At 71.9% G+C, this 57,106-nt stretch carries 52 protein-coding genes and 2 pseudogenes (2 of these 54 running past the window's edge); 29 read left to right on the top strand and 25 right to left on the bottom strand.

The genetic code is table 11. The annotated features are described in order from the left end of the window. The 3 genes and pseudogenes from rfbC to CHC05_RS31065 all read left to right on the top strand — a co-directional run. Positions 1–69, top strand: partial view of a dTDP-4-dehydrorhamnose 3,5-epimerase gene (rfbC, locus tag CHC05_RS31075; RefSeq protein WP_089254174.1) — the final stretch only. The gene continues 519 nt to the left of window position 1, outside the view; only the last 69 of its 588 coding nucleotides appear in the window; its start codon lies beyond the left edge, outside the window; its stop codon occupies positions 67–69. A 112-nt stretch (positions 70–181) separates the two neighbouring features. Next, positions 182–1,541: pseudogene (gene pafA / locus CHC05_RS31070) on the top strand (Pup--protein ligase). 26 nt (positions 1,542–1,567) lie between these two features. After that, entirely contained in the window at positions 1,568–1,828 is a 261-nt protein-coding gene (locus CHC05_RS31065; RefSeq protein ID WP_144022853.1) for a hypothetical protein, read from the top strand. A gap of 67 nt (positions 1,829–1,895) precedes the next feature. Here CHC05_RS31065 and CHC05_RS31060 read toward each other — a convergent pair whose 3' ends face one another. Both CHC05_RS31060 and CHC05_RS31055 read right to left on the bottom strand, forming a co-directional pair. Beyond that, on the bottom strand, positions 1,896–2,987 hold the full coding sequence (locus CHC05_RS31060) for a DUF3866 family protein (protein WP_089254172.1): 1,092 nt from the start codon (positions 2,985–2,987) through the stop codon (positions 1,896–1,898). An 11-nt stretch (positions 2,988–2,998) separates the two neighbouring features. Further along, entirely contained in the window at positions 2,999–3,952 is a 954-nt protein-coding gene (locus CHC05_RS31055) for a cation diffusion facilitator family transporter (protein ID WP_425426872.1), read from the bottom strand. Between the two features lie 146 nt (positions 3,953–4,098). Between CHC05_RS31055 and CHC05_RS31050 the strand changes: the two genes are divergently transcribed. The 6 genes from CHC05_RS31050 to CHC05_RS31025 all read left to right on the top strand — a co-directional run bounded on the left by CHC05_RS31050 (position 4,099) and on the right by CHC05_RS31025 (position 8,739). Then, a complete protein-coding gene (locus CHC05_RS31050; RefSeq protein WP_089254171.1) occupies positions 4,099–5,085 on the top strand; it encodes a helix-turn-helix transcriptional regulator in 987 nt (328 codons plus the stop codon). A 70-nt stretch (positions 5,086–5,155) separates the two neighbouring features. Then, on the top strand, positions 5,156–6,139 hold the full coding sequence (locus CHC05_RS31045) for a helix-turn-helix transcriptional regulator (protein ID WP_089254170.1): 984 nt from the start codon (positions 5,156–5,158) through the stop codon (positions 6,137–6,139). A 10-nt stretch (positions 6,140–6,149) separates the two neighbouring features. After that, positions 6,150–6,401, top strand: a complete 252-nt coding sequence (locus CHC05_RS31040; RefSeq protein ID WP_089254169.1) for a hypothetical protein — start codon at positions 6,150–6,152, stop codon at positions 6,399–6,401. 154 nt (positions 6,402–6,555) lie between these two features. Beyond that, on the top strand, positions 6,556–6,834 hold the full coding sequence (gene tatA / locus CHC05_RS31035; protein WP_089254168.1) for a Sec-independent protein translocase subunit TatA: 279 nt from the start codon (positions 6,556–6,558) through the stop codon (positions 6,832–6,834). Between the two features lie 21 nt (positions 6,835–6,855). Beyond that, positions 6,856–7,788: a twin-arginine translocase subunit TatC gene (tatC, locus tag CHC05_RS31030; RefSeq protein WP_089254167.1), complete on the top strand. Its 933-nt coding sequence runs from the start codon at positions 6,856–6,858 to the stop codon at positions 7,786–7,788. A 42-nt stretch (positions 7,789–7,830) separates the two neighbouring features. Further along, a complete protein-coding gene (locus CHC05_RS31025) occupies positions 7,831–8,739 on the top strand; it encodes a diacylglycerol kinase (RefSeq protein WP_089254166.1) in 909 nt (302 codons plus the stop codon). Here the strand turns inward: CHC05_RS31025 and CHC05_RS31020 are convergent. Continuing rightward, complete coding sequence (locus CHC05_RS31020; RefSeq protein WP_245871303.1) at positions 8,726–9,478, bottom strand: HAD family hydrolase; 753 nt, start codon at positions 9,476–9,478, stop codon at positions 8,726–8,728. The two genes, CHC05_RS31025 and CHC05_RS31020, sit on opposite strands and share 14 nt — an antisense overlap. A gap of 91 nt (positions 9,479–9,569) precedes the next feature. On the opposite strand from CHC05_RS31020, the gene CHC05_RS31015 reads away from it, so the two are divergent. Further along, a complete protein-coding gene (locus CHC05_RS31015) occupies positions 9,570–12,332 on the top strand; it encodes a DEAD/DEAH box helicase (RefSeq protein WP_089254164.1) in 2,763 nt (920 codons plus the stop codon). A 206-nt stretch (positions 12,333–12,538) separates the two neighbouring features. Here CHC05_RS31015 and CHC05_RS31010 read toward each other — a convergent pair whose 3' ends face one another. The 9 genes from CHC05_RS31010 to CHC05_RS43175 all read right to left on the bottom strand — a co-directional run bounded on the left by CHC05_RS31010 (position 12,539) and on the right by CHC05_RS43175 (position 22,860). Then, entirely contained in the window at positions 12,539–13,474 is a 936-nt protein-coding gene (locus CHC05_RS31010) for a 5'-3' exonuclease (RefSeq protein ID WP_089254195.1), read from the bottom strand. Between the two features lie 109 nt (positions 13,475–13,583). Then, the gene (locus CHC05_RS31005; protein ID WP_089254163.1) at positions 13,584–14,897 is read right to left on the bottom strand and encodes a CHAP domain-containing protein; all 1,314 of its coding nucleotides are present in this window, start codon (positions 14,895–14,897) and stop codon (positions 13,584–13,586) included. 24 nt (positions 14,898–14,921) lie between these two features. Continuing rightward, positions 14,922–16,199, bottom strand: a complete 1,278-nt coding sequence (locus tag CHC05_RS31000) for a glycoside hydrolase family 16 protein (protein WP_089254162.1) — start codon at positions 16,197–16,199, stop codon at positions 14,922–14,924. Positions 16,200–16,296: 97 nt separating this feature from the next. Then, on the bottom strand, positions 16,297–17,793 hold the full coding sequence (locus tag CHC05_RS30995; protein WP_089254161.1) for a serine/threonine protein kinase: 1,497 nt from the start codon (positions 17,791–17,793) through the stop codon (positions 16,297–16,299). Beyond that, the gene (locus CHC05_RS40980) at positions 17,780–18,427 is read right to left on the bottom strand and encodes an FHA domain-containing protein (RefSeq protein WP_144022852.1); all 648 of its coding nucleotides are present in this window, start codon (positions 18,425–18,427) and stop codon (positions 17,780–17,782) included. Before CHC05_RS40980 ends, CHC05_RS30995 begins: the two co-directional genes overlap by 14 nt. A gap of 247 nt (positions 18,428–18,674) precedes the next feature. After that, on the bottom strand, positions 18,675–19,874 hold the full coding sequence (locus tag CHC05_RS30985; RefSeq protein WP_089254159.1) for an MFS transporter: 1,200 nt from the start codon (positions 19,872–19,874) through the stop codon (positions 18,675–18,677). Between the two features lie 42 nt (positions 19,875–19,916). Next, positions 19,917–20,615 carry a phosphatase PAP2 family protein gene (locus tag CHC05_RS30980; protein ID WP_089254158.1) on the bottom strand — a complete coding sequence of 233 codons (699 nt, stop codon included), beginning with the start codon at positions 20,613–20,615 and terminating at the stop codon, positions 19,917–19,919. Positions 20,616–20,626: 11 nt separating this feature from the next. Beyond that, positions 20,627–21,625 (bottom strand): TolB family protein, encoded by a 999-nt coding sequence (locus CHC05_RS30975; RefSeq protein ID WP_245871297.1) that lies wholly within the window; start codon positions 21,623–21,625, stop codon positions 20,627–20,629. Further along, positions 21,622–22,860 carry an MFS transporter gene (locus CHC05_RS43175; RefSeq protein ID WP_089254194.1) on the bottom strand — a complete coding sequence of 413 codons (1,239 nt, stop codon included), beginning with the start codon at positions 22,858–22,860 and terminating at the stop codon, positions 21,622–21,624. Before CHC05_RS43175 ends, CHC05_RS30975 begins: the two co-directional genes overlap by 4 nt. 120 nt (positions 22,861–22,980) lie before the next feature. Between CHC05_RS43175 and CHC05_RS30965 the strand changes: the two genes are divergently transcribed. Genes CHC05_RS30965 through CHC05_RS30945 form a run of 5 tightly spaced genes read left to right on the top strand, consistent with a single transcriptional unit; the run spans position 22,981 to position 29,939 of the window. After that, positions 22,981–24,354: a CBM96 family carbohydrate-binding protein gene (locus tag CHC05_RS30965; RefSeq protein WP_089254156.1), complete on the top strand. Its 1,374-nt coding sequence runs from the start codon at positions 22,981–22,983 to the stop codon at positions 24,352–24,354. Between the two features lie 58 nt (positions 24,355–24,412). Further along, positions 24,413–24,922 (top strand): 2Fe-2S iron-sulfur cluster-binding protein, encoded by a 510-nt coding sequence (locus tag CHC05_RS30960; RefSeq protein ID WP_218824735.1) that lies wholly within the window; start codon positions 24,413–24,415, stop codon positions 24,920–24,922. Then, positions 24,915–25,892, top strand: coding sequence for an FAD binding domain-containing protein (locus CHC05_RS30955; RefSeq protein WP_089254154.1), 978 nt, complete (start codon positions 24,915–24,917; stop codon positions 25,890–25,892). Before CHC05_RS30960 ends, CHC05_RS30955 begins: the two co-directional genes overlap by 8 nt. After that, positions 25,889–27,991: a xanthine dehydrogenase family protein molybdopterin-binding subunit gene (locus CHC05_RS30950; protein ID WP_089254153.1), complete on the top strand. Its 2,103-nt coding sequence runs from the start codon at positions 25,889–25,891 to the stop codon at positions 27,989–27,991. The genes CHC05_RS30955 and CHC05_RS30950 overlap by 4 nt, the downstream gene beginning before the upstream one ends. A gap of 58 nt (positions 27,992–28,049) precedes the next feature. Then, on the top strand, positions 28,050–29,939 hold the full coding sequence (locus tag CHC05_RS30945) for a primary-amine oxidase (RefSeq protein ID WP_089254152.1): 1,890 nt from the start codon (positions 28,050–28,052) through the stop codon (positions 29,937–29,939). 56 nt (positions 29,940–29,995) lie between these two features. Here CHC05_RS30945 and CHC05_RS30940 read toward each other — a convergent pair whose 3' ends face one another. Further along, positions 29,996–30,640: a GOLPH3/VPS74 family protein gene (locus CHC05_RS30940; RefSeq protein ID WP_089254151.1), complete on the bottom strand. Its 645-nt coding sequence runs from the start codon at positions 30,638–30,640 to the stop codon at positions 29,996–29,998. A 217-nt stretch (positions 30,641–30,857) separates the two neighbouring features. On the opposite strand from CHC05_RS30940, the gene CHC05_RS30935 reads away from it, so the two are divergent. Then, complete coding sequence (locus tag CHC05_RS30935) at positions 30,858–32,348, top strand: APC family permease (protein ID WP_089254150.1); 1,491 nt, start codon at positions 30,858–30,860, stop codon at positions 32,346–32,348. A 74-nt stretch (positions 32,349–32,422) separates the two neighbouring features. Further along, the gene (locus CHC05_RS30930) at positions 32,423–33,400 is read left to right on the top strand and encodes an aldo/keto reductase (protein WP_089254149.1); all 978 of its coding nucleotides are present in this window, start codon (positions 32,423–32,425) and stop codon (positions 33,398–33,400) included. Here the strand turns inward: CHC05_RS30930 and CHC05_RS30925 are convergent. From CHC05_RS30925 to CHC05_RS30915, 3 genes are all read right to left on the bottom strand, one after another. Beyond that, positions 33,397–35,226, bottom strand: a complete 1,830-nt coding sequence (locus tag CHC05_RS30925) for a pyridoxal phosphate-dependent decarboxylase family protein (protein ID WP_089254148.1) — start codon at positions 35,224–35,226, stop codon at positions 33,397–33,399. The two genes, CHC05_RS30930 and CHC05_RS30925, sit on opposite strands and share 4 nt — an antisense overlap. 499 nt (positions 35,227–35,725) lie before the next feature. Next, positions 35,726–36,001: a hypothetical protein gene (locus CHC05_RS30920; RefSeq protein WP_089254147.1), complete on the bottom strand. Its 276-nt coding sequence runs from the start codon at positions 35,999–36,001 to the stop codon at positions 35,726–35,728. Between the two features lie 4 nt (positions 36,002–36,005). Further along, positions 36,006–37,217, bottom strand: coding sequence for an MFS transporter (locus CHC05_RS30915; RefSeq protein ID WP_089254146.1), 1,212 nt, complete (start codon positions 37,215–37,217; stop codon positions 36,006–36,008). Between the two features lie 69 nt (positions 37,218–37,286). Here CHC05_RS30915 and CHC05_RS30910 point away from each other — a divergent pair, with 69 nt between their 5' ends. After that, positions 37,287–37,793 carry a DsbA family protein gene (locus CHC05_RS30910; protein ID WP_089254145.1) on the top strand — a complete coding sequence of 169 codons (507 nt, stop codon included), beginning with the start codon at positions 37,287–37,289 and terminating at the stop codon, positions 37,791–37,793. Next, positions 37,794–39,185 (top strand): Na+/H+ antiporter NhaA, encoded by a 1,392-nt coding sequence (nhaA, locus tag CHC05_RS30905; RefSeq protein WP_089254144.1) that lies wholly within the window; start codon positions 37,794–37,796, stop codon positions 39,183–39,185. It begins immediately after the preceding gene. Between the two features lie 7 nt (positions 39,186–39,192). Here the strand turns inward: nhaA and CHC05_RS30900 are convergent, their stop codons facing one another. The 3 genes from CHC05_RS30900 to CHC05_RS30890 form a co-directional block, all read right to left on the bottom strand. Then, positions 39,193–41,274: a PAS domain-containing protein gene (locus tag CHC05_RS30900; protein ID WP_089254143.1), complete on the bottom strand. Its 2,082-nt coding sequence runs from the start codon at positions 41,272–41,274 to the stop codon at positions 39,193–39,195. A 94-nt stretch (positions 41,275–41,368) separates the two neighbouring features. Next, the gene (locus tag CHC05_RS30895) at positions 41,369–42,685 is read right to left on the bottom strand and encodes a DUF1254 domain-containing protein (protein WP_089254142.1); all 1,317 of its coding nucleotides are present in this window, start codon (positions 42,683–42,685) and stop codon (positions 41,369–41,371) included. Between the two features lie 41 nt (positions 42,686–42,726). Further along, positions 42,727–43,506, bottom strand: a complete 780-nt coding sequence (locus CHC05_RS30890) for a zf-HC2 domain-containing protein (protein ID WP_089254141.1) — start codon at positions 43,504–43,506, stop codon at positions 42,727–42,729. A gap of 97 nt (positions 43,507–43,603) precedes the next feature. Between CHC05_RS30890 and CHC05_RS30885 the strand changes: the two genes are divergently transcribed. From CHC05_RS30885 to CHC05_RS41755, 5 genes and pseudogenes are all read left to right on the top strand, one after another. Next, positions 43,604–44,221 carry a sigma-70 family RNA polymerase sigma factor gene (locus CHC05_RS30885; protein ID WP_089254140.1) on the top strand — a complete coding sequence of 206 codons (618 nt, stop codon included), beginning with the start codon at positions 43,604–43,606 and terminating at the stop codon, positions 44,219–44,221. 4 nt (positions 44,222–44,225) lie between these two features. Then, entirely contained in the window at positions 44,226–45,014 is a 789-nt protein-coding gene (locus CHC05_RS30880; RefSeq protein WP_218824734.1) for a class I SAM-dependent methyltransferase, read from the top strand. Positions 45,015–45,291: 277 nt separating this feature from the next. Continuing rightward, positions 45,292–46,341 (top strand): annotated as a pseudogene (locus CHC05_RS42795) (beta family protein). A 56-nt stretch (positions 46,342–46,397) separates the two neighbouring features. Beyond that, a complete protein-coding gene (locus tag CHC05_RS40975; protein WP_144022851.1) occupies positions 46,398–47,003 on the top strand; it encodes a hypothetical protein in 606 nt (201 codons plus the stop codon). A gap of 13 nt (positions 47,004–47,016) precedes the next feature. Then, entirely contained in the window at positions 47,017–47,160 is a 144-nt protein-coding gene (locus CHC05_RS41755; RefSeq protein ID WP_179266458.1) for a hypothetical protein, read from the top strand. A 4-nt stretch (positions 47,161–47,164) separates the two neighbouring features. Here CHC05_RS41755 and CHC05_RS30855 read toward each other — a convergent pair whose 3' ends face one another. After that, positions 47,165–47,557, bottom strand: a complete 393-nt coding sequence (locus tag CHC05_RS30855; protein WP_218824733.1) for an NUDIX hydrolase — start codon at positions 47,555–47,557, stop codon at positions 47,165–47,167. An 8-nt stretch (positions 47,558–47,565) separates the two neighbouring features. Then, complete coding sequence (locus CHC05_RS30850) at positions 47,566–48,729, bottom strand: acyltransferase family protein (RefSeq protein ID WP_281257747.1); 1,164 nt, start codon at positions 48,727–48,729, stop codon at positions 47,566–47,568. Positions 48,730–48,882: 153 nt separating this feature from the next. Here CHC05_RS30850 and CHC05_RS30845 point away from each other — a divergent pair, with 153 nt between their 5' ends. Further along, the gene (locus CHC05_RS30845; RefSeq protein WP_089254193.1) at positions 48,883–49,371 is read left to right on the top strand and encodes a GNAT family N-acetyltransferase; all 489 of its coding nucleotides are present in this window, start codon (positions 48,883–48,885) and stop codon (positions 49,369–49,371) included. Positions 49,372–49,496: 125 nt separating this feature from the next. Beyond that, positions 49,497–51,371, top strand: a complete 1,875-nt coding sequence (locus tag CHC05_RS30840) for a CehA/McbA family metallohydrolase domain-containing protein (RefSeq protein WP_144022850.1) — start codon at positions 49,497–49,499, stop codon at positions 51,369–51,371. Positions 51,372–51,417: 46 nt separating this feature from the next. Here CHC05_RS30840 and CHC05_RS30835 read toward each other — a convergent pair whose 3' ends face one another. Together CHC05_RS30835 and CHC05_RS30830 are read right to left on the bottom strand one after the other, a co-directional pair. Next, positions 51,418–52,071: a pyridoxine/pyridoxamine 5'-phosphate oxidase gene (locus CHC05_RS30835; RefSeq protein ID WP_089254131.1), complete on the bottom strand. Its 654-nt coding sequence runs from the start codon at positions 52,069–52,071 to the stop codon at positions 51,418–51,420. Then, on the bottom strand, positions 52,068–52,823 hold the full coding sequence (locus tag CHC05_RS30830; RefSeq protein ID WP_089254130.1) for a class I SAM-dependent methyltransferase: 756 nt from the start codon (positions 52,821–52,823) through the stop codon (positions 52,068–52,070). The genes CHC05_RS30835 and CHC05_RS30830 overlap by 4 nt, the downstream gene beginning before the upstream one ends. Positions 52,824–52,905: 82 nt before the next feature. Here CHC05_RS30830 and CHC05_RS30825 point away from each other — a divergent pair, with 82 nt between their 5' ends. Further along, positions 52,906–53,802 (top strand): MerR family transcriptional regulator, encoded by an 897-nt coding sequence (locus CHC05_RS30825; protein ID WP_089254129.1) that lies wholly within the window; start codon positions 52,906–52,908, stop codon positions 53,800–53,802. Here the strand turns inward: CHC05_RS30825 and CHC05_RS30820 are convergent. Further along, complete coding sequence (locus CHC05_RS30820) at positions 53,799–54,320, bottom strand: PadR family transcriptional regulator (protein WP_218824732.1); 522 nt, start codon at positions 54,318–54,320, stop codon at positions 53,799–53,801. The genes CHC05_RS30825 and CHC05_RS30820 overlap by 4 nt on opposite strands. Positions 54,321–54,406: 86 nt before the next feature. Here CHC05_RS30820 and CHC05_RS30815 point away from each other — a divergent pair, with 86 nt between their 5' ends. Next, positions 54,407–55,396, top strand: a complete 990-nt coding sequence (locus CHC05_RS30815) for a hypothetical protein (RefSeq protein ID WP_089254127.1) — start codon at positions 54,407–54,409, stop codon at positions 55,394–55,396. Here the strand turns inward: CHC05_RS30815 and CHC05_RS30810 are convergent. Beyond that, positions 55,372–56,445, bottom strand: a complete 1,074-nt coding sequence (locus tag CHC05_RS30810) for a class I SAM-dependent methyltransferase (protein ID WP_245871296.1) — start codon at positions 56,443–56,445, stop codon at positions 55,372–55,374. The two genes, CHC05_RS30815 and CHC05_RS30810, sit on opposite strands and share 25 nt — an antisense overlap. Before the next feature lie 137 nt (positions 56,446–56,582). On the opposite strand from CHC05_RS30810, the gene modA reads away from it, so the two are divergent. Continuing rightward, positions 56,583–57,106, top strand: partial view of a molybdate ABC transporter substrate-binding protein gene (gene modA, locus CHC05_RS30805; RefSeq protein ID WP_089254126.1) — the 5' portion only. Its footprint extends 283 nt past the window's final position; only the first 524 of its 807 coding nucleotides appear in the window; it begins with the start codon at positions 56,583–56,585; the stop codon falls past the right edge of the window.

Below are 57,106 nucleotides of genomic sequence, written 5' to 3'. Positions count from 1 at the left end.
TTGAACGACGCCCACAGCCTCCTGCCCGACTACGAGGCCTGCCGGGCGTACGTGCGAAGCCTGCGGTAAAACCCGACGAACCGGGCGTCGAACGTACCCCGTGAATGTTTTCCGCCATCGAAGCGATGACGGCGCGTCGCGGCACTGACCACCGACGGCTTTTGCCGGCTAGTGTCTTGCTATGGAGCGGCGAATCTTCGGGCTCGAAACGGAATACGGCGTCACCTGCACCTACCGCGGGCAGCGCCGGCTGTCGCCGGACGAGGTAGCCCGCTACCTGTTCCGGCGAGTGGTGTCCTGGGGCCGGTCAAGCAATGTTTTCCTCCGCAACGGCGCCCGTCTCTACCTCGACGTCGGATCCCACCCCGAATACGCCACCCCCGAGTGCGACAACGTCGCCGACCTGGTCGCGCACGACCGGGCGGGCGAGCGCATCCTCGAAGGCCTGCTGGTCGACGCCGAGAAGCGGCTGCACGACGAGGGCATCGCGGGCGAGATCTACCTGTTCAAGAACAACACCGACTCGGCCGGCAACTCGTACGGCTGCCACGAGAACTACCTGGTCTCCCGGCACGGCGAGTTCGGCCGCCTGGCCGACGTGCTGATCCCGTTCCTGGTCACCCGGCAGCTCATCTGCGGCGCCGGCAAGGTGCTGCAGACCCCGCGCGGCGCCGTCTACTGCCTGTCGCAGCGCGCCGAGCACATCTGGGAGGGCGTCTCCTCGGCGACCACCCGGTCCCGGCCGATCATCAACACCCGTGACGAGCCGCACGCCGACGCCGAGCGCTACCGCCGCCTCCACGTGATCGTCGGCGACAGCAACATGAACGAGGTCACCACGCTCCTCAAGGTCGGCTCGGCCGACATCGTGCTGCGGATGATCGAGGCCGGCGTGGTCATGCGCGACCTCTCGCTGGAGAACCCGATCCGGGCGATCCGCGAGGTCTCCCACGACGTGACCGGCCGGCGCAAGGTCCGCCTCGCCAACAACAAGGAGATCAGCGGCCTCGAGATCCAGCAGGAATACCTGGCCAAGGCGACCGAGTTCGTCGAGCGCCGGGGGGGGCGACCAGACCGCCAAGCGGGTCGTCGAGCTCTGGGGCCGGGTGCTGCGGGCGATCGAGACCAACAACCTGGAGCCGGTCTCCCGCGAGATCGACTGGGTCACCAAGCTGCGGCTGATCGAGCGCTACCAGGACAAGTTCGACCTACCCCTGTCCCACCCCCGGATCGCCCAGATGGACCTCGCCTACCACGACCTGCGGCGCGGCCGCGGCCTCTACGGGCTGATGGAGAAGCGCGGCCAGGTCGACCGGGTCGCCACCGACCTGGAGATCTTCGAGGCCAAGGAGACCCCGCCGCAGACCACCCGGGCCCGCCTGCGCGGCGAGTTCATCCGGCACGCCCAGGAGAAGCGGCGCGACTTCACCGTCGACTGGGTGCACCTCAAGCTCAACGACCAGGCGCAGCGCACGGTCCTCTGCAAGGACCCGTTCCGCGCGTACGACGAGCGGGTGGAGCGGCTGATCGCGAGCATGTGACGCATCCGGGTACGCTCTGGGGCACCATGACGCTCCCCGACAGCGCTTCGATGCACCGCGACGAGGGCTCCGCACCACGCGAGCCCGAGACCGCGCCGCGCCTGGACATGTCCGCGACCCGGCCCGAGGTGATCCGGCAGGGCTGGCTCCAGAAGCGCCAGCAGAAGGTGCGCGACGAGATCGACCGCAACCGGCGCGGCGACTACAAGGTGCCGACCTGGGTGATGGCCGTGCTGCTGGTCGCGCTGATCACGGGCTGGCTGTTGCTGGTGTTCCTCAACGGCTGACGCCGTTGCCGGCCGGTGGCGCCGCGGTGCGGCCGGAGGCTCGCGCTGGGCCGGCGGCCGCCCGCAGTCAGGAAGGCTGAACGGCCAGTGCGGCCGCATGCCGTCCCGCGGCGGCCGCGGTCAGGAAATAGCCGTGGTCGGCGTCCAGCCCGCGGCCCATGGTCGACAGCGGCACCGGTGAGGCGCGCAGCGCCGCGTCCAGCCCTTCGCTGGGCACCCGGACGATCCGGTGCCGCACGGAGAGGTCCGCGATCTGCTCCTCCACGCGAGCCGCGAGCGGCGCTTCTAGCCCGTCCGGCAGCGGCAGGTCACAGGGGACGAGCGCGACCCGCCCGTACGCGGTCAGGCTGTGGTGCGAGATCCCCCGGTGCCGTTCCCGGGGGTCGGCGGCCGAGATCCGCAGCGCGCCGACCGCCTGCCCGCCCAGCGCGCCGGCCGCGTTGACCGCCTCGCCGACCGCGACGCCGGAGAACGCCCACGGCAGTCCCGCGCCGAGGTTGCCAGGCCCCTGTGCGACCACCGCGACGTCCGCTCCGAGCGCGTAGCGGGCCGCGAGCAGGCCGCTGTGGGTGGTGACCGCCTCCAGATCGCCGCCGAACGCCTGTCCGACGGTGACGGTGCCGACCAGCCGGTCGCGCAGGCCGTCGAGGGTGCGGGAGAACCAGGCCGGCAGCGCCCCGCCGTCGGTCATCACGTACGCGATGCGGGCCGCGGGCCGGTCGGCGTGGATGCCAGCCGCGATGGCCGGGAGCGCGGAGTGCAGGTCGGCGGTGACCACCGGCATTCCCGCGAGGGTGTCGGCGGCCGCGATCGCCGCGTGGTGCGGCGACGACGGCTCCTCGACGCCCCGCACGATCGCCTGCAGCGGCGTGTAGCGGGCCTTGACCACGTGGCCGCCGTCGCGGTCGGTGCCGGCGCCCGGCGGGTCCGGAGGCAGCCGGTCGGGCAGCGCGACGACCAGCGCGTAGCCGCCGGTGCCCAGGCCCATGAGCTGGGCGTTGACGTTGAGCAGGACGCGGTCGCCGGGTTCCGGCTCGCCGACCAGCTCGGGATAGGCCAGCGCCCGGGTCGCCACGCCGTCGACCGTCACCGACAGCTCGACGGCGCCGCGCCACCGTCGCCTGACTCCCGCGACCACACCGGCGCGCCATCTGACCATGGCAGGAAAGGTTACCGGTCCGGTCGGTCGCGTCCCGCGCGGCCGCGCGTCGGGTCGAGGAAGACGTACCGGACCGACGGGTAGACGCTGATCAGGCGCCGCTCGGCCGCGTCCGCCGCCGCCTCGATCTCGGCGCCGGTGGCCGTGTCGTCGAAGTCGACCTTGGCGGCCACCAGCACGTCGTCGGGGCCGAGCTGCATGGTCAGCAACTGGTCGACGCGGTCGACGGTAGGCACGGCGGCGAGCTCCTCGCGCAGCCGCTGGTGCAGCCGGCGCGGCACCGACTGGCCGACCAGCAGCGAGATGTTGGCCAGCGACAGGACGAACGCGACCACCAGCAGCAGCATGCCGATGCCGATCGAGGCGATGCCGTCCCAGATCGGGTCGCCGGTGGCCTCGGTCAGCCCGAGGCCGGCCGCGGCCAGGGCGAGACCGATCAGCGCCGCGCTGTCCTCCAGGAAGACGGCCTTGACCGTGGTGTCCGGGGTCAACCGCAGGAACCGGAACGGCGAGGTGCGCCACCGGGTGGCCTCGCCGCGGACCTGGCGCAGCGCCCGGAGGAACGAGATGCCCTCCAGGACCGCGGAGACGGCCAGCACGATGTAGCCGACCGCGAAGTCGCTGATGTCCTCGCCGTGCAGGATCGTCTCGATCCCGCGGTAGATCGAGAAACCGGCGCCGGCCACGAAGGTGAACAGCGCGGCCAGGAACGCCCAGACGTAGCTCTCCTTGCCGTAGCCGAAGGGGTGCCGGTCGTCGGGGTCTTTCGCGCCCCGCCGCAGCGCGGTGTAGAGCAACGCCTCGGTGGTGGTGTCGGCGACCGAGTGCGCGGCCTCGGAGAGCAGCGCCGCCGAGCCGGTGAGCAGGCCGGCGACGAACTTCGCGACGGCGATAGCGAGGTTGGCCAGACCCGCGATGATCACGGTCAGCACGGACTCGGACGGCGCTTCGTCCTGGTCGGGAATCGCCGCGTGCCGTACCTCGGGTTCCCCCTCCAGCTCCACGTCGTCGAAGTCCGATGGCCGGACAGGATCTTCCGAGGTCACGAACGCAAGGCTATGCCCCGCAAGGGTGTGCGCACATGCGTACCAACACTGCTAGCGTCTTGGGAGTGTCGCGGACCCGCACCGAGCGCCTGGTCAACCTGGTGATCTGCCTGCTCTCGACGCGACGGTTCCTGACCGCCGCGCAGATCGCCGCGACCGTTCCCGGCTACGAGCACGACCCCGAGGATCCCAAGGACCACGAGGCCTTCCAGCGCAAGTTCGAGCGCGACAAGTCCGAGCTGCGTGAGCTGGGCGTTCCTTTGGAGACCGGGTCCGCGAGCGTCTTCGACACCGAGCCCGGCTACCGCATCGCCCGCCGCGACTACGCCCTGCCCGACATCCCGCTCGCGCCCGACGAGGCCGCCGCCGTGGGCATCGCCGGGCGGCTCTGGCAGCACGCCGGCCTGGCCGCCGCCGCGTCCTCGGGCCTGGCCAAGCTGCGCGCCGCCGGCGTCGACGTCGACCCGCAGGCGACGCTGGGCGTCGAGCCGATCGTCCGGGTCGACCCGACCTTCGCGCCGCTGACCGCGGCCGCCCGCGACCGGCGCACGGTGGCCTTCGACTACCGGGTGCCCGAGCAGGACGGCCCGACCAGCCGCCGGCTGCAGCCGTGGGGCGTGGTGTGCTGGCGGGGCCGGTGGTACGTGGTGGGCCACGACCTCGACCGCGACGCGCCGCGCTGCTTCCGGCTCTCCCGGGTGGTCAGCGGGGTCCGGCTCACCGGCCGCCCCGGCGCCTACGAGCCGCCGCGTGACCTCGACCTGATCAGCTACGTCGCCCGGTTCAGCGGGCCGATCGAGCGCACCGGCCGCACCACGGTGCTGGTCCGCAAGGGCCGCGCCGCCGGGCTGCGGCGGTGGGCGCAGGAGACGGTCCCGGGGCCGGAGGTCGACCGGGTCGTGCTGCGCTACGCCGACGTCGACTTCATCGCCACCCAGCTCGTCAACTACGGGCCCGACGTGCGGGTGATCGAGCCGCCGGAGGTACGCGACGCGGTGATCCAGCGCCTCAAGGAGACCGCCGCCCGCCACGACAGCCCGGTGCACGCATGAGCGAGCGAAGCGAGCGCAAGTGGCTCAGTGCCCAGGGATCGTGCCGGGCCCTGCGGAGCGGGGCACGGGCATGACGCCCAACGCGGTGCGGCCGAGCGCCGACCGGCTGGGGCGGTTGCTCAACCTGGTTCCCTACCTCCTGGCCCGGCCGGGGATCGAGGTCGCCCAGGCGGCCGGCGACCTCGGCGTGACCGAGCGGCAGCTGCGCGAGGACCTGGAGCTGCTCTGGGTCTGCGGGCTGCCCGGCTACGGCCCGGGCGACCTGATCGACATGGCGTTCGACGGCGACCGGGTGACCATCACCTACGACGCCGGCATCGACCGGCCGCTGCGGCTCACGCCCGACGAGGCGCTGGCCCTGGTGGTGGCGCTGCGGATGCTGGCCGAGACCCCGGGCATGGCCAACCGCGACGCGATCGAGCGGGCGCTGGCCAAGATCGAGCACGCGGCCGGCGACCTGGCCGACGCGCCCGTCGCGGTCCGCATGCCGGGCAGCGACGACCGCCTGGCCACCCTGCGCGGCGCGGTCGAGCGCGGCCGGGCGCTGCGGATCACCTACTACGCGCAGACCCGCGACCAGACCACCGAGCGGGTGATCGACCCGATCCGGCTCCTGATGGTCGAGGGCCGGGCGTACGTCGAGGCGTGGTGCCGTCGGGCCGAAGCCGTCCGGCTGTTCCGGGCCGACCGGATCGACGCCCTCGCCGAGCTCGACGAGCCGGCCACCCCGCCGCCGACCGCCGAGCTGCACGACGTGAGCGAGGGAGTGTTCAACCCCGGCGCCGAGCTGCCGCTGATCACCCTCAAGGTGGGCCGGGGCGGCCGGTGGATCACCGAGTACTACCCGTGCGAGAACGTCCGGCCCGACCCGCGCGAGCCCGACGAGTGGATCGTCACGCTGCGGGTCACCGACCTGGCCTGGGCACAGCGGTTCGTGCTCGGCCTCGGCCGCGACGCGACCGCGGTGTCGCCGCCGGAGCTGGTCGCCCGGGTCCGCGACGCCGCGACGGCCGCACTCGACGCCTACGCGGCACCGGTGACCGAAACGCTCTAAGCTGTCGCCCGTGGTGCTCTGGATCGTGATCGGCGCGGCGGTGCTCGGCCTGCTCCTGCTGGCCCTGGCCGCCCGGCCCGTGCTGGCCCGGCTGCCGGAGCTCGCCCGCGCGCTGCGCCGGCTCGAAGACCGGCAGGCCCGCGCCGAGCAGCTCAGCGTCAAACTGGCCGACCTAAAGGAGCAGGCCGAGGCCGTACGCGAACGCGCGGTGACCGCCCAGGAACGCATCGCAGTGATCAAGGCCGGTCGCGGCCGGGCGTGACGCCCGAATTGTCAAAGTCAGGCCGCTCGTCGGCCAGACTTCACCGGCTATTGAGGTCCACCGGCGGGTGGCGTCGTCGGATGTCACCCGTAGGATGGGCACGTTCACCCCGACGCACCAGACCGTCCGACATCTGATCGACTTTGGAGTTCCCATGGGCGCCCTCAAGCCGTGGCACATCGCCGTCCTCGTGGTGTTGCTGGTTCTGCTCTTCGGCGCGAAGCGGCTTCCTGACGCGGCCCGCTCGCTCGGTCGCTCGCTGCGCATCATCAAGGCCGAGACCAAGGGCCTGGTCGACGACGGCAAGACCGACGACGACCTCGCCGAGAAGGCCGACGCGCAGTCCGGTCGCCAGCCGCTCCCGCAGCAGCCGGTGCAGCAGACGCCTCCGCCGGTCGTCGACCCGGTGCAGCGCAGCCGCGACGTGATCTGACGACCGGGACGTCATCCGGTCATGGCCATGTCTCTGCGCCGTAAAGGGCCGACCGAGTTCCAGCGGGCCTCCGACGGCTCGATGACGCTGGTCGAGCACATCCGGGAGCTGCGCAACCGGCTGTTCAAGGCGTCGCTGGCGCTGGTCGGCGGTTTCATCGTCGGCTACATCCTGGCGCAGCCCGTCTTCGACGTGCTCAAGCAGCCCTACTGCGCGCAGTTCCCGGGCAAGCCGTGCGCCGAGGTCGAGTTCCTCCAACTCGGCGCGGGCGACGGCTTCCTGCTCAAGCTCAAGCTCGCCCTCTGGGTGGGCCTGATCGTCGCGTCGCCGGTCTGGCTCTACCAGCTCTGGGCGTTCATCGCCCCCGGTCTGCACCGCCACGAGCGCAAATACGCGTACTTCTTCGTGGCCCTGGCCGCGCCGCTGTTCATCGCCGGCGCCGTCCTGGCCTACTTCGTGGTCTCCAAGGGCCTGCACTTCCTGTTGGAAGCGGGCGTCACCGGCACAGAGCAACAACTCGAAGTCACCCGATATATCTCGTTCGTCACCAACATGCTGCTCATCTTCGGAGTGGCGTTCGAGTTCCCGCTCATCGTGCTGATGCTCAACTTCGTGGGCCTCGCCAGCGCGAAGCGGTTGCTCGGTTGGTGGCGCGTCGCGGTCTTCGTCTTCTTCCTGTTCTCGGCGGTGGTCACCCCGACACCCGACCCGTTCGGCATGACCGCGCTCGGCGCCTGCCTGAGCGCGCTCTACTTCGCCGCGGTCGGCGTCGCCTTCCTCAACGACAAACGCCGGGGCCGGGGCCGCGAGCTCTACGCGGACGTCGACGACGACGAGATGTCGGTGCTCGAGGACGACCGTGAGCCGATCCCGGCGGGCGCGCCGATCGAGCAGATCGCACCGGTGGCGGCACCCCAGCCGATCGACCGGCGCTACGACGACGACATCACCTGACAGGCTCTGTCGCGGCGGCCCACCCGGATATAGGGTGCCGCGATGAAGATCGACGGGCCGATCGCGGTGCTGGCCAACCCCGGAGCGGGGCGCGGCCGGCACCGCGACGTGCTTCCGACCGTCCTGGCCCACCTCCGGGCCACGGGACACGCGGTGGAGCCCCTCTCGGCGAGCACCGCCGCCGACGCACTCGCGGCCTGTCACAAGGCGGTGGACGCCGGGGCCGGCGCCCTGATCGCCGTCGGCGGCGACGGGACCGTCCACCTGGCACTGCAGGCCCTGGCCGGCACCGACGTGCCGCTCGGCATCATCCCGGCCGGCACTGGCAACGACTTCGCGGTCGCCGCGGGCTTCACCGCCGACCCGCACCGGGCGCTGACGACCCTGACCGCCGCGTTCACCACCGGCGGCTCGACCACCCTCGACCTCGCCCGGCTGACCGCAGCCGACGGCACGACCCGCTGGTTCGGCGGGGTGCTCGCGGCCGGCTTCGACGCGATCGTCAACGAGCGTGGCAACCGGATGAGCTGGCCCCGCGGCCCGATCCGGTACGACCTGGCGATCCTGGTCGAGCTCGCCCGCCTGCGCGCCCGGCGCTACCGGATCGTCCTGGACGGCGAGGTCCAGGAGCGCGACGCGGTGCTGGTCGCGGTGGCCAACGCCGGCAGCTACGGCGGCGGCATGCGGATCTGCCCCGACGCCGACCCGACCGACGGCCGGCTCGACCTGACCGTGGTGCGGCCGATCAGCCGGACGACCCTGGTCCGGGTCAAACCGCGGATCTACGCGGGCACGCACGTCACGCACCCGGCCGTCGACACCTACCGGGCCGCCCGCATCGAGCTGCACGCCGAGGGCATCGTCGGCTACGCCGACGGCGAGCGGGTCTCGGCGCTCCCGGTCACCGTCGAGTGCGTACCCGGGGCGCTGCGGGTGCTCACCGGCGGGTGAGCGCCACCGCCGCACCGAGCCCGTTGGCCTTGCCCGGGTCGGCGGCGGGCACCACGAGGGCGGTCAGGCCGGCCCGCACCGCACCCGCGTCGGCCGGCGTGTCGCCGACCATCAGGGAACGCTCCGGGTCGACGCCGAGCATGCCACACGCCCGCAGGAAGATCGCCGGGTCCGGCTTGACCCGGCCGACCTCGTAGGACAGGACGAACGCGTCGACGAGCTCGGCCAGACCCCACTCCTCGAAGTGCGGCCGGATGTCGAAGCCGATGTTGCTCACCACCGCCACCGGCACCCCGGCGGCCCGCAGCGCCTTGAGCGACTCCGCCGTGTCCAGATACGGCACCCAGCCCGGCGCGCCCAGGAGCCGCTCGTAGAGCGCGTCCGCGAGGCCCTCGATGTCGGTGTGCACGGTCGCGGCCAGGCCCACGAACGCCGCCCGGTGAGCGTGCGCGTAGAGGTCGCGGTCCGCCCACACCTCGGCCAGGTGCACGGGCACCCGGTGCGGCAACGGCCCGCCGGCCCGGCCGGCGGTGACCAGGCGGTCGGCCAGCACGGTCGCCTTGCCCCGGTCGAGCTGCGCACCGCAGGCCAGGGCGGCGGCGACCACCCAGGCCACCGGGTCCTCCACCTGGGCGAGGGTGCCGTGGAAGTCGAAGAGCACGGCCTCGACGGGGCGTCTGGACTGTTGGTCCGGTCCGTCCGGCACACGTGGGTTGGGCGGGTCCGCACGGTCTGGCAATGGCACGCCGTGGACCTTACCCACGACCGACCGGGCGAGTACCGCACGGCCTACCGCGTCGGCGCGGCGCGCACGCCGTAATCTTGGATACATGTCGAGCCCCGCCGAGCGCTACGCCGCGGCGCGCCGCCGGGCCGCGAAGGCCAGCGCGTTCCCGGCCCTGGAAGACTTCGCCCTCGGAATCGGCTTCGACCTCGACGATTTCCAGCGCGAGGCGTGCGAAGCCCTGGAGCGCGGCAGCGGTGTGCTCGTCTGCGCGCCCACCGGCGCCGGCAAGACCGTGGTCGGCGAGTTCGCCGTCCACCTGGCGCTCGTCGGGGGAGAACCGGACGCCCCGCCCAAGAAGTGCTTCTACACCACGCCGATCAAGGCCCTGTCGAACCAGAAGTACCACGACCTGGTCGAACGGCACGGCGCCGCCAACGTCGGCCTGCTGACCGGCGACAACGCCATCAACGGCGACGCGCCCGTGGTCGTGATGACCACCGAGGTGCTGCGCAACATGCTCTACGCCGGCTCACCGGCGCTGCAGGGCCTGGCGTACGTGGTGATGGACGAGGTGCACTACCTGGCCGACCGGTTCCGCGGCGCGGTCTGGGAAGAAGTGATCATCCACCTCCCGGCGTCAGTGACGTTGGTCTCACTGTCGGCCACCGTCTCCAACGCGGAGGAGTTCGCCGACTGGCTCGTCACCGTCCGCGGCCACACCGACGTGGTGGTCAGCGAGCACCGGCCGGTGCCGCTCTGGCAGCACATGCTCGTCGGCCGCCGGATGTTCGACCTGTTCCACGACGCCGCGGCGGCCCGCAAGCACGACGTGCACCCCGAGCTGCTGCGCTACTCGCGCGAGATGCTGCGCCGCCTGGAGATGGGCCGCGACGGCTGGGCCGGCGCGAGCCGGGGCGGCCGGGGGCCACGCTGGAAGGGCCCGCTGCGGGCCGAGATCGTCGAGCGCCTCGACCGGGAGAACCTGCTCCCGGCGATCCTGTTCATCTTCAGCCGCGCCGGCTGTGACGCGGCCGTGCAGCAGTGCCTGGCCGCCGGCCTGCGGCTGACCACACCCGACGAGCGCGCCGAGATCCGCCGGGTCGTCGAGGAGCGGATCACCGCGATCCCCGGCGAGGACCTGTCGGTGCTCGGCTACTGGGAGTGGCTCGACGGCCTCGAGCGCGGCCTGGCCGCCCACCACGCCGGCATGCTGCCCGCGTTCAAGGAGGTCGTCGAGGAGCTGTTCGTCCGCGGCCTGGTCAAGGCCGTGTTCGCCACGGAGACGCTGGCGCTGGGCATCAACATGCCGGCCCGCTGCGTGGTGCTCGAGCGGCTGGTCAAGTTCAACGGCGAGGCCCACGTCGACCTGACGCCGGGGGAGTACACGCAGCTGACCGGCCGGGCCGGGCGGCGCGGCATCGACGTCGAGGGCCACGCGGTGGTCGTCTGGTCGCCCGAGGTCGACCCGCGGCACGTGGCCGGCCTCGCGTCGACCCGCACCTATCCGCTGCGGTCCAGCTTCCGGCCCTCGTACAACATGGCGGTCAATCTGGTCGGGACCGTCGGCGCCGACCGCTCCCGCGCCCTGCTGGAGGCGTCCTTCGCCCAGTTCCAGGCGGACCGCTCGGTGGTCGGCCTGGCCAAGCAGGTGCAGCGCAACGAGGAGACGATCGAGCAGTACACGCAGGAAGTGAAGTGCAGCCACGGCGACTTCGACGAGTACTTCGACCTGCGCATGCAGATCGGCGAGCGGGAGCGCGCCCTGGCCCGGCAGGGCCAGACCCAGCGCCGCGCGCAGGCGGTGTCGTCGCTGGAGCGCCTGCGGATAGGCGACGTCATCCGGGTGCCGTCGGGCCGCCGCGCCGGCCTCGCGGTCGTCCTGGACCCGGGCACCGCGGGTTTCGGTGACCCCCGGCCGCTGGTGCTGACCCAGGACCGCTGGGCCGGCCGGATCACCTCCGCCGACTTCACGGCGCCGGCCGAGGTGCTGGCCCGCATCCGCGTGCCCAAGCACTTCAACCACCGCAACCCGTCGGCCCGCCGCGACCTGGCCGCCGAGGTCACCGGCACCGGCCTCGACCGGCACAGCCGCCGCGGCCGCCGCGCCCGGGGCACCGGCGAGGACGCGCACCTGGTCGACCTGCGCGACAAGCTCCGCAAGCACCCGTGCCACGCCTGCCCGGACCGCGAGGAGCACGCCCGCTGGGCCGAACGCCGGCGCCGCCTGTCGAGCGACACCGACGAGCTGCGCAAGCGGGTGTCGAGCCGCACCGGCTCCCTGGCCCGGATCTTCGACCGGGTGTGCGCGCTGCTGACGGCGCGCGGCTACCTGTCGGAGGACGGCGAGGTCACCGACAACGGCCGCATGCTGGCCCGCATCTGGTCCGAGGCCGACCTGCTGGTCGCCGAGTGCCTGCGCCGTGGCGTCTGGGACGGCCTCACCCCCGAAGAGCTCGCGGGCGCGGTGTCGGTGGTGCTCTACGAGGCGCGCCGCGAGAGCGACGAACGAGCGTCGGTGCCCCGCGGCCCGATCACGGACGCGATCGACGAGACGATGAAGATCTGGGCGGAGCTGGAGGCAGACGAGGCGGCCCGCGGCGTCGACCGCACCCGGGAGCCGGACCTGGGCTTCGTCTGGCCGATCGTCCGCTGGGCGCGCGGCGAGGCCCTGGCCAAGGTGCTGGCCAGCGGCCACAACCTGGACGGCGACATGCCCGCCGGCGACTTCGTCCGCTGGGCGCGACAAGTTGTCGACCTCCTCGGTCAGGTCGCGGACGCGGGTGGTGCGTCCAGCACCGTCCGCACCACGGCCCGCCAGTCCATCGGCATGATCAACCGAGGGGTTCTGGCCTACATCAACAGTTAAGGGTGAGGCGGGCTCGGCTTCGTGGTGGGCGCGGCCGCACCGGCTAGGTTCGCCCGTCATCCGCGCCCGCGGCCGGCGCCGCCCGACGGCGTGGCGCGCGACGCCACGCCCTACCCCAGCGGATCTGGGTAGTCCGTTGTCGCAACAGCAGCAACGCTTTACCTAGGTCTAACGGCGTGGGCGGGCGGGGCCGCCCGATGTGGGTGTTACTGGGCTGTTCCTGCGTGGCTGATCGCGTCGACCAGGCGGCGGCACGGGCCGGCCAGGTTCCACTTCTCGGCCAGGTCCAGCAGGGCGTCGCCGTCGGCGGGGGCTGTTGGCAGCGCGGCGTCCACATTGGGCAGTTCGACGTCGCGGGCTACCTTCACCACCGTGGGGGCCACCGCCAGGTAGTCGCGGGCCGCGTCCAGTTTGCCGCGTAGGCCCGGGGCGAAGCCGGCCTTTGGGTCGTCCAGGGCTGCCAGCATCGCGTCGATGTCGCCGTAGCGGCTGATCAGGCGCGCTGCGGTTTTGTCGCCTACGCCCGCCACGCCGGGTAGGCCGTCGCTTGGGTCGCCGCGTAGCGCCGCGAAGTCCGCGTAGCCCGAGGCCGGGACGCCGTACTTCGCCTCTACCGCGGCGTTGTCGCAGTCTTCGAGTTTGCCCACGCCGCGGCCGCAGTAGAGCAGGCGGACCGGTTTCGCGTCGTCGATGAGCTGGAACAGGTCGCGGTCGCCGGAGGCCACCTCGACCGGGCCCGGCTGGGTGGTCGCGAGGGTGCCGATCACGTCGTCGGCCTCGTAGTCCGCCGCGCCGATCGCCGGGATGCCGACCGCGGCCAGGACCGAAAGGATCAGCGGCACCTGGGCCTCGAGGTTGTCGGGTACGACCTCCGTGGACGGTCCGCCGCCGGGCGCCAGCCGGTGCGCCTTGTACGACGGGATCAGCTCGACCCGCCACGCCGGGCGCCAGTCGTAGTCCAGCGCGCAGATCAGCCGGTCGGGCCGGCGGGTGCGGATGAGCTGGGCGACCATGTCGAGGAAGCCACGGACCGCGTTGACCGGGCTGCCGTCGGGGGCTTGGGCCGCCGACTCCGGAATGCCGAAGTAGGCCCGGAAATAGAGGCTCGCCGAGTCAACGAGCAGCAGTGGTCGTCGAGTCATCGTCACAGCCTGCCATGCCGCCCGATCACCTCCGCGACGGCCTCCGACACCACGCCCGCAGGCCTGCCCCGAGCCATCCGGAGGCTCGGGGCAGGCGGCTGAGGTGTGGCTAGGTCAGAGGTGTGGCATACCCGGAGGTTCCAGCGGTAGTGCGATTGAAACTGCGGACATAGACGACGTCATTGAAATTGCCGTCGACCGTGGTGATCGTGTCGCCGGATACCGCCACGACCACGCTGACATGGTCGTTGCCAGGTCCGACACTGTCGTTGAACCGCCAGCCGATGACGTCGCCCGGCTGTACGCCCGCGAGGTTCGGGAAGTTGGTGGCCGAGCGCCAGGTGCCGTAGCGGCTGAACGAGACGGCACCAGCGTCCAACCCGGCGATGCGCGCTCCGGACTCTCGCCAGATCCACCGAGCGAAGTCGGCGCACCAAGGCTGACCGATCCATCCGTTGCCGCAACGCGGACCGACACCGAAGGAGGTGCTGTAGAAGTTGCAGTTCGGCCCGCCGATCTCCTGGTTATGCGCGGGGTTGGCCGCTTCGGCACGGGCCTTCTCGACGATGGCGGCACGTACCCCGGATAGCGAGGTGTTCCCTGGGTCGCCGTTGCCCCAGTGCGACACGGTGCCGTAGGCGTATACCTGGCCGATGCCGGAGACGGCGGCGTACCCGGCGCCGTTGGCCGTAACCGACACGCCGGCAATGCCACCGGTGAAGCCGGCCGGGTTGCCGCGGTAGGTGACGGTGCCGTACGCGTACACCTGGCCTGTGCTGGATATGGCCGCGTAGCCGGACCCGTCCGCGGTCGTCGAGATGCCGACGATGGACCCCGAGAAACCGGTCGGGTTGCCCCGGTGCCGGACCGACCCGTACGCGTACACCTGCCCTGCGCTGGATATCGCGGCGTAACCGCTGCCGTCGGCGGTCGTGGACACCCCGACGATCGAGCCGGAGAACCCGGTCGGGTTCCCACGGTAGGCGACGGAACCGTAGGCGTAGACCTGGCCAATGGTCGACACCGCGACATAACCCGCGCCGTTGGCCGTCGTCGAGATCCCGGCGATCGAGCCGGAGAACCCCGTCGGGTTACCGCGGTGGCCGACCGTTCCGTACGCGTAGACCTGGCCGGTGCTGGAAATGGCGGCGTAGCCGCTGCCGTCGGCGGTCGTGGAGACACCGATGATCGAGCCCGAGAAACCGGTCGGGTTGCCGTGGTAGCGGACAGACCCGAACGCGTACGTCCCACCCGCTGTGTTGGTGAGGACGTAGCCGCTTCCGTTGGCGGTGACCGAGATGGTGCGGTAGGTGTTCGGAGCGGCCGCCGCGGGTTCAGCGGTGCCGGCGAGGGCAGTGACGGCCGCAGTGGTCGCGGCCAGGAGCGCGACCTGGAGGCGCCGCGGCGTTCGTACGTTGATCATCGCGAAGTCCTTAGCGTCGGCTGTTCAGCGGTACTGGGTGTATTGGTTGGCGTACATGCGGATCCAGTCGACCTCCTGGACGGCGGGACGCATGAGCGTTCCGGTCGCCGGGAACATGTCGAGCTGGGCCCCGCCGTTGCTGCTGCTGAACTCGGTGATCGACGCGTTGACCGGCTGGCCCACCTGAACGCCGTCGACGTACCACTTGACGGATCCGGGCTCCCAGTCGATGGCGTAGTTGTGGAACTGGGTCGAGTCGATGGTCTTGGACCTGCTGGTCTGAGTGTTGTTGTGATGCACGAACAGCTCGACTGTGCTCGAGTTGACGTCGCGCTCAGCGAAGTCGATCTCGGCGCTCTGCCATTGGGCGTCGTTCTCCGGCCAGAGCAGAGGCACGGCATGGTACGCACGGCCGCCGTTGGCGGTCAGCGGCGCAGCGCGCTCGCGGACCTCGATGCGACCGTAGCGGAACGGACGCATCCGGCTGTACAGGCCGCCAGTCCGGCCGTCGGCGGTGGCGTTCACGGACAGGCGGCCGTTCGCCTGGGTGGTCTGCGAGGCACACCGTTGACCGTGGCCGTTGTAGCCGGGTGCGCAGCCGGTGGTCTGACCTGGGTCAGCCCCGAACAATCCCCACTTGGTCAGGTCGATCGCCGCGGAGTTGTACTCGTCAGACTGGCTCGGCACTGGGGAGCCCCAGTTGTTGCGGACGGCCGCGGAGTCACTCGGCACCGGCGGCGTGCCACCGAGCTGGTAGTCGCATGCGGTGGCCTTGAAGTTGGTGCCGGTCGTCGAGCCGAAGTCGCCGGTCTGGAGCACGTGTGCTGAGGTGGCGCCGGCCGGCGCGGTGGCGGTCGCGGACACGGGATACCACTGGCCCCCGCCGTTCGGGTTCGCGGCCGGTAGCGCGGTCGTCGGGCCTTGGTTCTCGCTGAGGTACTGGCCGTTGGAGCCGTACCACTCGACGATGATCCGCGCCGTGCCGCTGCCGAACACGACCCGGTCCTGGGCGCTGAACGTCCACGTCTGGCCGGCGACGACACCGACCTGCGGCATGTAGAACTCGCGTCCGCCAGTGTCGAACGCCCAACTCACGCCAGGCAGGTCGCCGACCTGGTCGCGGGTGACCCAACTGCCGTCCAGCGAGCCCCAGCCGTTCAGGTTCGTCGCCAGTACCGGGTTGGTGCACGCGTTCGGCGCGGCGGCGGCCGGACTGCCGGTTACGCCGACGAGGAACGCCGTCATGGCGAGGAGCGCCGCGCCCGCGGCCGCGGTTCGTGATCGTGCGAAGGAAGAGTTCATGGCCGCTCCAGTCCTGCTCGATGGTGGTTTGCCACCCGAGCAGTGGACCGTTGACCGACCGGTCCCGGACAGTGCACCCCCGCACTGGCGCGGTCGTTCAGTCGCCTTCGCAGTTGTTGGGGACCAGGCCCGTGACCCGGTGGAGACGGACCGCCGCGACCACGGTGCCAGACGCCGCCAGTGCGTCGCCCGTGTTGTCGACCGACTCCGTCCACCGTCGCGTCTCGTCGACCCCGACGGCGATCAGCTGCACTTCGTAGTCCTGCCCGACCGTGTCGTTGCCCTGACCGAAGTATTGCGCGCCCCGCCAGTTCGCGAGCTTCGCGGGGTCGTCCCAGTCGTAGACCGTCTCCACATACCGGGTCGGGTCACCGTTGGACAGGTTTCGCATGGCGAGGACCAGGGTCATGCCGGGCTGCGGCGCCGCCGTGCCGGACAGGTACGCACACTGTTCGACGTTTGACCCGTCGCGCGGGGCGACGATCGCGCCCAGCGCCGACGCAGTCGACACGGCTGGCGTGGGCAGGGTCTGGCCTGTGCGTTCGCCGCGCGGGGGATCGGGCCAGTTGAGCACTGTGACACTGGCCGTCAGCGCGGCAGCCGCCGCGGCGAGGTAGATCGGACCCCGCCGGCGCGGTCTGGCGCGGCGGCTGAGGGCCAGCAGGTCCCGCCGCCAGGCGGCGAGGTCGGCGGGGCGCCGCGCCGCGTTCGGGTCCATGGTGGCCATGATGTGCCGGGTAAGCGCCTGCGGGTCGCGCACGCCGGTGGCGAGGAGGCCCGCCTCGAGCCGTTCGCGGTCGGCCGCCCCCGGGGGCGGGTCCTCTCCGGTCACGCAAAAGTAGGCGAGGGCGCCCAGCGAGTAGACATCGGTCGCCGGCATGCGGGGAAGGTGCGGCGCCGCCAACACCTCTGGGGCGGTGTACGCGGGGGTGTGCAGTCCGACAGGGTCGAAGCTGTCGTTGACGAGCCGCAAGGTGCTCACGTCGACGAGTACCAGACCTCGCGCGCCGTTTATGATGCAGTTTCCAGGCTTGACGTCGCGGTGCAGGCTCGGGTTGCCCGCCGCCCGGGTCGTGGAGGCGAGTTCGCGGAGCACGGTCGCGGCCTGGCCGACGAAGGCCATCCGCTGCTCGATGGTCGAGCCGGTGGCGGGCTGGTCAGCGCAAAGTTCGTGCAGCGTGGGCCCGTCGACCCATTCCATGACCAGGTACGCGGTCCGTCTGGTCGCGTCGTCGCCGGCGCCCGCGGGATGTTGCGCAGGCCCGGAGAAGATTTCGTAGAGGCGGACCACGTGGTCGAGGTGTAGGTGTCGCAGCAGGGCGGCTTGGTCCTGCCAGCGGACCCGGTCGGCGTCGGACGGCCAGTCGTCGCCGGTGCCTGGGGGCGGTCGCAGCGCTTTGACCGCAAGCGGCAGCGGTTCCTTGAGCTGGCCGTGGTAGCGGGCCCGCCAGGTGACACCCTCGCCGCCTGCGATGCCCGGCCCGATCAGCTCGTAGCGGTCGAGGTCGTCGGGCGGGCCGACGAACTCGCCGGTCGCGACCGGGGGCGGCAGGACGTACTCACCGCGCGTCGCTGGCTCGTCAGGTGGCGTCATCGCCGCCCGCCACGTCCGCCGCGGTCACCCATCCACTTCGCGTGGCCCAGCGGACCAGCGCCCAGCGGAAATCGTCGTGGGCTGCGTCGCTGTCGTCCGGAGTCAATCCGTGGACGCCGTGGCCCCACAGCTTTTCCCGGAGAGTTTTCACGACGCCGCGTACATATTGCGGTTGAAGACCGAGTTTCGCGCCGACCTGTGCGTAAGTCGCGGGAACGGCCCGTGGTCCGGACTCGATGAGAACGGGCGCACACAATGCCACGAGAATGCGACGTTGTGCGGCGCTGAGCTCGATCTGTTCAAGAGCGGTCGCGCGATCCGCGCTTTGTCGTGGTGCGATGGGTGGTGAACCGGACGTCAAACGGCTGGCGTCGACGGTCAACGTCACCGTGGTTCCGGCGCGTCCCGCGAGCACCAGCGCGAAACGGGGGAAAGGAAGTGACGTCGTCGCGGCACCGGGCTCTACCACGCGATCCTCGCCGGCCGGAGGACGTACGACCACTGGTTTGCGCGTCGAGTCGTTTCGGATGAGTACGCAGTCGTCCAGGACCCGCAACGAACACGCGCGACGGGAAAGGTGATCGTCGTCCGGAAGTTGGAGATCACATGATCGACCACGGCCGACCGTCAGCACCTCGCCGACTCGAAGTGGACGTCGCCGCCCACCGAAATCGACAGCGATCCACTTTCGTGCGTTGCCCCCGTCGCTTCCATCGGGCAATGACCTGTCCTCCAGATATGCACCGAAGATCGCGCATGCTCGGCAGGGAAACCGGCGACCACAAGGTATCGAAGTTCCACGGCCACCGGCTAGGGGAGGGCAATGATCCAGCGTTCTTCTTCGTTTCGGCCACGCGTAAGGGTGACAATTCGCGTGATTGTCAGCCCGCTGGGACCGGCACCGGCCGGGCGGCATCGTGCCGCGTGCGGTGACGGCGCTCGTCGAGCAGCGCGACACCCAGCGCCGTCAGCACCAGCAGGCCGCCGACGAGGGGCAGCGGGCGCGGCCCGACCGCCGGGAGCAGCACGCCGCCGAGCAGCGAGCCGCCGGCGATGCCCAGGTTGAAGGCGGAGCCCGACGCGGCCGAGGCCAGGTCGGTGTTGCCCGGCGCGAGCTGGAGCGTGCGCCCCTGCACCATCGCGGCGAACGCGCTGAACGCCAGACCCGCCACGGCGAACAGCACGACCGTGACCGGCTGTACGGTGCCGAGGGCGTACATGAGCAGCAGCGTGACGCCGACGACCGCCAGGGGCACAGTCACCGCGGCCACCGGCCGGCTGTCGATGAACCGGCCGATGACGATCGTGCCGCACACCCCCGCGACGCCGCCGACCAGCAGCAGCAACGACAGCGACGACTCGGGGAAGCCGCTCACGTCGAGCAGGAACGGCGTGATGTAGGTCTGCGCGCAGAACGCGCCGGTGATGCCGAGCGCCGTCAGCACCAGCAGCGTGCGGAAGCGGCGCGCGTCGGGCATGGTGCCCCGGGCAGCGCCCCCGGCGTCCGGCGGGAACGACGGGAGCAGCGCGGTGACCACGGCACCGGCGACCAGGCCGAGCCCGGCCAGGACCGCGAACGCCGTGCGCCAGCCCGCCTCCTGGCCGACCCAGGTGGCGAGCGGGACGCCTAGCACGGGTGCGAGCGACGGGCCGATCGCGAACCGCGACACGATCCGGCCCCGCACGTCGGGCGGGAACAGGCCGGTCACCGTCGGGCCGACAACGGACCAGAACAGTGCCTGCGTGGCCGCCGTGGCCAACCGCGCGCCGGCCAGCACCCAGTAGCTGGTGGCGAAGGCGGACACCGCGGTGGCGAGGACGAAGACGACGAAGGTCACCGCCAGCAGCCGGCGCCGCGGAATCGTCCGAGTGAGGCCCGTCAGCGGCAGGGACATCAGCACGACGACGAACGCGTACCCGGTGACCAGCAGCCCGACCTCGGACCGCGACCGGTCGAGGTCGGGCGCGATCACCGTCAGCAGGCCGACCGGCGCGAGCTCGGTGGTCACGTAGGCGAACGCGGCCAGGGAGAGGGCGATCAGGGTCGCCGTGGCCCGGGCGGGGGAGAGCTGCGGTGGCATCGCACGACAGTGAACCGTGTTCCGGCACCAGGCGCCACGGTGTTATCCCCGGACGCTGGCCAGCGACACCGGCCGGCGTTCCTCGGCCGGGCGCGGCGCGGGAGCGCCGCGCCAGCGCAGGATGCCGTGATACATGATCGTCAGGCAGGCGGCCGCGTTGACGAACGAGCCGATGACGTCGCTCGGGTGGTGCATGCCGCGGTACAGGCGGGTCAGCGCCACCCCGACCGGGATCAGCACGAAGACGGTCCAGACGATCGTCTCCCACCGCCGGCTCGTCGAGCGCAGCGCGAAGAGCAGGGCCAGGCCGCAGTAGAGGGTGGCCGCCGCCGACGTGTGCCCGGACGGGAAGCTCGACGTCGGCGGCGAGACGTCCATGTGCTCGACCGCGGGGCGGTGGCGGTCGATCGCCAGCGTCGTCAGGAAGAAGATCACCGCCTGGGCCGCGACCGCGCAGGCGAGGAACAGCGGCTCGCGCCACGGCCGGCGGGTGACCAGCAGGATCAGCACCGCCAGCGTGCACACGCCGATCACCGACCAGGTGTCGGCGATCGTGCTGAACACCAGCGATCCGGCGGTCAGCGGGCCGGACCGGGCCGCTTCCAGCGACTCGTTGACCCGGTCCTCGACCGTGAACGGCCACCAGCCGTCCGCGACCTTCGTGACGAACAGGCCGAGCGCGATCATCAGCCCGTACAGGGCGACGAGCGGCAGCAGCACTCGCAGAAGAACCTGACGCATGGAGACCGGCTTTACCCGTTCGGGCCGGTCGCTACTCCCAGCGCCGCGGGCGACTCCGCGCCGGGCACGAGCAGCCGAGGCGTCCCGGAGCCGTCGGCCGGCACCGCGAACACGTCGGGGCGGCCGTCGGCCTGGCGCAGCGTGTAGCCGATCGTGGACCCGTCGAGCCACGCGGGCTGGTCGTCGACGCTCGCGGTCTCGGCAAGCGGGGTGACGGCGAGGGTGCCCAGGTCGAGCACCGACAACCGCCACCCGCGAGTCGGGTCGCCGTCGATCGCGTGCTTGAAGGCGATCCGCCGCCCGTCCGGTGACAGCGACGGGCACTCGACGTTGTCGGCGACCGACCGGAGCGTACGCGCGGCGAAGTCGCCCTTCATCAGCCGGCGGTGGCCGCCCGAGGACATCGTGGCGTAGAAGGTGTTGTCGTCGAGAGCGAACGTCACGCCCCAGAAGTTGCGGTCGGCCGAGCGCACCTCCCTGCCGTCGTGCGTCGCCGTGAACTCCTCCAGCGACGACACCAGCGTGCCGCTCGCGGTGTCGAGGATGCCGGTGCGGGTGGAGAAGCCGCCGCTGTTGTAGGAGTCGCCGCCGACGAACGTCGTCCAGCCGATCATCCGCCCCGACGCCGAGACCCGGGCCCGGTTGGGCAGCCCCGGAATGTCGACGGAGCGCACCGGCGCCAGGTGCCGGTCCAGGACCACCATCTTGTACGTCCACGGCGTCGCCGGCTGCAGGCAGACACCGGTGCCGCCGGCCGCGTACGCCCGGACGCACTCGACCGAGGAGACGGTGCGCGGGCCAGCGGGGTCCATCGTGGACACGGTCGCGATGTGCCGATCGGTCACCGTGAGCAGTGCCGGCCCGGCGTCGAGCGTCACCGCCTTGGATGCGGCCGGCGCCGACGGGGTGGTGCGGGCCGCCGCGCCCCGGATGTAGAACACCGCGGCCACCGCCAGCACCAGCGCGACCGCCAGCACCACCAGCAGCCGGGTCCGTACGCTCAAGCTCACGCCAACCGTCCCTTGTGGAAGAGCAGGCCGGCGGTTACCCCGCCGGCGACGACCGCGACCAGGGCCGCCATCAGCACGGCGGCGGTCGGACCCCAGGCCGCCCAGGCGAGCCCGAACAGCACCGAGGAGACCAGGTACGCCAGCGCCTGCCCGGTCTGCACCAGCGCCAACCCGGTGGCCCGCAGGGCATCCGGCAGCACCGGCCCGGCCAGCGCCATCAGCACGCCGTCGGTCGCGGCGTAGTACAGCCCGTACGCGGCGAGCGCCCCGACCAGCAGCGGCCACCCGCCGATCGGCGCGCCCAGCAGCAGGTAGGTCAGCGCCAGCGCGGCGTACCCGGCGAGCAGCACCGGTCGTCGCCCGATCCGGTCGGCCAGCACGCCCAGCGGCGCGGCCAGCAGCAGGTAGCCCAGGCTCGTGCCGACCGCCAGCAGCGGGAACCAGAGCAGCCCGATCTCGGTGCGCCGCTGGAGCATCAGGTAGACGAAGCCGTCGCCGATCGTCGCGACACCGAGCAGCGCCGCGGCCAGGAAAAGCCGGCGCAGGTCGGTGGACCGCAACAGCGCCGCCGCCTCGCGCACCCGCACAGGGGAGGCCGACGGGGGAGCCGCGAGGGGATCCCGCTCCCGGACGAACAGCACGAGCACCGCCACGCCGAGGATCGCGACGAGGAAGCTGGTCACGAACACCGCGTCGTACGACTGCCCGGACCAGGCCAGCACCCCGAGCGCGACCAGCGGCCCGAGGAACGCGCCGACGGCGTCCATCGTGCGGTGCACCCCGAAGGCCCGACCCAGCTCGGACGGCGGCGTCGACAACGTGATCAGCGCGTCCCGGGGCGCCGTGCGCAGGCCCTTGCCCATCCGGTCGACGGCGACCACGAAGCCGATCCCGGCCAGCGAGCGCCCGGCGGCCAACAGCCCGAGCTTGGCGACCGCGGACAGCGCGTAGCCGAACCCGGCCAGGGTCTTGCGGGCCCGCACCCGGTCGGCGACGTAGCCGCCGACGATCCGCAACAGCGCGGTGGCTCCGGTGTAGACGCCGTCGACCACCCCGTACGCGAGCGGACTGAGATGCAGCCCCAAGACGAGGTAGAGCGGCAGGACGGCGGTGACCATCTCCGCCGAGACGTCGGTTACCAGGCTGACGGTGCCGAGCGCCAGGACGTTGCCGCCGACGAACGCCGCGCCGCGCCCCTTGGCCGCCGTGGGCCGGGTGATCGTCGACAGGTACACGCCGAACACCCTGTATGCCGGATCGGAGTCGGACAACCGCCTTCGGGTGAACAGATCGGACGCCCGCCGTTCACCCGGACGTCCGGATCTTGTTCATCCATTACCGTAGATTCCCGGCCCATGCGCATCCGTATCCTGGCCGGCGCCACCACGGCGACCGTCCTGGCCGGCGGCATCATCGCCGCCGTACTCACCTCGACCAGTCCGGCAGCGGCCGCGACCACGACGTTCCCGCCCTCCGCCGACACCTACGTGCAGGCCGACACCGCGTCGACCAACTACGGCACGTCGACCCAGATCGCCGTCGACAACGACCCGGTCCGCCGCATGTTCCTGCGCTTCTCGGTGAGTGGCGTCAGCGGCACGGTCAGCTCCGCCAAGCTCCGGCTCCGGACGATCTCCGGCAACGCCGGCAGCAACAACGGCGGATCGTTCCGGGCCATGTCCAACACCACCTGGTCGGAGACCGGCACGACCTGGAACAACCAGCCCGCGATCGACGGCACGACCGTCGGGTCGATCGGCAGCGTCACCGCCAACGGGTGGTACGAGGTCGACGTGACCAGCGTCGTGCGGGGCAACGGCACGTTCAGCTTCGGCGCGACGTCCAGCAGCACCGATGGCGCCTACTACGACTCGCGGGAGAGCGGCGCCGACGCACCCCAGCTCGTGCTGACCACCGGCAGCACCACCACGCCGCCGCCCGGCGGTGACCCGGTGCTGGTCGGCGCCGGCGACATCGCCACGTCCGGCTCCGGTGACAGCGCCACCGCGGCGCTGATCAACGGGATCTCCGGCACGGTGTTCACCACCGGCGACAATGTCTACAACAACGGCACCGCCAGCGAGTTCAACAGCTACTACCAGCCGACCTGGGGCGCCTTCAAGTCGCGGACGCGGCCGGTGCCGGGCAACCACGACTACAACACGTCGGGCGCCACCGGCTACTACAACTACTTCGGGTCGCAGGCGGGTCCGTCGGGGCAGGGCTACTACTCCTACAACCTCGGCAACTGGCACATCGTCGCGCTCAACTCCAACATCAGCATGTCGGCGAGCTCGGCCCAGGTCACCTGGCTGAAGAGCGACCTGGCCGCCAACACCAAGCCCTGCACGCTGGCCCTCTGGCACCACCCGCTGTTCACCTCGGGCGCCAACCACGCGCCGGAGACCGCGACCCGCCCGCTCTACCAGGCGCTCTACGACGCCAACGCGGACGTGGTCGTGTGGGGACACAACCACCAGTACGAGCGGTTCGCGCCGATGAACCCGAGCGGTGGCCTGGACAACTCCCGCGGCCTGCGGTCCTTCGTGGCCGGCATGGGCGGCGCCGACCACTACGGCTTCGGCACGATCCAGCCCAACAGCCAGGCCCGCAACAGCGACACCTTCGGCGTTCTCAAGTTCACGCTGCACAGCAACTCGTACGACTGGCAGTTCGTGCCGCAGTCGGGCAAGACCTACAACGACAGCGGCACCGGCTCCTGCCACTGACCCTCCACGCAAGAGTGCCCGCCGCGCAGCCAGCGCGGCGGGTATGGTCAGAAATGCCATGCCTGGTCCGGAGCTGTCCAGCACCGTGCGCCTCATGCTCAACGGGGCGCCACAGGAGCTGACGGTCGACAACCGCACCACGCTGCTCGACCTCCTCCGGGACCGGCTCGACCACACGGGCACCAAGAAGGGCTGCGACCACGGTCAGTGCGGCGCCTGCACGGTGCTGGTCGACGGCCGCCGCGCCAACTCGTGCCTGCTCCTCGCCGTCGCGGTCGACGGCCGCGAGGTGACCACCGTCGAGGGCCTCGAGGACGACGAGCCGCACCCGATGCAGGCCGCGTTCCTGGCGCACGACGCCTTCCAGTGCGGCTACTGCACGCCGGGGCAGATCTGCTCGGCGATCGGCATGCTGGACGAGCTCGCCGAGGGCTGGCCCAGCGCGGTCACCACCGGACCGGTGCACCCGGACGACGCCGAGATCCGCGAGCGGATGTCGGGCAACCTGTGCCGCTGCGCCGCGTACCCAAACATCGTCGCGGCCATCCGCGAGGTGGCCGGTGCGTGAGTTCGCCTACGCCCGGGCCCGCGACGTGGACGCCGCGGTCTCGCTGGTCGCCGACAACCCGGGCGCCCGTTACCTGGGCGGCGGCACCAACCTGGTCGACCTGATGAAGCTCGGCATCGAGCGGCCGGAGCTGCTGGTCGACGTGACGGGACTGCCGCTGGACGAGGTCACCGAGGACGGCGACCTGCTGCGGATCGGTGCCCTGGTGCGCAACAGCGACCTGGCCGCGCACCCGCTGGTCCGCGACCGCTATCCGGTGCTCAGCCAGGCTGTCCTCAACGGCGCCTCGGGCCAGCTGCGCAACGTGGCCACCACCGGCGGCAACCTGGTGCAGCGCACCCGCTGCGGCTACTTCACCGACCCGACCAAGCCGTGCAACAAGCGGATGCCCGGCTCCGGGTGCCCCGCGATCGAGGGCGAGCACCACAACCTGGCCATCCTGGGCGCGTCCGACCACTGTGTCGCGACCCACCCGTCGGACCTGGCGGTCGCGCTGGCCGCCCTGGACGCCCGGATCGACGTGCAGGACCTGGCCGGGCCGCACGAGCTTCCCCTCGAGGACCTCTACCGGCCCGTCGGTGACCGGCCCGACCTGGAGCTGACGATCCGGGACGGCGCGCTGATCACCGGGGTCGCGCTGCCGCCGCTGCCGCCCGATGCGCGGACCACCTACCGCAAAGTGCGGGAGCGGGCGTCGTACGCGTTCGCGATCGCGGCGGTGGCCGCCGTGCTGGTCGTGCGCGACGGCCTGGTCAGCGACGTCCGGATCGCCCTGGGTGCGGTCGCCTCGCACCCGTGGCGCGCCCGGATCGCGGAGCGTGAGCTGCGCGGCGGCCCGGCCACGGCGGCGGCGTTCGAGGCCGCCGCGATCGCCGAGCTCGACGCCGCCCGGCCGCTGCGTGACAACGCGTACAAGGTGCCCTTGGTCCGGGACCTGGTCGTCGCCGTGCTGACGGAACTCGCCCGATGACCCGCACCTGGCAGGCCGCACCGTCGGTCGGGCATCCGCTGACCCGCGTCGAGGGTCTCGACAAGGTGACCGGGCGGGCGCGCTACGCCGCCGACATCCCGCTGCCCGGCCTCGTGTACGGCTGGGTCGTGCCGGCCACCATCCCGCGCGGCCGGGTGCTCGGCCTCGACGTGGCGGCCACCCTCGCCATGCCGGGCGTGCTGGCCGTCCTGCACCAGCACAACGCGCCACGGCTGACCGACGCCGGCGACGCCACGCTGTTGCTGTTCCAGGACGACCGGGTGGCCCATCGCGGTGACCCGGTCGCGCTGGTCATCGCCGACACGCCGGAGCGGGCCCGGGAGGCCGCGGAGCGCACGGCCGTCGACTACCTCCCCGAGCCGCACGACGCGGCGTTCCGCGCCGACCATCCGCGCCTCTACGAGCCGGACCACGTCAACCCGCGGCTGCCGACGGTGACGGACAAGGGTGACGTCGAGGCCGCCCTCGCCGGCGCCGCGGTGGTGGTCGACCACGAGTACCGCACGCCGCCCCAACACAACAACCCGATGGAGCCGCACTCCGGCACCGCGGTCTGGGCGGACGGGCGGCTCACCGTCTACGACTCGACCCAGCACGCGTACGGGATGGCCCGTACCCTGACCAAGCTCTTCGGCTTCGACCCGGGCGTCGTGCGGGTGGTCTCCGAGCACGTCGGCGGCGGCTTCGGCGCCAAGGGCCTGACCCGGCCGGACGCGGTGCTCGCGGTGATGGCCGCGACCCTGGTCGGCCGCCCGGTGCGGGTCACCATGACCAGGCCCCAGCTCTTCCCGCTGACCGGCTACCGCACCCCGACCGCGCAGCGGATCCGGCTCGGCGCCGACCGGGACGGCCGGCTCGTCGCGGTCGAGCACCGCGCGTCCTCGCAGACCTCCCGGCTGCTCGAGTTCACCGAGCAGAGCGCGTCGTACTCACGGGTGATGTACGCGGCCGACAACCTGCGCACCAGCCACCGGGTGGTGGCCCTGGACGTGCCGACGCCGCGCTGGATGCGGGCGCCGGGGGAGGCGCCCGGCTCGTTCGCGCTGGAGTCGGCGATGGACGAGCTGGCCGAGGCATGCGGGGTGGACCCCGTCGAGCTGCGGCTGCGCAACGACGCCACGACCGAGCCGGCGACCGGGGAACCGTTCAGCAGCCGGCGGCTGGCCGAGTGCCTGCGGGAGGGCGCCCGCCGGTTCGGCTGGGCCGACCGCGACCCGCGCCCGGCGGCGCGCCGCGACGGACGCTGGTGGCGGGGCACCGGGATGGCCGGCGCGCACTATCCGGCCCGCGCCGGGCCGACCGTCGCGCACGCCACGGCGTTCCCGGACGGCGGCTATGTGGTGCGGGTGGGCGCCGCCGACATCGGCACCGGCGCGCGCACGGTGCTGACCCAGCTCGCCGCCGACGCCCTGGAGGTGCCGGTCGGCGTGGTGCGCCTGGAGATCGGCGACAGCGACTTCGGCCGGGCCCAGGTCGCCGGCGGCTCGATGGGCACGGCCTCGTGGAGCTGGCCCGTGGTGACCGCCTGTCGCGACCTCGCCCACCGGCTGGCCTCCGGAGAGCGGCTGCCGCCCGAGGGGTTGACCAGCACGTACGACTCCACCGAGGCGCTAAGAGCTCTGGGGGCATTCGCCCGCTACGCCTTCGGCGCGCACTTCGCCGAGGTCGCCGTCGACGCCGCGACCGGCGAGGTGCGGGTGCCCAGGCTCACCGGCGTGTACGCCGTCGGCCGGGTGGTCAACCCGCTCACCGCGCGGTCCCAGCTCATCGGTGGCATGACCATGGGACTGTCCTGCGCGCTGCTGGAGGAGTCCATCATGGACGCCCGGTTCGGCGACTTCGTCAACCACAACCTGGCCGACTACCACGTGGCGACCAACGCCGACGTGGGCGAGCTCGACGTCGCGTTCGTCGACGACCCCGACGACGAGCTCAACCCCTCGGGTGTCAAGGGCCTGGGCGAGATCGGCATCGTGGGCGTGCCCGCCGCGATCGCCAACGCCGTCTGGCACGCGACCGGCGTCCGTCAGCGGGAGCTGCCGATCGGCCCGGCCCGCACGATCACCAGTGGACAGTGAATCAATCCTCGGATTAGCTTGACGATCGTCGTAACCCCCCTTTCGACGAGGTGATCCGATGACCGCCGGTCATCCGCTAGAGCGGCTCAGCGCCGCCGAGATCGATGCCGCACGCACGCTCTTCCAGAAGAACGACCTGCTCAGCCCCACCACCCGGTTCGCCACCCTGGCTCTGGAAGAGCCAACGAAACCAGCGGTGCTCGCCTGGCAGCCCGGCGAGCCCGTCGACCGGCGCGTACGCGCGCTGCTGCTCGACGTGGCCACCGGCGCGGTGCGGTCGGCGGTCGTGTCCGTGACCCGCGGCGAGGTCGACGAGGTGGTCGACCTCGACCCGGCCGTCGACGGCCAGCCCCCGATCCTGCTCGACGAGTTCATCTCGGTCGACGAGATCGTCAAGGGCGACGCGGCCTGGCGCGCCGCGATCGAGCGCCGCGGCATCACCGACTTCGACCTCGTCCGGCCGTGCCCGCTGTCCGCCGGCGACTTCGACATCGAGGGCGAGAGCGGCAAGCGCCTGCTGCGGGTGCTGTCGTTCGTGGCCAACCGGCCCGAGGACCACTGCTGGGCGCACCCGATCGACGGCGTCGTCGCGTACGTCGACCTGATCGAGAAGAAGGTCGTCCAGCTCGTCGACCACGCCCTGCTGCCCGTGCCGCAGGAGGAGGGCAACTACGACGACCCGGCGTACACCGGTCCGCCCCGCACGACCCTGCGCGCGTTGGAGATCACCCAGCCCGACGGCGCCAGCTTCCAGGTCGACGGCGACGAGGTGACCTGGGAGGGCTGGAAGTTCCGGGTCGGCTTCGACCCGCGCGAGGGCCTGGTGCTGCACCAGCTCTCCATCCAGGACCGCCCGCTGATCTACCGCGCCTCGATCGCCGAGATGGTGGTCCCGTACGCCGACCCGAGCCCGGTGCGGTTCTGGCAGAACTACTTCGACGCGGGGGAGTACCTGCTCGGCCAGCAGGCCAACTCGCTCGTGCTCGGCTGCGACTGTCTCGGTGAGATCTACTACTTCGACGCGGTCCTCGCCGACGGCGAGGGCAACCCACGTGAGATCAATAACGCGATCTGCCTGCACGAGGAGGACTTCGGGGTGCTGTGGAAGCACTCCGACCTGTTCACCGAGGCGGCCGAGACGCGTCGCCAGCGCCGGCTGGTGATCTCGTACTGGGCCACGGTCGGCAACTACGACTACGGCTTCTTCTGGTACCTCTACCTCGACGGCACCGTCGAGATGGAGGTCAAGGCGACCGGCGTGGTGTTCACCTCGTCGTACGCCGAGGGTTCCGAGTACGCCACTGAGATCGCGCCGGGCCTGGGCGCCCCGTACCACCAGCACCTGTTCAGCGCGCGGCTCGACATGATGCTCGACGGGGTCGGCAACGCCGTCGACGAGCTCGACGTGCGGCGGGTCCCGGTCGGCGAGGCGAATCCTTACGGCAACGCGTTCACCCGCACCGCGACCCGGCTGACCAGCGAGGCGCAGGGTGCGCGCAGCGCCGACAACAGCGTCGGTCGGGTGTGGCGGATCTCCAACCCGGATAGGACGAACCGCCTCGGGCAGCCGGTCTCGTACGTGCTGCGTCCCGAGGGCCAGCCGGCGTTGCTGGCCGACGACAGCTCGTCGATCGCCCGCCGCGCGACGTTCGCCACGAAGCACCTCTGGGTCACCCGGTACGACGCCGACGAGCGCTACCCGGCCGGCAACCACGTCAACCAGCACCCGGGTGGAGCCGGGCTGCCGCAGTTCGTCGCCGACGACGCGTCGATCGACGGCGAGGACATCGTGGTGTGGCACACATTCGGCAGCACGCATTTCCCGCGGGTCGAGGACTGGCCCGTGATGCCCGTCGACCGCTGTGGATTCTCGTTGAAACCGAGCGGATTCTTCGACCGGAACCCCACTCTGGACGTGCCGGCCAGCACGGCTAAGCACTGCCATTAACACCATTTCGGGGGTGCGTCCGCCGTGCGGTCGCACCCCCGAAACAATTTGTTAGTTTAACGCCGAGTGATGACCGCCATGGCGGCAACCGCGCCTTCGACCCCTTGGATGGTGTCGCGGAGCGGAGCGGGCAACCGGACGACGATCGCCGTGATGGCGTCGCTGACCTCCTGCCGCGTCCACTCGAGCATGATGCGTTGTTCGAGGCCAGTCGCCTTGACCAGGGCCGCCAGCGTGGCCGTCTGCGCGTCGATCTGGGCCGGTCGCTGCAGGTAGTAGGACAGTCGCACCAGGGGCCGGGTCGCCGTCAGTGCGTTGACCGCGGGGTAACGCACAGTAAGCTTCCTGGACAGCCCAGAGCGCTGCTCGTCGCGACGGATCATCCCCGCGGCGACGACGCGCTGTGCGACCACCTCGCCGACGTTGCCGCGCAGGTGCTCGACCCAGGCCCGGGGAACGAACTCGCTCCCTCTGCTGTGGATCTCGCGCAGCACGACATCGGTGACCGGGTCGCCCCACGGGCGGGGATCGTCGACGGCCACCTTGCCGGCGACGACGCTCACCCTTCTCTGGAGGATCAATTCCGCGAGGGCGGCACCGGCCAGGCCGGCGTCCAGCATCTCGTCGTTGATGACGGTCTTGCCGGTGTATTCGTTGTGTCCGACCATGAAAAGTTCGTCGGCAAGCCCTAAGTCGCTCATAACCTCAGGCGGGGTGTCGAAGAGTCGATGGGATCACCGGCAGCCGGAAGAGAGCGCCGATTTTGTGCGGGGCAAACTGTACGCCGATCTTGAGTAGCATTCAACTGTTGTGATCCTTCGATAAGCACCCTCCACAGTCTTGAGTGCGAACCGGGGTGGTCGTACGATCGGGCGTCGCGAAACCGATCAAAGACCCTCTGAATCGAGGAACCCCTCCGTGTCCGAACAGCTCGCAGGAACTCTCGCCAGGCGACGGCTTGGCGTAGTACACCTGTTCTTCTTTGTGGTGGCGGCGTCGGCGCCACTGACCGTCCTCGGCGGTGGTGTCACCACGACCTTCGCCGTCACCGGCTCCAAGGGCGTCCCGCTGTCCTTCCTGGTGCTCGCGGTGATCCTGGGCATCTTCGCCGTGGGCTACGCGGCGATGAGCCGGCACGTCGCCAACGCCGGCGCGTTCTACTCCTACATCGCGCAGGGCATCGGCCGCCCCGCGGGCGTCGGCGGCTCGTTCGTCGCGCTGACCGCGTACAACGCGATCCAGGTCGGCCTGTACGGCCTCTTCGGCTTCATCTTCGCCGACTTCATGTCGACCAAGTTCGACATCACGCAGAAGTGGTGGGTCTGGGCGCTGATGGCCTGGGTGCTCATCGGCATCCTCGGCATGCTGCGCGTCGACCTCAACGCGACCGTCCTCGCCGTCCTGCTGATCCTCGAGATCATCGCCACCGCGGTGTTCGACATCGTCGGCCTGGGCAACCCGGCCGGTGGCAGCATCTCGATGGCCGGCTGGGACTTCGGCAACCTGTTCGCCGGCGGCGTCGGCGCGGTGTTCGCACTGGGTATCGCGGCGTTCACGGGCTTCGAGTCCGGCGCCATCTACAGCGAAGAGGTCAAGGACCCGCGCCACACGGTCGCCCGGGCCACCTTCCTCGCCGTGCTGTTCACGGGCCTGTTCTACGCCATCTCGGCGTGGGCGATGACCGTGGCCGTCGGCCCCGACAACGTGCAGCAGGCCGCCACCGAGGCGGGCCCGGGTGTCGTCTTCGGCACGCTGGCCGAGCACACCAACGGCACGATCGCCGACATCGCCGTCGTGCTGTTCTTCACCAGCGTGTTCGCCGCTCTGCTCTCGTTCCACAATGGAGTGGCGCGCTACCTGTTCGCGCTCGGCCGTGAGCGGGTGCTGCCGCAGTTCCTGGGCCGCACCAGCCGCCGGACGATGGCACCCATCGCCGGCTCGCTGACCCAGACCGTCATCGCGATCATCGTGCTGGTCGGCTTCATCGCCGCCGGCAAGGACCCGCTGCTCGACCTGTTCACCTGGCTCTCGGGCGTGTCCGCGGTCGGCGTCGTGCTGCTCATGGCGTCCACCTCGGCCGCGGTGGTCGGCTACTTCCGGGTCCGCCGTGGCGACGAGTCCCTGTGGCAGGGCACGGTCGCGCCGGTCGCGGCGACGATCCTGCTCGGCGCGCTGCTGATCACCCTGGTGGTCAACTTCAACAGCCTGCTCGCGCCGACCAACCCGTCGTACCTGCGCTATCTGCTCCCCGGCCTGATCGGCGCGGCGGCGCTGATCGGCATCATCTGGGGCGCGGTGCTCAAGTCGTCGCGGCCCGAGGTCTACGAGGGCATCGGCCGCACGGTCGGCCAGCCGCTGACCGCGGACGAGTCGGGCAAGTCCGACTCGGACTACGTGCCGGTCCACTGAGTACGTAGCGGAACGCCCGCGCGGCCTCGATGCCGCGCGGGCGCTCCACTCTCTACGGCGTAGCGTGTGCCGTCATGGAGTACACGCGTCTCGGCTCGCCCGGTCTCGTCGTCTCGAAGGTCGTGCTGGGCTGCATGGGCTTCGGCGACCCCGACCGCGGCCACCACTCGTGGAGCCTCGGCCTCGACGCGACCCGGCCGCTGGTCCGGCAGGCCCTCGAAGCCGGCATCACCACCTTCGACACGGCCAACGTGTACGCGTACGGCTCCAGCGAGGAGATCGTCGGCGAGCTGCTGGCCACGCTGGCCCGCCGCGACGAGATCGTCATCGCGACCAAGGTGAACGGTCGCATGGGCGACGGCCCCAACGGCGCGGGCCTGTCCCGGGGCGCGATCATGACCCAGGTCGACGCCAGCCTGCGCCGCCTGCGCACCGACTACATCGACCTCTACCAGATCCACCGCTTCGACCCGGAGACCCCGGTGGAGGAGACGATGGAGGCGCTGCACGACCTGGTCCGCGCGGGCAAGGTCCGCTATCTGGGCGCGTCGTCCATGTGGACGTGGCAGTTCGCGTCGATGCAACACGCCGCGGACCTAGGGGGCTGGACCCGCTTCGTCGCGATGCAGAACCAGTACAACCTGCTGATGCGCGAGGAGGAACGGGAGATGCTCCCGTACTGCCTCGACGCGGGCGTGGGCGTGATCCCGTGGAGCCCACTGGCCCGGGGCAAACTGACCCGCGACTGGTCGGCCACAACGGAACGCGGCCGCACGGACCGGTTCGGCTCGACTCTGTACCGCCAGTCGGTCGACTCCGACCGCGCGATCGTGGAAGCGGTGGGCACGATCGCGGCGAAACGCGACACGACCCGGGCCGCGGTGGCCCTGGCCTGGGTGCTGTCGAAGGACGCGGTAACGGCCCCGATCGTCGGCGTGACGAAGGACCACCACCTGACCGACGCGGTGGCGGCCCTGGACCTCGAGCTCACCGACGACGAGATCGCGCTGCTGGAAGAGAACTACGTCCCCCACCTGCCCGAGGGCTTCTAACGGCTGAAGTGCTCCGCGTACGCGCTGACCGTCTCGCGCAGGTACGGCTGTGCGGCGGCGGGACCGGGGTCGATCAACGGCTGGAGGCGGTCCAGCTGCGGCAGCAGCGTCGCCAGCAGCCAGTCCGTCTCGAACCGGACGCTGGTGCCGCGGCGCTCGGCCAGGGCCAGCGCTCGTTCCGCGTCGGCGATGCTGTCTGCCGCACCGGCCAGTCCGGCGCGGGTCAGACCGGCGCCGGCGATGCTTCGGCCTTCGATCGTCGCGAGGACTGTCGTCGCGTCCTGCGCCAGCACGATCAGGGTGGGACCGACCGTCACCGCGACGGCCGTACCCCGGGTCAGCGACCGCCGTAGCGCCCGCAGGCCCTCCGCCGGCCAGTCCCGACGGCGTACTCGGGAAGGTCCCGGCGGATGCGGGCGACGACCCGGGCCGCGATCTCGTCGACGTCCTGTGCCGCCTCGCGGCAGACGGCCTCGGCGAAATCCCAGGCGGAGTCGTCCATCCGGCCGAGCGTACCCACTCACCGGGTGGCGGCGAGCCGCGTGACGCCGCAGCAAGGCCCGCAGTGTCTCTTCGTCGGTGGCCGGCGACATCGCGGTGAGCCGCAGGTGGCGCACGCCGCCGAGCTCGACCGAGCTCAGGTGGAAGCTGCCCTCGTCGATGAGGCGATCCCGCAGCGCCTGCTGGTCGCCGTCGCCGACGCGGAAACAGACGATGTTGCTTTCCGGCTCGTACGGGCACTCCACGTCCGGATACTCCTGTGCCAGCTCCCAGAACCGGTGCGCCGTCTCGTACTGCCGTGCCACGTAGTCACCGAGGCCGTCCTCTCCCCGCCACGCGACGTTGAGGAAGACCTTCAGCCCGAGCTGGGCCTTCGTACCCTCGATGGTGTGGCGCACCTGGTCGAAGCGCTGCTCGCCGTAGAACAGGTACGACGCTTCCTGGTGGAACGCCGCGTCCAGCGCGGCCGCGTCCCGGGTGAGCACCGCCGCCGCCACGCCCGAGGTGCGCAACATCTTGTGCGCGTCCCAGACCACCGAGTCGGCCAACTCGATGCCGTCCAGCAGCTGCCGGTGCTTCGGCGACAACAACGCCGACGCCCCGTGCGCTCCGTCCACGTGCAGCCAGATGCCGTTCGCCCGGCAGAACTCGCCGACGCCGCGCAGGTCGTCGTACAACCCGGTCGCGGTGGCGCAGGCGTTCGCGACCAGGGCCATGGGCGTGCGTGGGCCGCCGAGCACCTCGGGCAGCCGACGGACGTCGATCCGACCGAGCGGATCGACCGGGACAGGCAGCACCGCGTCGGAGCCGAGCCCGAGAATGCCGGCCGCGCGGGTGATCGAGTAGTGGGTGGCCGGCGGCGCCAGCACCGACAGGTTCCCCGGCACGCCGTGCTCCCAGGCGTCGGGCGCGGCGGCGGCCCGGGCGATCAGCAGGCCCGTCAGGTTGCCCAACGAACCGCCGTGGGTGAGCACCCCCGCGCCCGACCCACCGAACCCGACCTTGCCGAGCAGGTCACCCAGCGCGGACGGCACATCGGGCGGCGCGACCTGGTGCGCCGCGTAGGCCGGGTGATGCAGCCGCACGCCCTCGGCGAGGTAGTCGTCGAGGAAGTGGCGGTAGTCGTCCGGCGACATGCCGCCTTCCCCCAGCCATCGTCGGGTCCGCAACAGGTCGACCAGCTCCCGGGGCGCCTTCCGGCGGACCACCGGAGCCCGCCCCTGCTGACTGTCGTCGACGTACGAGGCGAGCGCGTCCACGGTCGCGGCGGCGGCCTTCGCGAACTCGTCCACGTCCCAGGTGTGGTCTAGGTGCGAATCGCTCATGCGGCCCAGTCTTGCCACGGCCGGGCCGGCGACCTTGGCCGTCGAGCCAAATTCGACCCGGCGATCCTGGCCGGTTCCGCCAAACGGCCCGGGTCGCGACGAGCGCCTTACGCCGCCGCGGGTTCCGGGCGGGAGGCCACCACCAGGCGGCGGCGGCCAGGACGGCCACAGCGGCGCTGAACAGGAACGGGGAGCGGTGGCGCCGCCGTGGGTGCTGTCGAAGGACACGGTCACGGCCCCGATCGTCGGCGTGACGAAGAGAACTACGTTCCCCACCTACCCGCGGGCTTCTAGGCCTCTGGCGGGGCGGGCACGCTCCACTGATCGGCGACAGCGCCGCCAGGCTCGATGCCTCTGCGCACCACGAGTGCTGCCTGAGAGAGGCCGAACTCGCTCGCCAGGCTGGTCCGATCGTATTGGCCTAACTGCCCGGATTCTATGGCGTCGAGCGCTACCCGATCGGCTCGCGCGCCCCGGTTGGCCCGCCCCAGCAGGCGGGTCAGCCGGGCCAGCGCTCGATAGTTTCCTGCCCGGGCGGCGGTCTCCCACAGTTCGGCGGCCTCGGCTGGCCGGCCACAGCCATGGACAGCGAGTCGCCATCCTGGAGAGTGACCACGGCGATCAGTGGCTGACGAGCCGCGTCCCGTTCCGCCTCCGCCAATGCTTGCCGGAGCTCTTCGTCGCAGGTGACGAGACGGCCGTCCTCGTCACCCCGCCACCTGACCTTGACCGGTGTCTCGAAGCTGGCCCAGTCGACCTCGTTGATGTCCAGCACGGGTCTAGGCGGGCCGCGCGTCCGGGCGGGAGGCCGACCACCACGCCGCGGTGGCCAGGACGGCCACTACGGCGCTGAACAGGAACGGTGCCTGCGTGCCCAGCGTGCCCGCCAGCGCGCCGCCCAGCAGGGCGCCCAGGGCGGCGCAGCCGTAGGTGAGCGTCCGCGACGCAGCCACGACCCGGCCCAGCAGCTCGGACGGGACCGTGCGCTGCCGGATCGCCAACGCCGTCACGTTCAGCACCGCGAACGACGCGCTCGTTGCCACCACGACCGCGGCGGCGGCCCAGCGGTCCGGGGCGACCACCAGCAGGGCCGGCGCGCCCGCCGTGACCGCCAGCGACCACGCCAGGACAGCGCGGTGGGCGAAGCGGGCGACCAGCCGGTCCGCCGCGAACGAGCCGAGCAGGCCGCCGCCGGCGCCGGTGGCCAGGAGCAGGCCGAAGCCCAATGCGCCCAGGCCCAGGCTGTCGCGGGCGTAGAGCACGAAGATGGCGAACCACGCGCTGTCCGCCGCGCCCACCGCCGCGCTGACCGCGACCAGCGTGCGCATCAGCGGGTTGCGCAACAGCCAGCGCAACCCGGCAAGGACGCCCGGGGAGGCCACGCGGGCCCCAGCCAAAGGCACGGCGCGGGCCAGGCTCAGCGGCAGCGACAGCACCAGCAGCACGGCCAGCGCCAGGGCCGCGCCGTTGGCCGCGAACGGCAGCGCGGCACCGACGACGAAGAGCAGCGCGCCGACCGGTGGGCCGACGAACTCGTTGCCGACGATCTCGCCTGCCACCAGGCGGCCGTTGGCCTTCTCCAGCTGGCTGTCGTGGACCAGGCGCGGGATGGCCGTCTGCGCGGCGGTGTCGCGTACCGTCTCGCCGACGCCGAGCAGGAACGCGGCCGCGACCACCAGCGTGATCGTCGCCCAGCCGCCGGCCACGGCGACGACGAGGACGAGCAGCACCGCGACGCGGGCCACGTCGGCAACCACCACCAGCGGGCGGGCGCCGTGCCGGTCCGCCAGCGCGCCGGCCAGCAACCCGGTCACGAGCCACGGCAGGACCTGCGCGGCCGCGACCGCGGCGACACCCAGAGGCGAGTCGGTCAGCGTCACGGCCAGCAGCGGGAAGGCCGCCACCCGGATGCCGTCGCCGAGGTTGGCCAGGGCCGAAGCGCCCCAGAAACGCCAGAAGACCGCGCCCAGTGCCGGCGATCGATCGACCATCGGGCGACCGTACCCGAAGGATTTCCGATCTTCGCACCTGAGGCCCGAGTCGGTGGCACGATCGAACGGGTGAGTGACGCCATCGACCTGGACCGGCACGTGTACGGGGATCCCGGCGCGGCGATCACCGTGGTCGAGTACGGCGACTTCGAGTGCCCGTACTGCGGTGCCGCCTTTCCCGTGCTGCGCAAGCTGATCGACGGCTCCGACGGCCGGGTCCGCCTGGTCTTCCGGCACTTCCCCGTGTTCACCAAGCACCCGTACGCGCTCACCGCCGCCCTCGCCGCCGAGGCGTCCGGCGAGCGCTTCTGGCCCATGCACGACCAGCTCTTCAAACACCAGGCCCGACTGACCGATCCGGACCTGGCGGCGTACGCGGCCGAGGCGGGTGTGGACGACCCGGAGTCGGTGGTCGGCGAGGCGGCACAGGCGTTCCGGCCGGCCGTCGAGCGCGACTACACGGCCGGGGTGTCCGACGGCGTCCGGGGCACACCCACCCTGTTCGTCGACGGCCGGCTCTACACCGGACGGGTGGAGCTCGGCCCGCTGCGCAGCACGCTCGGGCTCGGCCGATAGGTGAGCACGGCCTCCCTCCCACCGCGGCCGGGGCCCCGGACCCGGCTGTCGAGCGCGTTGCCGCTGGTGCCGCAACCGGTCACCCGCTTCCTCGTCACCGAGGCCGGCAGTGGCTTCCTGCTGCTCGCCGCCGCGATCGCGGCGCTGGTGTGGGCGAACATCCCGGGCGGCCACTACGAGTGGGTGTGGGAGACGGAGGCGTCGATCTCGGTCGGCGGCTACGGGATCACGCTCGACATCCGGCACTGGATCAACGACGCCGCCATGGCGATCTTCTTCCTCACGGTCGGCCTGGAGATCAACCGTGAGGTGACGGTCGGCGAGCTTCGCCGCGGGCGGTACGTCCTGGCCCCGATCTTCGGCGCCGCCGGCGGCGTCATCGTGCCCGCGCTGATCTTCTACGCGTTCAACGCCGGCACCTCGGCCGAGCACGGCTGGGGCATCCCGATCTCCACGGACACCGCATTCCTGCTCGGCATCCTGGCGCTGTTCGGCCCGCGCTGCCCCGACCAGCTCCGGCTCTTCTTCCTGACCCTGGCGATCGTCGACGACATCGTGGCGATCCTCGTGATGGCCATCTTCTACACGGACGACCTGCGTATGGTGCCGCTGATCGTGGCGATCGGCCTCGCCGCGATCCTGTTCGGCCTGCGCTGGGCGGGTGTCTGGCAGCTCCGCTGGTACGCGCTGTTCGGCGTCGCGCTCTGGTTCGCCGTCTACGAGTCGGGCCTGCACGGGACCCTCGCCGGCGTCATCCTCGGGCTGCTGGTGCCGGCGACGCCGACCGACCCGCGGCTGCTCGAGTTCCTGCGCTTCTACGGTCGCGGGCTGATCGAGCGCGCCGACGCCGAGCGCGCCCGGCTGACCGTCTCGGCCGCGCGGGCCACCGTGCCCGCCAACGACCGCCTGCAGGACGTGCTGCACCCCTTCTCCGCGTACGTCATCGTGCCCGTCTTCGCCCTGGCCAACGCTGGCGTGATCATCAACCAGGAGAGCCTGTCGCGGGCCGCGCAGTCGCCGGTGACCATCGGCGTGCTGGTCGGCCTGGTGGCCGGCAAGGTCGTCGGCATCTCGCTCGGCACCGCGTTCGCGTTGTGGACCAAGCTGGGCGAGCTGCCCGGCCGGGTCCGCTACGGCCACCTGATCGGCGGCTCCGCCCTGGCCGGCATCGGCTTCACGATCGGCCTGTTCATCACCGACCTGGCGTACGACGACCCGGTGCAGATCGCGGACGCCAAGCTGGGCGTGCTGGCGGGCTCGGTGGTCTCGGCGGTGCTCGGCTCGCTGGCGCTGCGGTACCTGGGCGAGCGGCTGCCCCTGTGCATGGTGGAGGACGACGAGGACGTGCCCACCCTGCCCACTGGCCCGTGGACGGACCCGACCCGGCCGTAGAAGCGGCTCAGCCGAAGCGGCGCCAGACGCTGCGGCGGTTGCGGCCCGGAGCGGAGCGGTCCAGGCGGCGCAGCGTCGACGGTAGGTCGACCCGGCGGTCGGGGGTCACGTCGTGCAGGGTCAGCACCAGGCCCTGCACCGCCGGGTGGTTGCGCAGGTCGCGGCAGTTGACCTCGACCTGGAGCCAGGACCCGTCGGAGCGGCGCAGGGTCCACTCGGTGTTGACACCGCTGCCGTCCAGTGCGGACCGCGCCCGGTCGAGGGTGTTCTCCACCTGCCCGTGGTCGTCGCGGTGGATGATGTCGCGCCAGGTCGACAGGATCGGCACCGAGACCTTGAGCATGTCGGCCATCGACGGGCTCGCGTAGCGGATCCACTCGTCGGCGTCGAGGAGGATCACCACGTCGGCGGTGCGCTCGCTGACCGCGCTCAGGTAGGCGTCGCGCTCGCGGCGGCTGGTCTCCACGGTGTGGCCGACCCGGCGCAGCGCCAGCGCCGCCTGGCTGGCCAGCACCTCGAGGGTGTCCTGGAGGCCGGCGAGCACGGCGTGGTCGCCGGCGATCGCGACGGCGCTGATCGGCGAGCGGTGCCGGCCAGGCTGCTCGGCGGCCAGGGAGGCGACCAGGGCGGCCGGCAGCCCGGCCAACGGCCCGCGCAGGTCAGGGTGCAGCAGCCGGGTGGCGCTCAGGCGGCTGCGCCGGCCGCCGGCCGTCGCGGGCGGCTGGTGGTCGAGCAGCACCAGCGGGCGCCAGGCCATCGCGTCGGCGGCGTCGACCCGGCCGAACACCGGGCCGGCCGGGACGGGTGCCTTGCCGGTGGCCCGGGCCTGCCCGGCCGCGAGGCGCCGGTCGAGCGCCGGTCGCAGGTCGGCCGTCTCCTCGCTCGCCTTGAGCCGGCGCGCCCGGCCGTCGGACTCGTTGACGGCCGACCACGAGCTGGGTAGCCGCGGCGGCCCGGCGGCCACACCGGACAGCGGCAGCGTCTCGCCGTCGTCCGGGTCGACCGGGGCGATCGCGCTGACGAAGATGACCCGGTGCGGATGGCCCCGGGGCAGCAGCCGGTCGATGCCGGCGACCAGCGTCGCGGCCACCGCCTCGGCGTCGGCGGCCGCGACCAGCTCGCCGCAGGCGTGGCGGAGCAGCCGTTCCCGCTCGACCGCGCGGCGCTGTGCGGTCAGCGCGTCGTTGAGCCGGGTCGCGACCAGCACGGTCATCAGCGCCGAGCCGACCGCCACGACGGTGACCACGCCGACGTCGTCGCGGATGTCGCCGACCAGCAGCAGGCCCGGGCCGGTCAGCGCGATCAGCAGCACGGGCAGGATGCCCAGCCCGCGCCCGGAGTCGATCCGCGGCTCGACCGGCAGGGTCAGCCGGGCCATCGACGGCGGCAGCGCCGCGGCACCCCAGGCGGCGTAGCAGACCAGGTAACCGAGCTCCCAGTAGCGGCCGCCGGGCACGCCGGCACCCACCTCGGCGAGCGCTTCGAGCGTGTCTGCGGCGAGGAGGCCGACGGCACCGGTCGCGAGCAGCAAGGCGGAGACGTTGCGGGCCCGGGTGGCCACCACCAGCGCGCTGGTCACCACGACCACCACGATCGAGCCGAGCACGTGCGCGGCGGCCAGCGAGCGGTCGTAGACCGGCCAGGTCGACGTGTCGGACATCGGGCCGGTGGTCACCGTCCAGCCGACCAGGCCGGCGGCGATCACCAACGAGAGCAGGTCGACCACCGTGGACCGGTCCCGCAGGGCGGCGCTCGTGCGAGTCAGGCCCAGCAGCGCGTACGCCAGCAGCGGGAACAGCGTCAGGTAGCAGATCTCGGCGACCACCAGCCAGGCGCCGCCGGGGTCGGAGCCGTTGCCGCTGAGGTCGTAGGCGACGTCGCCGGCTCCGAGGGCGGCCACGGCGGCGGCGAGCAGGATCCACGGTGTGCGCCGGGCCGGCTGGTGTGTGCGGAGGCCGAACAGGATGCCGCCGGCGGCCAAGGCACCGGCGGTGCCCCAGAGCACGCCCGCGATGCCGGGGAACAGGATGATCCCGGCGCCCAGCACCACCGCCACGGCAGCGGCGAGCGCCAGCGCTCGTCTCGCCATGGCTGCTCCGATCCGGGGCGGCGTCGTGGGGGGACACGCGGACACACCATCTTCACCTGTGTGTGCGCTGTGCGGAAGGGGGCCAACTTCGGGGCTAGCCGAGGCGTACCACCGGCGGCAGGGCGTACGTACCCTGCAGGATCTCGGATCGTGGCTGGTAGAGGCGCATGATCGGGCGGAAGGCGCCGGGCGGGGCCGGCAGCCAGTTGGCCGTATCGCCGTCAGCGGGAGCCGAATGACCCACCCGGAGAGTGAATGAACCGTCGGGTTCACGTCGCAGTCCGGGGGTACGGTCGCCGATCGAATAGCGGTCGAGCGGATTCGGCACCAGGTAGTAGTCCGGCATGTCGTACATGGTCAGTGACCAGAACGCGTCCACCGGCGGCGGAGCCGTGAAATGGATCTCGTACGCGTGCGCCCCGGCCAGCGGAGCACCGTCGGCGTCCACGTAGACCGGCGCGTACACCGCCTCGTAGCCGTGGTTTCCCCACAGCCCGACCCGCGCCGCCACCGCCCGCGCCAGATAGCCGCGGATCCGGTCGGTCATCTTCCACTGTGGGGAGTCGACGGTCCCGGGGCCGAGGAAGTCCACGTTGTAGTCGAACGCGTGCGGCGCGAGGTGCCAGCCGTTGACCGTGCTCGCCGTGCGGGAAGCCTCCTCGATCCGCGTGCGGCCCCGCGCGGCACCCTCCGCCAGGGCTTCGGCGAGATCATCGGGCGGGTCCGCGTACGGCGGGTCCGGGTTCAGCAGGCCGATCGGCCGGAACCGCTCCTGGTAGGCCCGGTCGGGGACGGCCGGCGGGAAGGCCGCCAGCCAGGCCCGCAGGTGCTCGAAGAAGAGCAGATCCGTGGGTACGCCGGTGGCGGCGACCGACGGCAGCGGCGCGCGCTCCGACGGGGTGGCCGCGTGGAGGCGCAGGCCCTTCTGCAGCCGCTCGACGCGCGGGAGGTCCTCGGGCCCGGCGCAGGCCAGTCGCCCGATGATGGAGACCACCGAGGTCGAGGCCCGGATCAGCGTGGTGTCGTCCGGAACCTCGCCGGACCAGCCCCGCGGGGCGATCAGGTAGCTGGCGGCCTTCGTGCCGGACGCGCGGCGGCCGACGTACGCGATGTTGTTGGTCCAGGCGTCGACGACCTGGAGCACGTAGTAGGCGCCGTCGGTGTCGGGCACGGTCAGCCGCACCGGGCCGCCGCCGACGTCGACCTGGCCGATCGAGTAGACGGTGTCGTTGTTGACGCTGACGAACGTGTCGCTCGGGCCGGCGAGGCGGTGGGCGTGGCCGAAGGCGTTGAACGGGGTGGCCGGCACCGCGCCGAGACCGTCGCGGGTGAACCGCATGACCTCGGACAGGCTGGCGACCAGCGGGTACCCGTACACGTAGGCATCAGCGGCCAGCCCGGCACGGTCCATACCTGCGAGGCTAGTGCCGGCCGAGCCCGGTTTCTGCCCTTTTAGGCGGCCTCTGCCCGGTGCCGCGCGGTTGCCGGGGCGTGGCGCTCCACCAGGCGCAGCCGCGGCGGGCCGGCGGTGGCGGTGGTGGGCTCCGGGTCGAACGACGCGGTCCAGCGCCGGGTGGTGCCGCGGGCCGGCGGCTCGCCGGGGTCGAGGGCCGGGCGGGACAGCGCCAAGGTGATCAGCCAGCCGGCGATCAGGAAGCCGTGGCTGGCCAGCCGGCCCGGCTCGACCCGGCCGGCGATGATGTCGTTGGCGGAGAGCAGGGTGAGCACGCCGACGAACGCGGTCAACGTCGGCAGCATCCCGGTCGGCCGGGTGCGGCGCAGGGCGACGAAGGCGAACCCGGCGCCGATGGCCAGGTTCCAGGCGGCCGACTCGTGCCAGAGGTGCCCGGACCCGAGCGCCGCCTCGTGCGCGTGGTCGTCGCGGCCGAGGCCCGCGACCTGGGCGGCGCCCAACAGGAACTGCACGGCGCCGATGGCCGCGAGGCCGAGCCGCAACCCGACCGCGAGCCGTGGCCGGCGGCGCTCGTTGGGCTCTTCGAGCCTTTCGGGCGGTTCGGCGGTGGGCGGCAGGTCGACCGAGGTCAGGTCGATCGGCCTGGCCGGTGGCACGGGCGCCGTGCGGGCCAGGCGGGTCACCACGGCGGCGGCGTCGAGCCAGGCCGCGCAGTGCGCGCAGTCGGCGAGGTGCCGTTCGGTCAGCTCGCGCTCGCCCGGCGCGTCTTCGCCGTCGAGCCGCGCCGACAGCATTTCCCGGATCCGCTCACACTCCACACCTCCATAGTCGCGCGAAAGTCGCGTCCAGTTCCCGCCGAATTTGCCGCCGACCGCGGGGTGACCGGGGTAAACCGGACAAGCTAACCTTGCGCGCATGCGCCTACCCGGACGGCAGCGCGGCCCGCGCGCCAGCGAGCCCGTCGCCGACCTCGACGAGGTCACCGGCTGGGCGCTGGCGGCGAAGGCCGGCGACCGCGCCGCGGCCCACGCCTTCGTCGAGGCCACCCAACACCAGCTCCGCCGCTTCGTGGCGCACCTGGTCGGCCCGGGCGAGGCCGACGACCTGACCCAGGAGATCTACCTGCGGGCGATGCGGGCCCTGCCGGCCTTCGACGCCCGGTCCACGGCCCGCACGTGGCTGCTGGCGATCGCCCGGCGGGCCTGCGCGGACCACATCCGGTACGTCTCCCGCCGCCCGCGCCTGGCCGCGCTGGACGACTGGCAGCCGGTCGCGGAGGCCGAGCTCGCGCGTGATCATGGTGGCGCCGGCTTCGAGGCTGGGTTGGCCCTGACCGACCTGGTCGACGCTTTGGACCCGGAGCGCCGCGAGGCCTTCGTCGCGACCCAGATCGCCGGCCTCAGCTACGCCGAGGCGGCCGAGGTCTGCGGCTGCCCGGTCGGCACGATCCGCTCCCGGGTGGCCCGGGCCCGCGCGGACCTGGTGGCCGCGATGGCCGACCGCGAAGGCCACCGCCTCCGCTCCACGTCCTGACCTGGTGGGCACCGTTTTCGACCCCGTGGCCCACAACCGGGCGGCCTGGGACAGGTACGTCCAGCAGGGCAACGAGTGGTCGAGGCCGGTGAGCACCGAGGCTGTCGAGCGCGCCCGCCGGGGCGACTGGTCGATCGTGCTCATCGGGCACGAGCCGGTCGACCGCTCCTGGCTGCCGGCGGACCTGACCGGCAAGGACGTGCTGTGCCTGGCCTCCGGCGGCGGCCAGCAGGGCCCGATCCTCGCCGCCGCGGGGGCGAGGGTCACCGTGTTCGACAACTCACCAGGCCAGCTCGGCCAGGACGAGCTGGTGGCGGCGCGCGACGGGCTCGACCTGCGCACCGTCCTGGGCGACATGAGCGACCTCGGCGCCTTCGGCGACGCGACCTTCGACGTCGTGTTCCATCCGGTCTCGAACCTGTTCGTGCCGGACCTGGCACCGGTGTGGCGGGGGTGCTTCCGCGTGCTGCGCCCGGGCGGCACGGTGCTGGCGGGCTTCCTCAACCCCGATGTGTACCTGTTCGACCACGAGGCCCTCGACGAGCGCGGCGAGCTGGTCGTGGTGCACAAACTCCCCTACAGCGACGTCACGCACTACTCCGCCGAGGAACGCGCCACGAAGTTCGGCGCGGACGCCGCGCTCGAATACAGCCACACCCTCACGACCCAGATCGGCGGCCAGATCGCGGCGGGCTTCGTCGTCACAGGCTTCGCAGAAGCACCACACCAATCCAACGCATCGGCCGAATACCTGTCGCACTACTTCGCGACGCGGGCAGTCAAGCCCGCCTGACCTGACTCCTGCTTACCCGATTGCGGCCGCGTGGAACGGCATCCCCTCTAGATTCACACCGTGATCGACATCAGCGAGGCGGACTGGGAAAGCCCCCGGACGTCGTTCGGCGGCTGCGCTGAGCCATACCGAGCCAGACATAGTGCACGGGTCAAAGGCGCGCTGACCGGAGGTCGAGCGTGGCGCCTGCCGCGCCGGACCGTCGCCGGATCAAGCACGCGATTTCACCATCTGGACTCGCTCGTTCGCACAGAACGTCATTTATTGACTACTATCAGTGCGCTGGGCGGATCGAGGTGGCCGTTTGCTCTACGTCCCGATACTCAAGGGCCGCGCGGGCGAGCTGCTGGCGCTCGACCACCTGACTGATGACCAGGTCCGCAGAGTCCTGCCCATACTCGAGGTCCCGCCGCGCAGTGGTGACCCGATCAGGGACGCGTTCCATTTCTCTGAACGAGCACGCGACCGGCTGGCCGTAGCCCCGGTCGGGATCGACGTGCGGCACTTGGACGATCCCGGCGACACGTGGCGCCACCCGATCACCGATATCGCCGACGACCTCGGGGCCTTCGATGTACCAGTTCTGCCAGTCATCCGACTGACGGACCCGCCCGCACGGTTGCGGCGGCATGGAGAAGCCGTGCATGCTCAGGTCAATCGGGCGGTGGTGCGCCTCGGTAGCGACGAGCTCACCTTCGACGACGAGTTGCTCCGGCGCCTGGACGGCTAGGTGGGCGTCTCGGTCGAACAATGCGATCTGGTACTCGACATGTCCACGGTCACGTCAGAGGTAGCGGTTTCCCGCGCAGAGGCGATCGGCAGGAAGGCCGTCATTTGGGCACGGCGTCAACCGTGGCGGTCAGTAACCATCGCCGCGGCGGCAATGCCTAGCTCGGCCACCCTCCGGAGGCGGCTCACCCGATCGCCGGAACCGATCCGACGATGGGACAAGGCTCTCGCCGATCGCGTCACTGACCTGGCCGTCGAGTACGGCGATTACGGCATTGCCGATCCAGGCCTGGCAGAGGGCCGGGCGCCGCCACCCAATCTGCGTTACACGAGCCACGACTGTTGGTGGATTCATCGCCGGCAGCGGGCCGAAGAGGCCGGCAACGCAGGGTTCTACGACCTCTGTGCGGACCTGGTGGACTCGGGGCATTGGGCGCGCGCCGACCATTGCTGGGGCGACGCTGAACTCGACCGACGCTCCCGTCGCGCCGCAGGTCCGGGAAATCCGATGGAGTGGCGGGCGTGGGGCACGTCGCACCACCTTGTCCACGTCCTCACCACCCTGAACGACACGGGCTCTGGCCGGCCTACCAGCTAGAGGTGCGTACGGCCGAGCACTCGGGGATGTTGGCCGTTGTTCGCTAGCGTGCGGGCATGGAGTCGGCCGAACCGTCCAAGCCATCAGCCGCCGAGCCGGGTCCGGTGTCCGAAAAGGACGTTTCGACGGCGACCTCGGACACGCCGGTCCGGCGCCATCGGCTGATCGGCGACGCGGTGCTCTTTCCCGCGGTCATGTCCGTGGTCGGGTCGCTGTTGGGTGCGCTCGTGGGTGGGTTGGTCACCGCCTACGCGACCCAGGCAACCGTGCGTGCCCAGGTCGACAGTGCCCGGGTCCAGGCTGATTCCGACCGGGCGCTGCAGATGCGTGACCAGCGCGGCGCCTCGTACGGCGAGTTCCTCAACGGTCTCGCGGACGCGGAGGCGCGTCTCGACGAGTTCTACGCGTGCTCCACTCCTCGCGTCCACGACTGGACCTTCTTCTCCCGCTCTCCCGAGCGGGGTGGGCCAGGATCGAGCGTGGTGTTCGCGCGAGGCGGCCCAGAGCGCCGAACGGCTGGTGGCGCTCTTTCCGCAGGTCTCGTGCCGGCCTTTCCCGAGGGAGGAGCCGAGGACATGCCGCGTGCAGGGGGTGGTCCGAGCGTGGATGTACAACGCGATGTATCCGCCCAACGCGGGGGAGACCCCGCTTACCGAGAATGACCTCGGGGGCAACGTGGACGGTGACATCGACAGGTTCGCGATCGCCCTCATGGGGGAGGACCTCACGGTCCGGGCCGATCTCTACGACTTCGGCCTCGCGGAGTTTCGTGCGATCGCCTGCAGAGACGTGCTCGCCGAACCCGCGGCGGCTTGCTGACCAGTCAGGGCAGTTGACCTGCCGCGTGCAGGTGGTCGAAGACGAGGCGGTCGGCGGCCGACACCCGGTCGCGGTCCGCGTAGCCGAACCAGGCCAGCTCGGCGATCTCCGTGTCGGGGTGCGGCGTGCCGTGGTGGTCGGCGGTGTAGCACGTCATCGTGACCCGGGTGCCCGGCGGCCGTCCGTGTGCCTCGGCCTCGAACGTGCCCACGTGCGACTCCGTCCCCGCGACGATCGTGACGCCGAGCTCCTCGCGGACCTCTCGCACCAGCGTCTGCAGGTCGCTCTCGCCCGCCTCGCGCCGGCCGCCGGGCAGATAGAACAGGTCCCGGCCGTGGTTGCGGGAGCACAGGATCGTCCCGCCGGACACCAGCACCCACGCGACCTTGTCGATCATCGCGGGCATCAGAGGTAGCGCCCCACCGGAGTGCGTTCGATCAGTTTCCAGGCCAGCCAGAAGCAGACCGGGATGCCGATGCCGGCCACCGCGATCGCTTTCGCCTCCGCCGGCAGGTCGAACGGGCGCAGCAGGATCGCCAGCGTCAGCAGGACGGGTGCCTGGAGGACGAACGCCGCGAACGAGCCGCGCGCGCAGCGCCGCCAGAGTTGGCTGACTCCCTGCAGGCGGTCCTGGGCCAGGCCCAGCACCCAGACCGAGCCGGCCACCACCAGCACCGCCTCAACGGTCGCGAGCAACAGGGCCTGCCAGTGCCAGCCGCCCTGGTACGGGCCCGCGTCGTCGGCCAGGTCGCCGATGCCGACCGTCCACGCGTAGACCGGCAGCGCCAGCACCGTGGTGATCACCGCGACCCCGCAGCCGCGCCGGAGGCCCTCAGGGACGCGCTTGGCCCAGCCGAAGCGGGCCGCCGCGACGCCCAGGCCGAACATGGCCACGCACTGCGGCCACTGCCAGACGTGCAGGTCGAGGACCTGCTTGCTCTGCGCCGGGAACCAGAGCCGAACCATGAACGACGCGAGCGCGACCATCGCGACCAGCGTCACGAGCTGGCGGCCACCCAGGGTCGTCGGGCCTTCGTCCGACTCGTCGACGCGGCCGTCGGCGCGGGCGCGGTCGCGGGCCCAGACCAGCGCCGCGTACGCCAGCGACACGTAGAGCAGGATCTCGGCGAACCAGAGCGGTCCCGAGTCGAGGAACGGGTGCCGGTGCGTGAACTCCCACCAGAACGAGACCTTGTAGCCGGCCGCGAGGTAGGCGAACCACATGAACAGCGGCCAGACCAGCAGGGCGAAGAGCAGAAAGGGTACGCCGAGGCGCACCAGCCGCTCACTGGCGAACTTGCCGGGACCCTTGCGGGCCATCGCCGCCGGTGCGAACAGGCCGGCGATGAAGAAGAAGGTGCCGATCACGAAAAGGGCCGTCGGTCCGACGACGACGGCCATGGCGAGCTCGGATTTTGGATGGAACGTGGTCTCCTGGACTTCGTCGTACGGCCAACCCCCGATGGCCGAATAGCCCAGCAGTGCGTGCCCACCGATGATCCACGCGACCATCACGGCGCGCAGGTTGTCTACGTGCGGGAGCCTCTCGACCCGCGTAACCGACCCCATCGTGGCCATCCGGACCCCCTCTCCGAATTAATGGCGCACATTCAAGATTGCCACCGGAAGCCCGTCATCGGGGACAGCCAAAGGGTCAAGGTGCGCATCGTCACGCCCCGGCGACAACCAGTCACACCCTTTGTCCCGATACGCTCGGCGGTCATGGAGGCACAGATCCGACCGCTGGAGGCAGTGGACTGGCCTGCGGCTCGGCGGATTTACCAGGAAGGCCTGGACTCGGGAGAGGCCAGCTTCGAGACCGTTGCGCCGGATTGGTCGGCCTTTGACGGCTCGCGACTGCCTTCACATAGATTTGTCGCAATGTTCGATGGGCGCATAGCGGGCTGGGTCGCGGTGTCGGCGGTCTCCGCGCGACCGGTGTACGCGGGCGTGGTCGAGCACAGCGTCTACGTCGACGCGGCGGCCCGGGGGAGAGGCGTGGGTGCGGCATTGCTCCGCGCGCTGATCACCTCGACGGAGCGGTCCGGCATCTGGACCATCCAATCCGCCATCTTCCCGACCAATGTGGCGAGTCTCCGCCTGCACGAGGCGGCCGGATTCCGCGTGGTCGGCACCCGGGAGCGCCTCGGTCGCCGCGACGGCGAGTGGCGCGACGTCGTCCTGCTCGAACGCCGCAGCCAGGTGATCTAGCCAACCCGGGACGAGTTGATCTTCGCGACGTTCGCGTACCCGCCAGTTTCCCGCCGCCTGCCATTGGTTTTCGCGGTCTAGCCATGGGAGGCGGACCCCGAACCATCGCGAAACTGGAGTACCACGTGACGCAGTCAAGGCGCGGCGTGCTGAAGTCGGCAGCCGCGATCACCGCGCTCAGCGCCGGACGGCTGGCCCTCGGCCCGCAGCCCGCCCTCGCATCGGAAGCGCACCACGACGGACCGCCGGTCAAGCGGCCGGACACCGTCTCGATGGCCATGCACATCCACGCGTCCTGGAGCGAGGGCACGGGAAGCATGGAAGGGCACCTCGACCAGGCCACGAAGACCGGCATCGACGTGCTCTTCTGGACCGAGCACGACTTCCGGATGGCCGAGCACGGCTACCCCGACGTGCTGCACCTGACCGGGCCGAGCGAGACCGTCAACAAGGTCGTCTGGACCTGGGCCCCGCAGTCGGCCGGCACGCTCGCCACGTCCCAGGTGACCTGGGACCCGGCCATGGCGTCGCCCGGCGACGCGGCCGTGCCCGGCTCGCTGCACCTCGCCGCACTGTCCGCGGGTCGGGAACCGGCGTCGGTCGGGGTCAAGGGCTCGGCGGCCAACACCGTCGACCAGCGGTCCGTGTACGACCAGCGGATCACCGTCGACGTGTTCCCCGCGTCGGTCTCGCCGGACAGCTACCTGACGCTGACGCTGACCACGAGCTGGCGGCCCGCCACCCACGGCCGCCCGGCCGGCCAGTACACGCTCACCTACGTCGTCGACGGCACGCAGAGCCGGTCGCGCACCCGCGACGGCATCGCCGGCACCGTGCACGTGCCGGCCCGCCAGGGTCGGTGGAACACGATCGAGCTGCGGCCCGAGGAGGACCTGGCGCGGCTCTGGCCGGACATCGAGGCCGCCGACGCCGCGATGTCCAACCTGACGCTCAGCGCGGTCAGCACGCGCGGGCGCAGCGCCGAGGGCTGGTTCGACCTGCTGCGCATCACCCGGCCCACCCGGAGCGCGGACGCCGTGCTGCGGAAGCAGGCGGAGCTGATGCGCGGGTACGCCCACCGCTTCCCGGCGGTCCGGCAGTACCAGGGCATGGAGGTGTCACTGCTCAAGCCGACCCACTTCAACTGGTACGGGCCGCGGCTGCACATGCCCACGTTCGCGCAGCCGACGCCGACCGCTGACCCGGACCCGGACGCCGCGATCGCCGCCATCGAGATGATCCACGCGGCCGGCGGGCTGGCCTCGTACAACCATCCCTTCGGCACCTCGAACCCGGCCGTGCTGCCGGTCGCGCAGCAGGACACGATGCGGGCCTCGGTCGCCGCGTCGATCGTCGCCGACAAGGCGATGGGCGCGGACATCCTGGAGGTCGGCTACCCGAGCCGCGGCGGCGTCGACCTGGACCACCACGCGCAGGTCTGGGACGTCTGCTCGCGCAACGGGCTGTTCCTGACCGGCACCGGGGTCAGCGACGACCACTCGGGCCAGGACTGGTTCGGCCAGCAGGCCAACTTCGTCACCTGGGCCTACTCCAAGAGCCGCGACCTGGACCACCTGCTCCCGTCGCTCTCGTCGGGCAACGTGTTCTTCGGCAACCCCGCCGCGTTCACCGGAACCCTCGGCCTGCTCGTCGACGGCGAGGCCCCGATGGGCTCGGTCACGGTCTCGCGGGCGCGGACGCGCAACGTGCGCATCCTGGCCGACCAGCTGCCCGCCGGCGGCACCGTCCGCGTGGTGCGGGGCACGGTCGACCTGGCCGGGCCCACCACGCCCGAGCCGGGCACGACCGTCCAGGACCTGGCCGCCGCCGAGTTCCGGCGGGGATACGTGGACCTGAAGGTCGACACGAGCGCGCCGACGTTCCTGCGGGTCGAGGTGCGCGCGGCGGGCTCGGCCACGCCGATCGCGCTGTCCAACCCGGTCTGGCTGCTGCGCGACACCCCCGCGGGCGGCATTCCCCGCCACCGCCGGGTGAGCTGAGCACACGCGGGCACGGCCGGCCTCCCGGCCGTGCCCGCGTCGCCGCTCAGGGCCAGAGCAGGTCCCGTTTCCATCCGGCCGCGTCGCGCGCGTAGCGCAGCCGGAGGTGTTTGCGGTGTTTGTCGCCCTGCCAGAACTCCACCTGCTCGGCCGCCAGGGTGCAGAGCGTCCACCGTGGATCGACGAGCGCGGGTTCGGCGGCGACGCGGGCGGTCGCCCGCTCGACGGCGAGGTCGAGGTCCCGGCGGTCCGGGAGCGGCTGACTCTGCCGGCCGAGCGAGGCCTCGGCGCGGGACCCGGCAGGGCGGGCGAGGAAATCCGCGGCGCTGAGCTCGGCCGGCTCGGGACGCACCGGTCCCCGGACGCGTACCTGTCGAGGCAGGGCCGGCCAGTAGAACGTGAGCGCCGCCGCCGGTCGCCGGAGCAGGTCCTGACCTTTCGGGGAGTCGGCGTGCACGGCGAACTGCCAGCCGTGCTCATCGACGTTCTTGAGGATCAGGACCCGGGCGGAGGGGGCACCGTCGGGGCCGACGGTGGAGAGCGTCATCGCGTGCGGCTCGCGCACACCGGCATCGACCGCGTGGGTGAGCCAGTCGAGGAAGAGCTGGTCGGGTCGCTGCGGCGCCTCGGTCGGGTCGAAGGTCGGCAACGGTCCGGCGAAGACCGGCAGGGCCCGCAGGTACGTCCGGACGTCGGTCACGGCCGGCCGACGATCAGGCGCAGCGAACCCGCGAAGGTCGGCTGGGTACGCAGGTGGGCATGGCGGGCGTCCCAGGCGCCGGAGGACAGGTCGCCGCTGAGCCGGTCGACGGCTCGGGCCGTCGCGAGCGCGTCGACGAAGCCCCACGCGGACTGCGCGGCCCGCACCGCCGGGTCCAGGAAACGCTCGGGCCGTGCGTAGTAGGCCTCCGTGAAGCCGTCCACGCAGTCGATCGGGATCGGCACCTCGACGACCTGCGTCTCGGGACCGACTGCGTCGGCGATGGTGGCGATCGCCGGGTAGCGGCGGCGTTCCGCGACGATCAGCTCCGGCGCGTACTCGGCGAGCCAGAAGCGGTCGAGCAGGTCGCCGTCGAAGGTGAGCACGACCACCGGCCCGCGGGCGACCCGGCGGAGCTCGGCCAGGCCGCGGGCGGGGTCCGCCCACTGGTGCACGGTGACGGTCGCCAGCACCGCGTCGAAGGCGTCGTCGTCGAAGGGGAGATCTTCGGCGGCGGCGTCCAGGGCGGGCACCGCGGTCGAAGGTCGCTGGGCGCGCATGCGGGCCGAGGGCTCGACCGCGACCACATAGCGGTCGTCGGGTTCGTAGGAACCGGCGCCCGCACCGACGTTGAGGACGGTACGGGCGTTGCCGAGCGCCGCGTGGATCATGGCCGCGATGCGGGGATCGGGTCGCCGCCGCTGGGCGTACCCGTGGCCGTTGGTCTCGTAGTCGAAGTCGCCTCTGATCATGCCGGGACGCTAAACCCGCACCTCGGGGTGCGGGTCAAGCCGCTTGACCCGTACCCCAGGGTGCGGGTTTAGCATCGGGCCCGTGCGGGTGGGTGAGCTGGCGCGCCGGACGGGCACGACGATCCGGGCCCTGCGCTACTACGAGTCGGTCGGGCTGGTCGTGCCGCGGCGCCTGGGCAACGGCTACCGCGAGTACGAGCCGGTCGCCGTCCGCATGGTCGCCCAGATCCGCGAGTTGATGACGCTGGGGCTCAGCGTCGAGGAGACCCGCCCGTTCGTCGAGTCGATCGCCGCCGGGTCGGACGAGGCCGACGTCTGCGCGGCCGCGCTGGCGACCTACCGCGGCACGATCACCGCCATCGAGGACCGCATCGGCAAGCTCGCCGCGCAGCGGGACGCCCTCGACGCCCGGCTCGATGCGGCCGCCGGTCGCGTGGTCACCGGCGAACCCGCCACCGCGGGCGACCCGCACGACCTGGTCGGCCGGGCCCTGCCCAAGCTGACCTTCTACGCCACCGACGGGCGGCCCGTCGACCTGTCGGCGCTCGGCCCGGGACGCAGCGTCATCTTCGTCTACCCGCTGACCGGTCGCCCCGGCGTCGACCTGCCCAACAGCCTGCTCGAGGTGCACGGCGCGCTGGGCGAGGGGGAGCAGCCGGCCTGGTTCCGCGACCACCACGCGGAGCTGCGCGCGGCCGGGGCGGAACGGGTCTACGGGCTGTCCGCACAGTCGACCGGCTACCAGCGCGAGCTCGTGCACCGCCTGCGGCTGCCGTACCCGCTGATCCCCGACCCACGCCTGACCCTGGCCTCCGCGCTCGGCCTGCCCACCTTCACCGCCGGCGACATGACGCTCTACAAACGACTGACGCTGATCGTCGCCGACGAGGTGATCGAGCACGTCTTCCACCCGATCCCGTACCCGGCCTCACACGCCCTGGACGTGCTGCGGTGGCTGACCAAGCGCCGCCCGCGCTAGTCGTCGAGGTCGTCGAGGTCGTCGAGGAAGCGTAGGGCCGCTTGGGCGTTCTCCGTGCGCCAGCTCAGCAGGACGCGGCCGAAGCCGTCCGCGGTGCGGCGTTGCTGGTCCAGGGCGGCGTGTACGTCCGTGAGGACCGCGCGTTGCGCAACGATCAGGGGGCCGAGGCCGAGGGCGCGGCGCATCCGGAGGGCGATCTTCACGAGGAGCTCCGAGCGCATGTCCCGCACGTGGGTGACCGGGCGGTCGAGCCAGTCCGCGGCCGCGGCGTGGCCGGCGGGGGTGCTGGCCACGATGGACCGCACCGGGCCGCGCGCGCCGGCCTCGGTGGACCGGGCCGCGACCAGGCCTAGCTCGGTCAGCCGGTCAATCGAGCGGTAGACCAGCGGCCGCGGGATGGCCCAGGCGCGGCCGATCTCCGCACCCTCGGCGGTCAGCGCGGCGACCGCGAACCCGTGCGTCGGCGCCTCGTCGACGAGGGCCAGCACGATCCACGTGCCGAGGGGTAGGTCGACCACGGCGCACAGCCTATGGCCCGGACCCGCTTCCGGTCCGGAGGTCCTGCCGGTAGTCTCAGAGTGACTACCGGTCGGAGGTGGTGCGCGTGCGGCCTGTCGGGAGGCTTCCGGACGGCACCGGCTACCACGCTCCGCTGGGCCGGATGGTCGCCGACGGCGACCGGGTCTGCTGCCACCTGTGTGGCCGTTTCTTCCTTTCGGTGGCCAGTCACATCCGCGTGCACGGCTGGTCGAAGGCCGACTACCTCGCGGCTTTCGGGCTCGAGCTGAGCAACCCCCTGTCCGGCGAGGCCACCCGCAAGCGGCGCGCGGCGTCGTTCACGGCCCGGTTCGCCGTCGAGCCCGCGATCCAGCGGGCCCAGCGGTTGGCCCACGACCGGGCGCGCAGCGGAGCGCTCACCGCGGCGGCGGCCACGGCCGCCCGGGGCCGGCGGCAGCCGGCCGAGCGCCGGGCCAAGACGTTGCGCACGCTCGCGGGCATCAGCCGGGCGGCGCGGGCCGAGGGCACCCGGCGCGCCGCCGCGGACCGGATGGCGCGGGTCGCGGCAGGGGTCGCCGACCGGTTCGGGTTCGCGGACTTTCCCTCGTACGTCGCCGACCGGTTGCGCCGGGGCGCGAGCATGGCGGCGATCAGCCGCGAGGCGGGCCTGCACAAGGACTGGGTGTCGCGGCAGCTGGCCGCTGTCGCGCCGGGCGTGGTGCCACCGCTGCGCGCGGACGCCCGGCTGAGGCCGGCGGCGCTCGCGCACGGGTTCGGTGACACCGCCGGCTATCTGCGGGCCCGGCACGTCGACGAACACCGCACGGTCTCGGCCATCGCGCTGGAGGCGGGTGTGACGGCGACGACCGTCCACGCGGCACTGCGCCACCATGGGCTGCGCCCGGTCGCGCACGCCACGAAGCGGCATCTCGCCGACGCCCGGGCCGCCGCGGTCGCGGAGGCGTTCGGCTATCCCACGCTCGTCGCGTACATCGCGGCCCGGCGGAGCGTCCCGCGGTCCTGGCGCGACATCGCCGCGGAATGCGGCCTACCGGAGACGACCCTGCGTCGTCATGCGGCGGCGGCGACGACCTGACCGACCGCGCGGGTGGCGAGGGCCAGGAAGCGGTGCGGTGGGTCGTCGTAGCGGTCGAGCCGCCATCCGGTGGCGACCAGGGCGGGACCGAACCGGCGCTGGTCGAGTGGGTCGTCCGGGGTCAGCGCGCGGCCGTGGCGGGCGGCCAGGGCGGCGCGTCCGTACGGGTGGAAGACGATCAGTCGTCCACCGGCGCGGGTGACGCGGGCGAGCTCGGCCAACCCGGCCTCCAGGTCCGGCAGGTGCATGACCAGGCCGGCGGCGAAGATCGCGTCGGTGGAGTCGGCCGCGAACGGCAGGCGGCGCGCGTCACCGAGGACGAGCGCCGAGCAGGACGCGCGGGCGCGGTCTGCGGCGACGGCCAGCATCTGCGGCGTGAGGTCCACGCCGGCCACGACCCCGCCGGCGCCGACCGCGGCACGCAGCGCCGGCAGTGCCCGGCCGGTGCCGCAGCCGACGTCGAGCACGCGGTGCCCGGGCCGCAGGCCCGCCTCCGCGATCGCCGCGCCGTACGCCTCGGTGTCGTCGCCGAACCTGCTGTCCCAGGTGGCGGCGCGAATGCCGAAGAAGGCGCGGCTCTCCGTCACGTACCACGGTTGCCGTGGGTCGAGACCGGGTGCGACGTGGCGGATGACGGGCCAGCCGGGGTCGTGCAGGTCGATGACGACGTCGGTGCCGTCCTCGCCCGGGGCCACCGGATGCGACCGGAGCCAGATGACCACGTGCCACGGCGCGTGCGGCGGACGGGACCGCCAGCGTGCGCCGTCGGCGACCGTGGTGCTGCGCGCGCCGCCGTTGACCCACCAGCCGTCCTCGTCGGCTTCCGGGCTCGTGTCGGTGAGGCGTACGCACGGCTGCCCGACGGCGTGCAACGTGTCGACCAGGCGGTCGGCCACCGTGGCCGCCAGCGGCGGAGGGCCGTCCACCACGACCCGACTGTGCGGGCCGGGCAGGAGCGCCGCGATCGCGTCGAGGACCTCGGACCAGCGCTGGACCTGCGCGCCGTCGAGCGCCTCCCAGGCGCGCACCGTGGGTGGCTCGGCGGTCACCGTTCCATCATGCAGGTGCGAGCTGACGAAGGCTAGATTCGCCGCGAAAGCGAGCCCATATAGCGATCACCGGTGGCAGTTGCGGCTGATAACGTCGGCCTGTCGTGCCCAGCTCTGACAATAAGGAGGACCAGCGCGTGATCACACGCTCGATACGCGGAATCGTGGCCGGCCTGGCGGTGACCGCCCTGCTGGCCGTCGGCGCTTGCGGCAACGGCGACGAGGCGACGGGCGGCATCGGCGCGCCGACGCCCGGCTCGACGGCGGTCACCGGCGACATCACCGTGTTCGCCGCGGCGTCGCTGACGGAGGCGTTCACCCAGATCGGCAAGGACTTCGAGGCCGCCAACCCCGGCACCAAGGTGGTCTTCAACTTCGCCGGCTCGTCGGCGCTCGCCACGCAGATCAACCAGGGCGCGCCGGCCGACGTCTTCGCGTCCGCGGCGCCGGCCAACATGAAGACCGTCACCGACGCCGGCAACGCCGAGGGGCAGCCGACGATCTTCGCGAAGAACCAACTGGTGATCGCGGTCGCGAAGGGCAACCCGAAGGGCATCCAGGGCCTGCCCGACCTGAGCAAGGCCGGCGTCAAGGTGGCCCTCTGTGCCGAGCAGGTGCCGTGCGGCGCGGCCGCCAAGAAGGCCCTCGCCGCGTCGGGGAC

It is taken from the genome of Asanoa hainanensis, from assembly GCF_900188485.1.
Lineage (GTDB): Bacteria > Actinomycetota > Actinomycetes > Mycobacteriales > Micromonosporaceae > Asanoa > Asanoa hainanensis.
This window is presented reverse-complemented; position numbering and strand designations above follow the sequence as displayed.

Coding starts and splice junctions, on each gene's coding strand:
- CHC05_RS30895 (WP_089254142.1), bottom strand. CDS start 42,685: ATGGACCGTGCCGGGCTGGCCGCTGATGCCTACGTGTACGGGTACCCG.
- CHC05_RS31015 (WP_089254164.1), top strand. CDS start 9,570: ATGTCGAGCCCCGCCGAGCGCTACGCCGCGGCGCGCCGCCGGGCCGCG.
- CHC05_RS30985 (WP_089254159.1), bottom strand. CDS start 19,874: ATGCCACCGCAGCTCTCCCCCGCCCGGGCCACGGCGACCCTGATCGCC.
- CHC05_RS30885 (WP_089254140.1), top strand. CDS start 43,604: ATGCGCCTACCCGGACGGCAGCGCGGCCCGCGCGCCAGCGAGCCCGTC.
- CHC05_RS30915 (WP_089254146.1), bottom strand. CDS start 37,217: ATGGTCGATCGATCGCCGGCACTGGGCGCGGTCTTCTGGCGTTTCTGG.
- tatC (WP_089254167.1), top strand. CDS start 6,856: ATGGCCATGTCTCTGCGCCGTAAAGGGCCGACCGAGTTCCAGCGGGCC.
- CHC05_RS31060 (WP_089254172.1), bottom strand. CDS start 2,987: ATGGTCAGATGGCGCGCCGGTGTGGTCGCGGGAGTCAGGCGACGGTGG.
- CHC05_RS30980 (WP_089254158.1), bottom strand. CDS start 20,615: ATGCGTCAGGTTCTTCTGCGAGTGCTGCTGCCGCTCGTCGCCCTGTAC.
- CHC05_RS30850 (WP_281257747.1), bottom strand. CDS start 48,729: ATGGGGTCGGTTACGCGGGTCGAGAGGCTCCCGCACGTAGACAACCTG.
- CHC05_RS30845 (WP_089254193.1), top strand. CDS start 48,883: ATGGAGGCACAGATCCGACCGCTGGAGGCAGTGGACTGGCCTGCGGCT.
- CHC05_RS40975 (WP_144022851.1), top strand. CDS start 46,398: ATGGAGTCGGCCGAACCGTCCAAGCCATCAGCCGCCGAGCCGGGTCCG.
- tatA (WP_089254168.1), top strand. CDS start 6,556: ATGGGCGCCCTCAAGCCGTGGCACATCGCCGTCCTCGTGGTGTTGCTG.
- CHC05_RS30940 (WP_089254151.1), bottom strand. CDS start 30,640: ATGAGCGACTTAGGGCTTGCCGACGAACTTTTCATGGTCGGACACAAC.
- CHC05_RS31005 (WP_089254163.1), bottom strand. CDS start 14,897: ATGATCAACGTACGAACGCCGCGGCGCCTCCAGGTCGCGCTCCTGGCC.
- CHC05_RS30945 (WP_089254152.1), top strand. CDS start 28,050: ATGACCGCCGGTCATCCGCTAGAGCGGCTCAGCGCCGCCGAGATCGAT.
- CHC05_RS30960 (WP_218824735.1), top strand. CDS start 24,413: ATGCCTGGTCCGGAGCTGTCCAGCACCGTGCGCCTCATGCTCAACGGG.
- CHC05_RS30950 (WP_089254153.1), top strand. CDS start 25,889: ATGACCCGCACCTGGCAGGCCGCACCGTCGGTCGGGCATCCGCTGACC.
- CHC05_RS31065 (WP_144022853.1), top strand. CDS start 1,568: ATGACGCTCCCCGACAGCGCTTCGATGCACCGCGACGAGGGCTCCGCA.
- CHC05_RS30900 (WP_089254143.1), bottom strand. CDS start 41,274: ATGGCGAGACGAGCGCTGGCGCTCGCCGCTGCCGTGGCGGTGGTGCTG.
- CHC05_RS30930 (WP_089254149.1), top strand. CDS start 32,423: ATGGAGTACACGCGTCTCGGCTCGCCCGGTCTCGTCGTCTCGAAGGTC.
- CHC05_RS31000 (WP_089254162.1), bottom strand. CDS start 16,199: ATGAACTCTTCCTTCGCACGATCACGAACCGCGGCCGCGGGCGCGGCG.
- CHC05_RS30965 (WP_089254156.1), top strand. CDS start 22,981: ATGCGCATCCGTATCCTGGCCGGCGCCACCACGGCGACCGTCCTGGCC.
- CHC05_RS31045 (WP_089254170.1), top strand. CDS start 5,156: ATGACGCCCAACGCGGTGCGGCCGAGCGCCGACCGGCTGGGGCGGTTG.
- CHC05_RS30995 (WP_089254161.1), bottom strand. CDS start 17,793: ATGACGCCACCTGACGAGCCAGCGACGCGCGGTGAGTACGTCCTGCCG.
- CHC05_RS30925 (WP_089254148.1), bottom strand. CDS start 35,226: ATGAGCGATTCGCACCTAGACCACACCTGGGACGTGGACGAGTTCGCG.
- CHC05_RS31010 (WP_089254195.1), bottom strand. CDS start 13,474: ATGACTCGACGACCACTGCTGCTCGTTGACTCGGCGAGCCTCTATTTC.
- CHC05_RS31025 (WP_089254166.1), top strand. CDS start 7,831: ATGAAGATCGACGGGCCGATCGCGGTGCTGGCCAACCCCGGAGCGGGG.
- CHC05_RS30855 (WP_218824733.1), bottom strand. CDS start 47,557: ATGATCGACAAGGTCGCGTGGGTGCTGGTGTCCGGCGGGACGATCCTG.
- CHC05_RS30830 (WP_089254130.1), bottom strand. CDS start 52,823: ATGATCAGAGGCGACTTCGACTACGAGACCAACGGCCACGGGTACGCC.